Source organism: Streptomyces sp. Ru71 (assembly GCF_002920535.1).
In the GTDB taxonomy this organism is placed as follows: domain Bacteria; phylum Actinomycetota; class Actinomycetes; order Streptomycetales; family Streptomycetaceae; genus Streptomyces.
Map to the genome: position 1 here is coordinate 1 of NZ_PQSS01000014.1, position 56540 is coordinate 56540.

A 56540-nucleotide genomic window follows, 5' to 3' on the forward strand; every position below is an offset into this window, starting at 1 on the left:
CGCGGCCAACGTCATCTTCCGCCGCCAGATCGCCGACGCCGAGGACCCCGAGGCCATGCGCCAGCGCATGGTCAAGGAGTACAAGGCCGAGCTGATGCACCCCTACTACGCGGCCGAGCGCGGCCTGGTCGACGACGTCATCGACCCCGCCGAGACCCGCGAGATCCTCGTCCGCTCCCTCGCCATGCTCCAGAGCAAGCACGCCGACCTGCCCTCCCGCAAGCACGGCAACCCCCCGCAGTAACCCCGCGGACCCACCGCGGCAACCCCGCGGACCCCTCTCTCCTGGAGACTGACAGCCATGAGCACTCCCGACATCCGCGTCGAGAAGGGCCACGCCGAGCCCGAGGAGGTCGCCGCCATCACGGCCGTCCTCCTGGCCCGCGCGGCCGCCCGCCCCGCCGACACCGCCCCCGCCCACCGTGGCCGCCAGCGCGCCGGCTGGCGCCGCCTGGAGCGCGAGAACGGCTTCCGCGCCCCGCACAGCTGGCGCTGAGCCCAGGCCACGCAGACGGCTCCGTCCACCGCCCTCGACGCGGAGGACGGAGCCGTCGGCGCGTTCAGGGCACGTGGACGTCGACGCCGGGGAAGTCGAGGGCACCGGGTTCGGGCAGGACGCAGTCGTAGGCACATCTGCTCGGTGACGACGTCCATGCGGCCAAGGCCGGAGCAGTCGGGGAGGGACCCCAGGTCGGCTGCCTCCGTCACTTCCCACAGTGAGAGATGGGCGAGTCTCGGCCCGAACCGCAGTTCACTCAGGTCGGACGTGCCGTTCAGACAGGTGAACTCCTCCCGCCGCAGCCAGTCCGCGCCCGCAGCCCGTGCAGCCACTCCCGTACGGCCCCGCGCTCGCCGTCGAGGAGTTCGTCCACGCCGTCGATCAGGTGCAGCCGCAGCCCCGGCACCCGCAGCCGTATCAGCTCCGCCATGGACATCCGGCGTTCCTGTTCCCGCCGCCGGCCGCCGAGCCAGGCCTGGGCGGCCGTGGTCGCAACGCCGACGGCCCCCGCTCTCCGTATGGAGAAGCGAGGGCCGCTCGGAGTGGTTCCCGGCGCGGGCGTCTACCGCAGTCGCGCCATGAGCGCGTGCTCGACCAGCGTGATGAGCGTCGACTTGGCGTCCGCCCGGTGCCGCGCGTCGGTCGTGATGATCGGGGTGTCAGGACCGATCTGCAGCGCCTCGCGGACCTCGTCCGGAGAGTACGGCTGCTGCCCGTCGAAGCCGTTCAGCGCGATCACGAAGGGCAGGCCGCTGTTCTCGAAGTAGTCGACGGCGGGGAAGCAGTCGGCCAGGCGCCGGGTGTCCACGAGCACCACCGCGCCGATGGCGCCGCGCACCAGGTCGTCCCACATGAACCAGAAGCGGTCCTGTCCGGGCGTGCCGAAGAGGTAGAGGATCAGGTCCTGGTCGAGGGTGATGCGGCCGAAGTCCATGGCCACCGTGGTGGTGGTCTTGTCTCCGGTGTGGGTGAGGTCGTCGATGCCCGCGGATGCGGACGTCATGACGGCCTCCGTGCGCAGCGGGTTGATCTCCGAGACGGCGCCGACGAACGTGGTCTTGCCCACGCCGAAGCCGCCCGCCACCACGATCTTCGCGGAGGTGGTGGAGCGGGAAGGACCGCCGCTAGAGCTTGCGAAGTCCACTGAGCACCCTTTCGAGCAGTGTCACGTCTGGCTGGCCACCGGCGTTCTCGTCGCCGCCGGGCTGATGGATGGCGACCAGGCCCGCCTCCGCCAAGTCGGCGACGAGAATCCTGGCCACGCCGAGCGGGATCGTCAGCAGGGCCGAGATCTCGGCCACCGACTTGATCTCGCGGCACAGGTTGCAGATCCGCTGATGCTCGGGCAGCTGGCCCTGCATCTGGTGCGGAGCAGCGGTGGTGTGCACCAGCGCCTCGATGGCGAGCTGGTAGCGCGGACGCGTCCGGCCGCCGGTCATGGCGTACGGACGGACCAACGGGTTGTTGGACGCCCCGGCGGGCGCCGGCTCGGGGGTGCGACGCTGCGGCTGCACGGGCTGGATGCGCGGGGCCGGCGGCTGGTCGTACGGCGACGGGCCGGGGCCCTGCGGCATGTACGGCTGCCGGTGGCTCGGGGCGGAGGGGTAGGCGTACGGGTTCGCGGAACCGTCGCCGTGGCCCTGGCCAGGGCCGTACGACCAGTTGCCCGAAGACGAACCGCCTGGGGGTGTTGCCACTTTCTCTCCTCCTCCGAGCGTGTCTGGCGTCCCACACCGTGGAAGCCGCGTCCCGAAACCTTACGGCCCCGGGACGCCAATACGCACCGTCCCCCTGTCAGTTGAGCAGGCTGCCCTGGAGCTCAGCCCGCAGATCCGGGGTCAGGACGGTACCGGCCCGGTCCACCAGAAGGGCCATTTCGTACCCGATGAGACCGATGTCCGCCTCCGGGTGGGCCAGCACCGCCAGCGAGGAACCGTCGGAAATGGACATGATGAAGAGGAATCCCCGCTCCATCTCCACAACCGTCTGGTTCACGCTGCCGCCCTCGAAGATGCGGGAGGCACCGGCGGTCAGCGAGGTCAGACCGGAGGCGACGGCCGCGAGCTGGTCGGCTCGGTCGCGGGGGAAGCCTTCGGACATCGCCAGAAGGAGTCCGTCGGCGGAGACCACCACCGTGTGGGACACCCCCGGGGTGTTGTCCACGAAGTTGGTGATCAACCAGTTCAGGTTCTGTGCCGCCTGGCTCATCGGGCTCACACTAACGCTCCTGGTTGTAGGTGCTGTCAGGACCGAAGCCCTGGCCGTTCGTTTCACTGCCTGCGCCCTGGTTGCGTCCACGCTGGACGCCCCGGCGCAGGTTGCTCAGCCTGCCCCGGACGTCCTCCGGGGCACGGGAGACCTGTGGGCCCCCCTGGGGGGTGCTTTCGGCGGAACCGGGGGCCAGGTTGGCCTTGGGGATCCGCCGCGGCAGGCCGGAGGAGGTCACCCCGCCCGCCTTGGGCTTCCGGAGCTGGGCGGCCTGCTGCCAGCGCTCGTCGTTCGCCGACCGCCAGACGCCATTGTCGCCGTTGCTCTCCGGAGCGGGCGCCGGCGCTTCCTCGTCCACGCGCTGCGCGGCACCGTTCGAACCGCTCGCGGTCGATCCGCGGCGGGGCAGCCCGGCGTCGGTCAGCTCGTGGACGGCGGAAGTGGCCGGTCCCGGACGGTCGAAGCCTACGCGGTCCTGCTCACTCGCGTCAGCGGCCCGCTGCGATTCCGCTTCCGGTGCGTCCGCAGCGTACTGGGACCCGTAGCCGTTCTGGTAGCCGTTCTGCTGAGGCCAGTCGTCCTGGTAGGACGACCGGTCGAAGCCAGAGAGGCTGTCGGGCGCAGCGGTGTGCGCCGACGCGGACTGCTCCTGCGCGGACTCCGCATAGCCGGGCTCGGGGTAGCCGCCGAGGGAGCCGAAACCGTCATCCTGCGGCAGGTGGCCGTTCTGCCCGAAGTAGGGCTCCTCGTACGACGGCGTCTGCCGGCCGTCGTAGCCGCCCTGCTGGTCCTGGTACGCCGTCTGCTGGTCGTAGCCGGAGCCCTGCTCGGGGAAGCCGCCCTGCTGGGCGTCGTAGGCGGGCTGCTGGTGGGTGCCGGCGCCGAAGTCGTCGGCGTACCGGCCCTGCTCGGGTTCCTGCTGCTGCGGCTGGCCGTGCGACTGGGCCTCCAGGGCCGCGCGGCGCTCCTCGCGCATCAGGGAGCGGCCGACCGGGTCCAGGTCCCGTATGTCGTCGGGTACGTCGGCGTAGCGGCTGTCGTCGAAGCCGAGCTCCTCGGCCGTCCGCATCGGCTGGTTGAAGTCCTCACCCCGGAAGTTCTGCTCCGGGATGATCTGCGAGACGGTGAACTCGTCGCGCTCGACGTGGACTTCGCCGCCACCGCCGTGCGTGATGGCGTCCGGCAGCATGACCAGCGAGGTGGTGCCGGCCTGTTCGCCCGAGGGGCGCAGCTGGACCCGGATGCCGTGCCGGTCGGACAGCCGGCCGACCACGAACAGGCCCATGCGCTGCGAGATCGCGGCGTCCACGGTCGGCGGGTTGGCCAGCTTGTGGTTGATGTCGGCGAAGTCCTCGGCGGTCAGGCCGATGCCCTTGTCGTGGATCTCGATCATCACCCGGCCGTCCGGGAGACGGGTCGCGGTGACGCGGACCTTGGTCTGCGGGGAGGAGAACGTGGTGGCGTTCTCCAGCAGCTCGGCGAGCAGGTGCACGAGGTCGGTCACGGCCCGGCCGTGGATCTCGGCCTCCGGCACGCCCGACAGCTCGATGCGCTCGTACTGCTCCACCTCGGAGGAGGCGGCGCGCAGCACGTCGACCAGCGGCACCGGCTGGTCCCAGCGGCGGCCGGGCTCCTCACCGGCGAGGACGAGGAGGTTCTCGCCGTTGCGGCGCATACGGGTGGCCAGGTGGTCCAGCTTGAAGAGGTTCTCCAGCTGGTCCGGGTCGGCCTCGTTGTTCTCCAGGTCGGTGATCAGGGTCAGCTGGCCCTCGATCAGCGACTGGTTGCGGCGCGAGAGGTTGGTGAAGATCGCGTTGATGTTGCCGCGCAGCAGGGCCTGCTCGGAGGCGAGCCGGACCGCCTCGCGGTGGACCTGGTCGAAGGCGCGGGCGACCTCGCCGATTTCGTCGGTGGTGTTGATCGGGATCGGCGCGACCCGGGTGTCGACGCGGCCGGGGTCGGTGCGCGAGAGCTGGTCGACCAGCATCGGCAGGCGCTGCTCGGCGATACCGAAGGCGGCGTTGCGCAGCTGGCGCATCGAGCGGCTCATCTGGCGGGCCACGGCACCGGCCAGGATGAACGCGACCAGCAGGGCGATGACGACGACGGCACCGGTGACGATGGCGTCCTGCTTGGCGTTGTCGGCGATGTCCTGGGCGTCGGCCACGGCCTTGTCGACCAGCTCGGTCTCGACCGCGCGGTAGCCGTCGAACTTGGCGGTGTAGGCACCCAGCCAGGTCTGTGGCGTGACGCCCTTGGCGGCCAGCTCCTCGGAGCTGAAGGTGCCGGCGGCCAGCCCCTGCAGCATCTTGTCGGCGACGGGCATGGCGCTGTAGGCGCCGCCCTGCGTGGAGCTGTTGTCACCGGCGTTGACGGCGGCGCCCCGGTCGCCGACCTTCTGGCGCTGCTGCGCCATGACCTGGTCGAGCCGGTTGACGTCGGCCTGGGTGCCGCCGGAGACGAACTCGTTGACGGCGATGCCTTCGAGATAGCGGTACGTGGCGAGCGAGACGCGCTGCTGCGCCACCACGGTCTTCTTCTCGGCGGGCCGGATCAGCAGGTGCACGCCGATCGCGCGCTGCAGCGAGGCGGCGGCCTTGGCGAGGGAGACGGCGTAGACGGTACGGCCGTAGGAGGTGACGTTGCCGGAGCCGAGGCTGAGCTCGTTGGCGAACTCCATCAGGGAGTGCTGGACGAGGACGTAGCCCTCTTCGGTCTTCACCGGGTCCATGGGCTCGGTGAAGGCGGCCTGGCGCAGCGCCGGGAGCCTGGTCTCGTTGGACCGGAAGAGCTGCATACGGCGGTCGAGGGCGGCCGTGTGCGGCAGGTTCTTCGCGGCGTCGTCGAACTTCTGCTTGGCCGAGTCGGTGGCCGCGCGCAGCTTCTTGACGGTGTCCGTCTCGCCCTTGCCCTGGAGCAGGTCGGCGGCGGAGAGGTCACGTTCGTCGAGCAGGGCCTGGCCGTAGTCCTCGGCGGCACGCACGAGGAGGGCGACGTTCTCGGCGTCCTCGGCGTTCTGCCAGGTGTCGATCGAGCTCTTGACCTGGAAGCCGCCCATGACGAGGCCGACGAGCACGGGTATGAGCAGGATCGCGTTCAGCCGGGTCGGCACCCGCCAGTTGCGGGGGGAGAAGCGGCCGCCGCTCGGGGCCGGCGTCGCCGACGGTTCCGAACCGGGCACAGGGGCGGGCGCCGCTGTGCGCGGCGGCGGGGTGAAGTTGCCCCGCGCCGCCGGCTCGGGACTGTTCTTGCTTCGCCTCACTCGACCAACAACCTCTCGGCGGTCGGCACCTTCGTCGTGCCGCAGTGTCTCAGAGCCCGGTCGGCCAAGGACGCCCGGTGTGCCTACCAGTACGTCGTTGACTATTGGGCAGTTCAGGCATTTGAGCACGACGACCTGCGCTCTTCCAAACAGTGGAATGCGCGCTTCCGGCCGCGGCAGGCCCCAGATAAAACGGTCATAAAGAGCGAGCCCCGTCAAAAGACGGGGCCTTTGTGCGCACAGCGAGACCGCTCGACCGCGACGCGTGGCGGTTCTCCACGATTCCTCTGCCGAACTGTTATGAACACCGGAGCCGGCCGTGTCAAAGGCCACAACCGGCTCCGTCGGGCCCTACGGCAACTGCCGTACCGCCCTTCCGACTTGAGTGCTAGCGCAGTCGTGCCATCAGCGCGTGTTCCACCAGCGTGATGAGCGCGGACTTGGCGTCGGCGCGGTGCCGGGCGTCGGTCGTGATGATCGGGGTGTCGGGTCCGATCTGCAGGGCTTCCCGCACTTCGTCGGGGGCGTAGGGCTGCTGTCCGTCGAAGCCGTTGAGGGCGACGACGAAGGGCAGGCCGCTGTTCTCGAAGTAGTCGACGGCGGGGAAGCAGTCGGCCAGGCGCCGGGTGTCCACGAGCACCACCGCGCCGATGGCGCCGCGCACCAGGTCGTCCCACATGAACCAGAAGCGGTCCTGTCCGGGCGTGCCGAAGAGGTAGAGGATCAGGTCCTGGTCGAGGGTGATGCGGCCGAAGTCCATGGCCACCGTGGTGGTGGTCTTGTCTCCGGTGTGGGTGAGGTCGTCGATGCCCGCGGATGCGGACGTCATGACGGCCTCCGTGCGCAGCGGGTTGATCTCCGAGACGGCGCCGACGAACGTGGTCTTGCCCACGCCGAAGCCGCCCGCCACCACGATCTTCGCCGAGGTGGTCGAGCGACTCTGCGCCGCCTGTCCGCCGCTAGAGCTTGCGAAGTCCACTGAGCACCCTTTCGAGCAGCGTCACGTCCGGAGCACCGGTGGCCTCGTCGCCGCCCGGCTGGTGGATCGCGACAAGACCGGCCTCGGCGAGGTCCGCGACGAGGATGCGAGCCACGCCGAGCGGCATGTTGAGCAGCGCGGAGACCTCCGCGACCGACTTCACCTCGCGGCACAGATGGCAGATGCGCTGGTGCTCCGGGAGCAGCCCCATGAGCGCAGCCGGGTCGGCCGTGGTGCTGATCAGCGCCTCGATGGCGAGCTGGTAGCGCGGCCGGGTCCGGCCGCCGGTCATGGCGTACGGCCTGACCAGCGGCTGGTCGCCCTCTTCCTCGTACGACCCTGCGTACGGATCATGATGGGCGGTGGCGGGGTCATGAATCCTCCGGGCGGGACAGCAAGTCGGTCAGGCTGGCCGTCTGACGGGGCCGTGGGGGGATTGTGGCGGCCGGACGGTTTTTTGGTGACGCGTATGGATCACGGGCCGGTCAGTGGAGCAGACTTCCCTGGAGCTCGGCGCGCAGGTCGGGCGTGAGCACCGCGCCCGCGCGGTCGACCAGGAGCGCCATCTCGTAGCCGACGAGGCCGATGTCGCACTCGGGGTGCGCGAGCACGGCCAGCGACGAGCCGTCCGAGACGGACATCAGGAACAGGAATCCCCGCTCCATCTCGACGACCGTCTGCGCCACGGTGCCGCCCTCGAAGATCCGGGAGGCCCCGGCCGTCAGCGAGGTGAGCCCGGACGCGACGGCCGCCAGCTGGTCGGCACGGTCGCGTGGGAAGCCCTCGGACATCGCCAGCAGCAGACCGTCGGCGGACACGACGACGGTGTGGGACACCCCGGGGGTGTTGTCCACGAAGTTGGTGATCAACCAGTTGAGGTTCTGTGCGGCCTGGCTCATCTGGCTCAACTAACGCTCCTGCTGGTGAGTGGGGCTCGGGAAGCTGCCGGTCTGGCCGCTGCCGGCCTGACGGCCCTGAGCGATGCCCCGACGGAGATTGGTCAGCCGTCCGCGCACGTCCTGCGGCGCGCGCGAGACCTGCGGACCGGCCTGGTGCTGCTGTTGCTGAGCCGTGCCCGGCACGAGGTTCGCCCGGGGCACGCGGCGCGGCAGACCGGAGGTGGTGACCCCACCCGAGGCGGGCTGACGCACCCGCTCCGCCTGCCGGACGAGTTCGTCGTTCGGAGAGGTGCGCCAGCCGCTCGCACCCGGCCGCTGCTGCTGGCCCGTGGGAGCCTGCGGCTGCTGCGGAGCCTGCTGCGGAGCCGCGCCGCCGCCCTGCTGCTCACCCTCCTGCGCGCCGCGGAACCAGTTGGTCTCCAGCGTGTCGTACAGCGGGGTACGGCCGTCACCCGGGCCCGTGGCCGGCGGCAGCGCCTCCGGCTCACGCCGGGCGGGCCGCTGCGGGGCCTGCGGTTCGGGGTGCGCGGGGCGCTGCTGCGGGGCCTGCGGCTGTGGGTAGCCGTAGCCGCCCGGCTGCGCGGCGTCGAACCCGCCGCCGGCCGAGGGCTCCTGGCGGGCCGGCAGGGCGTGCCGGCCGGTGCCGGAGCCGTCGTACTGCGGGAACTGGCCGGTGGAGTTGTTGTCGTACGACTGCGGGGTGGCGAACCGGCCCGTCGCGGACCCGGAATCGGGGCCGCCGGGGGTGCCGAAGACGTCGGAGCGGACGAACTGGTCGCCGTCCTGGCCGGCGTTCGGGCGCGGTGCACCGAGGTCCGGGCGGGCGAACTCGGAGGTCGCGCCCGGGCCCTGAGCGTCGTTGCCGTGGCCCACCACGGGGATCTCGGCGGTCGCGCCGGGGCCCTGACGGTCGTCGATCCGCGGCATCCGGGAGGTCTGCTGAACCTCCGGCTCCTCGTGGCCACGCGGGGTGTCCAGCGAGGCACGCGGCTCCGCGCTCCGGTCGCTCCAGCTGGGCGTGCGCGGCTGCTGCGGGGCGCTGCCGGGCAGCTCGGCCCGGGGACCGCCGCGCGGCGGCAGCTGCGGCCGGCGACCGCGGCGTCCGGTCTTCTCGGCGCCCGGCTCGTCGGCGGGCCGCTGCGGCGCGGGGCCGCGCGTGCCACCGAAGGCGTCCTGGCCCGGCGCACCGGGACCGGAGGGCCGCACGCCCTGCGGCATGCCCGGACCCGAGGCCTGCAGACCCTGCGGCGCGGCCGGCTGGCCGAAGGCGGAACCCGGCGCACCCGCACCGGCGGGCGACGGCCGGCCCTGCTGCGGACCGCCCTGCGGCTGCTGACCGCGCGCGCCACCCGGCGCACCCGGTCCACCCGGACGACCGTCGGCGTCCCGGCCGGGCAGCGCGGCGCGCGGACCCTGACCGGCTCCGAGCCGGCCACCGGCACCCGCGCCTGCCCCGAGGGCACCGCCGGCACCCGGGCCGGAGCCCAGCGCACCGCCGGACGGCGCACCGCCGAACGCGCCGCCGGGCGCACCGGCGGGGGAGCCGCCGAACGCGCCACCGGCGGGGGAGCCGGCGTTCTGCCCGGCGGCCTGCCGGCGGGCCGCCGCGGCACCGGCGGCGGCCTGCGCGGCGGCCGGACCGCCGCTGCCACCCTGACCCGGCTTCGGCGGCTGCGGCTTCTTGCCGCCCTGCGCCACGTCGACCGGCAGCATGACCAGCGCGGTCGTACCGCCGGAGTCGGACGGGCGCAGCTGGATGCGGATGCCGTGGCGCTGCGACAGACGGCCGACCACGAACAGACCCATGCGGCGGGAGACGGACACGTCCACGGTGGGCGGCGAGGCGAGCCGCTCGTTGATCGCGGCGAGGTCCTCGGGGGAGAGGCCGATGCCGCTGTCGTGGATCTCGATCAGCACGCGGCCGTCGGGCAGCGCGTGACCGGTGACCTTGACCTTGGTCTGCGGCGAGGAGAACGAGGTCGCGTTCTCCAGCAGCTCGGCGAGCAGGTGCACGAGGTCGTTGACGACCCGGCCGGCGACCTCGGTGGTCGGCACGGAGGCCAGCTCGATGCGCTCGTACTGCTCCACCTCGGACGCGGCGGCACGCAGCACGTCGACCAGCGGGACCGGACGGGTCCAGCGCCGGCCCGGCTCCTCACCGGCGAGGACGAGCAGGTTCTCACCGTTACGGCGCATACGGGTGGCGAGGTGGTCCAGCTTGAACAGCGAGGACAGCTGGTCCGGGTCGGCCTCGCGGGACTCCAGCTCGGAGATCAGCGACAGCTGGCGCTGGATCAGACCCTGGGAGCGGCGCGAGAGGTTGGTGAACATCGCGTTGACGTTGCCCCGCAGCAGGGCCTGCTCGGCGGCGAGGCGGACCGCCTCGCGGTGCACGTCGTCGAAGGCCGCGGCCACCTGGCCGATCTCGTCCCGGGAGTGCACACCGACGGACTCCACCGAGGTGTCGACGTCTTGCGGGTCGGCCTCCGACAGCTGCTTGACCAGCTCGGGCAGGCGTTCCTGGGCGACCTTGGTCGCGGTCTCCTGCAGCCGGCGCAGCGAACGGATCATGGACCGGGCGACGACGAACGCGCCGACCAGCGACACACCGAGGACCAGCAGGATCAGCGCACCGGAGATGATCGCCTCGCGCTCGGATTCGCTGCGCAGCTCGCGGGCCTTCTGCTCCATCTCGCTGAGCAGCGTCAGCTCGATGTTCGCCATCTGCTGGAGCTTGGTGCCGCTGTCGTCCAGCCAGTCCTTGTAGGACCGCTTGTCCAGCTTCTTCAGACCGCCGACGTCCTGCACCGCGCGGGACGCGTAGGTGTCGGCCGCGTCGATGATCGGGTTGCCCTGGAGGATGGGCTTGAGCAGTTCCTCGGCGTTCTTGTCGCCGTAGATGCTGCGGAAGGTGCTCAGCTCCGAGCGCTGGCCGTCGAGCGCCGACTGGGCGTAGTTGCGGTCGTTGGCGGACAGGTCGCCGTAGGTGGTGTTGCTGGCGGGCAGGGCGGCCGCGATGACCGCGCGCTGCATGGAGGCGTACTCCTTGGCGGAGGAGAACGCGGCCAGCGCGCGGGTGCGCTGGATCATCTCCGGGTTGCTGGTGGCCTCGGCCATGTCCTGCGAGAGGCCCAGCAGGTGGGTGATCAGACGGTGGTAGCCCTCGACCGTCTGGGAGGAGTTGCCCTGGGCCGTGTAGGCCTCCTGGCGGATGTGGCCCAGTTGGTTCAGGTCACGGGCGATGGCGACGACGCTCTCGCGGACACCCTGCAGATCGCCGTCCTCGACCTGCTCCGAGGCGTCGATGAAGTTGTCCTTGGCGCGGTCGGTCTTGTCCCGCAGCCCCTTGACCGTGGGGTCCTCGGCCTTGGAACCGTGCGCCAGCGGACCGGCGGACTCGTCGCGCTCGTCCTGGAGCGCCGCGGCCAGCTCGGTGGCCTGCTTGGTCATCTCGGTCAGCAGCTTCATGTTCTCCAGCTGCTGGATGTTCTCCATGGACTCGTTGATGCGCAGTGCGCCCAGCGTGGTCGCGGCGACCACGGGCAGCGCGAGCAGCGACACCAGACGGGTGGAGATGCGCCAGTTGCGCAGGGCTATTCGCGTACCGGGGCCGGACGGGCCGCGCGGAGGCTTGACCTGCGGAGTGGCCGGGGTGGAGGCCGACACGGTCACCCCCGGGCGCCCGGGGCGCTCACTGCCGTCACCGGACGGGGCCGCCGGGGCCTGGTTCTGGGCGTGCTGGGGCGAGGAGCTGACGGCCATGGGGCCAGTCCCGCCGTGCGGCTCCGGCTCCGCCGAAGCGCTGCCATCCCTCTTGAAACGTCCCTGCACTAGCGTCGCAACCTCTGGACCAGGCGCCCCTCCGCAGAAACGGAAGGACGGTGTCGGCGTCTTGGGAGGCGCCCTGAATACGTCTCCCGGGTGGTCGTGAGTGACCGGCGCTGGCTCCCCCTTCTCGCCGCTCACCTTGTCGGGAGCGACGCTGCTTCGCGCCCCCTGTGCGCCGGCTCGATCCTGCGGCGGTCCGTGGCATTCCAGCACAGTGCAGGATCTCCAACAAGGTTCGCGGGTCACTGTGTGAGCACCGTGACACCATGTGAGTGCCGCGTTACCAGGCGTGGAAAGTGATCCCGGACGAATCGGGCGTATCCGAGCGAGTCGTCGGAGCGGGGCCGGTGTCCCAGTCGCCATGATCAGGAGCGGAATGCGGGCTTCAGGGGTCCAATGTCCGTTTCGCCAGGGTGGAGGGCGGGCCGGAATTGACCGTTTTGAGCGCTGTTTCGTGAGCAAACTCACACGCGGATCATGTGGTCTTCACGTCTTCGACGGGAATGCGGGGGTTTAACCTCTGCGCTTGACAAGAGGTGACGTTCTGACAACCCGCGCGCGCGTGAGGTAGCTTTGGCCGCCTCCCAGCGCCCCGAGACGAACAGGTCCTTGTTAACCGTGAAGACGACGATGATGTTCCACATGCTTGCCAACCCGCGGCGCACCACGCTGGCGCACCTGAAGAGCGCGGACGATCTGCAGGGCCCCGAGCAGCCGGAGCACTCCATCGATCTCCCGGCGCAGACCGCCAACCCGCGGCGCACCGTCCTCATGGAGGCCCCGGCGGTCACCGCCGGCCAGTGAGCGCGTAGCCGTTTCACGTCGACGAAGGGCGCCCGCACCGAGCGGGCGCCCTTCGTCGTGCCCGGCACCGGCGCCCGTGCCGGCCGGGCGGTCATGCGGGGGGCGTAATGCGCGCGGCCGCGGCCTGCCTGCCGCGTTAGCCTGGAGCGTCAGACTCCAGCCAGCTCAGTGACAAGTTAAGGGGCGCAAGGATCCCGTGCGCATCGCCAGGTTCTCCATCGACGGGAACGTAGCCTTCGGCGCGGTCGAAGGCGACAAGCCGGACGAGCTCGTCCTCGACATCATCAAGGGCATCCCGTTCGCGGACTTCGAGCTGTCCGGCACCAAGGTGCCGCTGAACAAGGTCCGGCTGCTGCCCCCGGTACTGCCCAACAAGGTCGTGGCGTTCGGCCGCAACTACGCCGAGCACGCCCGCGAGCTGGGCAACGAGGTGCCGGACGCCCCGTTCGCCTTCTTCAAGCCGTCCACCTCGGTGATCGGCCCCGGCGACGCGATCCAGTACCCGCCCTTCACCGAGGACCTCCAGCACGAGGCCGAGCTGGCCGTCGTCATCGGCCGCATGTGCCGCGAGGTCCCGCGCGAGCGCGTGGCGGACGTGATCTTCGGCTACACCTGCGCCATCGACGTCACCGCCCGCGACGTGCAGAAGCGGGAGAAGCAGTGGGCCCGGGCCAAGGGCTTCGACACCGCTTGCCCGCTCGGCCCCTGGGTGGAGACGGACCTGAGCCTGGACACCGCGAACGACCTCACCCTCCAGCTCACGGTCAACGGCGAACAGCGCCAACTGGGCCGTACGAGCGAGATGATCCACCCCATCGCGGACCTGATCGTCAACATCTCCGAGGCCATGACGCTGCTGCCCGGCGACGTCATCCTCACCGGCACCCCGGCAGGGGTCGGCCCCCTGAACGTCGGCGACGAGGTCGCCGTCACCATCGAAGGCATCGGCACTCTCACCAACAAGGTTGTCAAGCGTGGCTAGCGCACCCGGCTCCCCCGTACGCGTCCGTTTCTGCCCCTCGCCCACCGGTAACCCCCATGTGGGCCTGGTCCGCACCGCCCTGTTCAACTGGGCGTTCGCCCGGCACCACCAGGGCACCCTGGTGTTCCGCATCGAGGACACCGACGCGGCCCGCGACTCCGAGGAGTCCTACAACCAGCTGCTCGACGCGATGCGCTGGCTGGGCTTCGACTGGGACGAGGGCCCCGAGGTCGGCGGCCCGCACGCGCCCTACCGCCAGTCGCAGCGCATGGACATCTACAAGGACGTCGCGCAGAAGCTGCTGGACGGCGGGTACGCCTACCACTGCTACTGCTCCCAGGAGGAGCTGGACACCCGCCGTGAGGCCGCCCGCGCCGCCGGCAAGCCCTCCGGCTACGACGGCCACTGCCGCGAGCTGAGCGCCGAGCAGGTCGAGCAGTACAAGGCGCAGGGCCGTGAGCCCATCGTCCGCTTCCGCATGCCGGACGAGACGATCACCTTCACCGACCTCGTCCGCGGCGAACTGACCTTCACGCCCGAGAACGTGCCGGACTACGGCATCGTCCGGGCCAACGGCGCCCCGCTGTACACGCTGGTCAACCCGGTCGACGACGCGCTGATGGAGATCACCCACGTCCTGCGCGGCGAGGACCTGCTCTCCTCCACCCCGCGCCAGATCGCCCTCTACAAGGCGCTGATCGAGCTGGGCATCGCCAAGGACACCCCCGTCTTCGGCCACCTGCCGTACGTGATGGGCGAGGGCAACAAGAAGCTGTCCAAGCGCGACCCGCAGTCGAGCCTGAACCTCTACCGGGAGCGGGGCTTCCTGCCCGAGGGCCTGCTCAACTACCTGTCGCTGCTGGGCTGGTCGCTCTCCGCGGACCAGGACATCTTCTCGATCGAGGAGATGGTCGCCGCCTTCGACGTCTCCGACGTCAACCCCAACCCGGCGCGCTTCGACCTGAAGAAGTGCGAGGCGATCAACGCCGACCACATCCGCATGCTCGATGTGAAGGACTTCACCGAGCGCTGCCGCCCGTGGCTGAAGGCCCCGTTCGCCCCCTGGGCGCCGGAGGACTTCGACGAGGCCAAGTGGCAGGCCATCGCCCCGCACGCGCAGACCCGCCTGAAGGTGCTCTCCGAGATCACCGACAACGTCGACTTCCTGTTCCTCGCCGAGCCGGTCTTCGACGAGGCCTCGTGGACCAAGGCGATGAAGGAGGGCTCCGACGCCCTGCTGCGCACGGCCCGCGAGAAGCTGGAGTCGGCCGACTGGACGTCTCCCGAGTCCCTCAAGGAGGCCGTCCTCGCCGCCGGTGAGGCGCACGGCCTCAAGCTCGGCAAGGCCCAGGCGCCGGTCCGTGTCGCGGTCACCGGCCGCACCGTCGGCCTGCCGCTCTTCGAGTCCCTGGAGGTCCTGGGCAAGGAGACGGCCCTGGCCCGCATCGACGCGGCGCTGGCGAAGCTGACCGCGTAAGGCGCACCCGCGCACAGGGGCGGTGTCCGGCAAGGCCCGGATGCCGCCCCTGTCGTTTCGCTACCGTCGGCCCATGAGCATCCGAGCCGTGGTCTGGGACGTCGACGACACCCTCTTCGACTACACGAGCGCCGACCGCGCCGGCATGCGCGCCCATCTGGTGGCCGAGGGACTGCTCGACGCCTTCGGTACGGCGGAGCGGGCGCTCGCGCTGTGGAAGGAGGCCACCGAACTGCACTGGGCGCGCTTCGCGGCCGGGCAGGTGTCCTTCGAGGCGCAGCGCCGCGACCGGGTGCGCACCTTCCTGGGCGAGGCGCTGAGCGATGCCGAGGCCAACGACTGGTTCCAGCGGTACGTCGGCCACTACGAGGCCGCCTGGGCCCTCTTCCCGGACGTCCTGCCCGCCCTGGACGCGCTCGCCGCCGGCTACCGGCAGGCGGTGCTGTCGAACTCCAGCCTCACGGTCCAGGACCGCAAGCTGCGCGTCCTGGGCGTCCACCACCGCTTCGAGACCATCCTGTGCGCGGCCGAGCTGGGCGTCTCCAAGCCCGAGGCCGCCGCCTTCCACGCCGCCTGCACGGCGCTGGCTCTCGCCCCGCACGAGGTGGCCTACGTCGGCGACCACCCGGACATCGACGGGCGCGGCGCGGCCGAGGCGGGTCTGCTGTCGGTGTGGATCGACCGTGACGGGGCGCGTACCGGCGGTGACGCGCCCCAGGGCCCGCGCCGGATCGCGAGCCTGGCCGAACTCCCGGCGGTGCTCGGCGCGCATACCCGTTTTGGAGCCCGGTCCACCTTCAGGTAATGTTCTTCCTGCGCCGCCGGGGAGCGGGCCGAAAGGCCGGGACCCGGAGGAGCGAACTAGAACGAGAACCCCCTCAGGGGCTTGAGTTCCAGTGGCCTATGGTGTAATTGGCAGCACGACTGATTCTGGTTCAGTTAGTCTTGGTTCGAGTCCAGGTAGGCCAGCTCGCAGAGCTCATCTGCAAAGCCCCCGTTGTGTAGCGGCCTAGCACGCTGCCCTCTCAAGGCAGTAGCGCCGGTTCGAATCCGGTCGGGGGTACTGATCTCGATCACGTCGAGATCGCTAGGGCCCCCGTTGTGTAGCGGCCTAGCACGCCGCCCTCTCAAGGCGGTAGCGCCGGTTCGAATCCGGTCGGGGGTACTGACTGGTCTAAACCATCATTGGTCTATGGTGTAATTGGCAGCACGACTGATTCTGGTTCAGTTAGTCTTGGTTCGAGTCCAGGTAGACCAGCTCGGACCTGCGGAAACGCAGCGTCCACGCCCCCGTTGTGTAGCGGCCTAGCACGCCGCCCTCTCAAGGCGGTAGCGCCGGTTCGAATCCGGTCGGGGGTACAACAGTGAAGGCCCTCCGCTTCGGCGGGGGGCCTTCGCCGTGCCCGGCGCCGGTCAGCCGAAGCCGTACCGCCGCGCCGACTCCTCCTCCTGGGCCAGCCGGTGCAGCGCCTGCAGGAGCGGCTCGTTGAGGATCGCCCCCAGGATCGCGAACTCGACCCGCTCCGCCTGCGAGGGGTACGCCTCCATGTTGTCCAGGTCGAGCACGGCGGTGCGGTGCATCAACTCGGCGTACGGGGCCAGCTGTTCGACCCCCCAGTCGTAGCCGAGCCGGCGGAACGCGGCCACCGCCACCACCAGCGAGCGGTACGCGGGGGAGATGGTCGCCAGCTGCTGGGCGTTGCCCCAGCCGAGCCGGTCAAGGAGCGCGGCGACCTCCTGGCGCGCGGCCCGGACGTACTCGTCGTCCGCGTCCGGCTCCGGGATCTGGGGGAGCGCCCACAGGGCCGCACCCAGGCGGATCGTGAGGCCCAGGGAGTCGTCGTCGACGTGCCCCAGCACCTCTTTGACCGTCGCCACGGGCAGCCGGCCCACCTGGATCATCGCCCGGACCAGACGCAGCCGGCGCAGGTGCTCCTCGTCGTACTCGGCCGTGGTGGCGTTGATCTGGCGGCCGGGCGGCAGCAGGCCCTCGCGCAGGTAGTACTTGATCGTCGCGGTGGAGACCCCGCTGTGCTCGCTCAACTCCGCCAGCCGCATCCCTTGCGCCTTTCTTTGGATAACGGCACTATCCAAGCATGGCGCGCTTGGATAGCGTCGCTCACCGACAAGGGGGACGTCATGTTCGGGAAGCGGATCGAGCTCGGTCGCACCAGCGCGGGCGCGGAAGGGGACGTCGTTGTCCTGCTGATCGGCATGCGCATCAACCGCTTTTGGGCGGTGCACCGCTGGCTGCCGGTGTTCCTGGCGATGCCGCGCATGCTGCGCGAGCTGGGCAAGGACCCCGCGAGCGGGCTGCTCGCGCACGTGCTGCTGACGGCCTCGCCGCGCACGTACTACGTCGTGCAGTACTGGGAGTCCAAGGAGAAGCTCTACGCCTACGCGCACGCCCCCGACGCCCTGCACCGCCCCGCCTGGGCCGCCTTCAACCGGCTGGAGAAGGCCGGGAAGGTCCGCGGGGAGGTGGGGCTGTGGCACGAGGCCTACATCGTGCCGGAAGGGTCGTACGAGGCCATCTATGCCGACATGCCGGCCTTCGGCCTGGCCGCCGCCCACGGCCAGGTGCCGCTCGCCGCACGGGGCCGCTACGCGAAGGACCGCTTCGCCCACCGCACGCGGAAGCCGCCGGCGGAGGCGGTACACGAGACCAACTGACCGGGGGACGAGGAGGGCCCGCCCAGCACCGAGGCGGGCCCTCCTCATGCCCGCCGGGGGACTGCAACCCCCCAGGGGCGCGGGGAACTGCGCGCCCGGCCCCCCACCCGGCCGCACCCGGCAACGATCAAGCACCCGCCAAGGCCGTCGGCAGACACACCGCAGGGCCCGCCGCGGCGTTGAGGCGAGCCCTGCTCCGAGGCGTGCGGCGGGTCAGCCCGAGCGGCGCAGGGCCTCCGAGAGGCGGGCCGCGGCGTCGATGACCGCCTGGGCGTGCATACGGCCCGGGTGGCGCGTGAGGCGCTCGATGGGGCCGGAGACGGACACGGCGGCCACCACGCGGTTGGAGGGGCCGCGCACCGGCGCGGAGACGGACGCCACGCCCGGCTCGCGCTCGCCGATCGACTGGGCCCAGCCCCGGCGCCGTACGCCCGACAGGGCCGTCGCCGTGAAGCGGGCCCCCTGCAGGCCGCGGTGCAGCCGCTCGGGCTCCTCCCAGGCCATCAGGACCTGCGCGGACGAGCCCGCCTTCATCGTGAGCGTGGAGCCCACCGGGACCGTGTCCCGCAGTCCGGACAGACGCTCGGCCGCGGCGACGCAGATCCGCATGTCACCCTGGCGGCGATAGAGCTGCGCGCTCTCGCCCGTGACGTCCCGCAGGTGCGTGAGCACCGGGCCGGCGGTGGCGAGGAGACGGTCCTCACCCGCGGCGGCGGCCAGTTCCGCCAGCCGGGGGCCGAGAATGAAACGTCCCTGCATGTCACGCGCCACCATGCGGTGGTGTTCCAGTGCCACGGCCAGGCGGTGAGCCGTGGGTCGAGCCAGTCCGGTGGCCGCGACCAGACCCGCGAGGGTGGCCGGACCGGACTCCAGAGCGCTCAGGACGAGGGCCGCCTTGTCCAGAACGCCGACGCCGCTACTGTTGTCCATGCAACGATACTCGCGTCTCACTCTGTGAAACGCAAGTTCAATTTTCTCCGGAACCCGCCACTCTGGATGTCACGAAGGCACAGCGGCCCGCGGATCAACGGGCCTGGTGGCCGTTGTCCGGAGCGCACGGGGCGCGGGCAACGCCTCCTCAAGATCTCTAGTTGGGTCGGTGGACGTTTGCCGGCCGGAGGGAAAGCGATGGGTAGGACACTCGCGGAGAAGGTCTGGGACGACCACGTCGTCCGGCACGCCGAGGGCGAGCCCGACCTCCTCTTCATCGATCTGCACCTGCTGCACGAGGTGACCAGCCCGCAGGCCTTCGACGGCCTCCGCAAGAGCGGCCGCCGGGTGCGTCGGCTCGACCTGACCATCGCCACCGAGGACCACAACACCCCGACCCTCGACATCGACAAGCCCATCGCGGACCCCGTCTCCCGCGTCCAGCTGGAGACGCTGCGCAAGAACGCCGCCGAGTTCGGCGTGCGGCTGCACCCGCTGGGCGACGTGGAGCAGGGCGTCGTGCACGTCGTCGGCCCGCAGCTGGGTCTGACCCAGCCCGGCACCACCGTCGTCTGCGGTGACTCCCACACCTCCACGCACGGCGCCTTCGGCGCGCTGGCGTTCGGCATCGGCACCTCGCAGGTCGAGCACGTGCTGGCCACCCAGACGCTGCCCATGACCCGCCCGAAGACCATGGCGATCACGGTCGACGGCGAACTGCCCGAGGGCGTCACCGCCAAGGACCTGATCCTGGCGATCATCGCGAAGATCGGCACCGGCGGCGGCCAGGGCTACGTCCTGGAGTACCGCGGCTCCGCCATCGAGAAGCTCTCGATGGAGGCCCGGATGACCATCTGCAACATGTCGATCGAGGCCGGCGCCCGCGCGGGCATGATCGCCCCCGACGAGACCACCTTCGCGTACCTCAAGGGCCGCCCGCACGCCCCCGAGGGCGCCGACTGGGACGCCGCCGTCGAGTACTGGAAGACGCTGAAGACGGACGACGACGCCGAGTTCGACGCCGAGGTCGTCATCGACGCCGCCGAGCTGTCCCCGTTCGTCACCTGGGGCACCAACCCGGGCCAGGGCGCCCCGCTTTCCGCGTCCGTCCCCGACCCGGCTTCGTACGAAGACCCTTCGGAGCGCCTCGCCGCCGAAAAGGCCCTGGAGTACATGGGGTTGGAGGCCGGCCAGCCGCTGCGTTCCATCAAGGTTGACACCGTCTTCGTAGGCTCCTGCACCAACGGCCGCATCGAGGACCTGCGCGCCGCGGCCGAGCTCCTCAAGGGCCGCAAAGTCGCCGACGGCGTACGGATGCTGGTCGTCCCGGGCTCCGCGCGGGTGGGTCTGCAGGCCGTCTCGGAGGGCCTGGACGTCGTCTTCAAGGAGGCCGGCGCCGAGTGGCGGCACGCGGGCTGCTCGATGTGCCTGGGCATGAACCCCGACCAGCTCGCCCCCGGTGAGCGCTCGGCGTCCACCTCCAACCGCAACTTCGAGGGCCGGCAGGGCAAGGGCGGTCGTACGCACCTGGTGTCGCCGCAGGTCGCGGCGGCCACCGCGGTCCTGGGCCACCTGGCCTCGCCCGCCGACCTGACCGACGCCGCCACCGTCACGCCCGCTGGAGTCTGATCAGTCATGGAAGCTTTCACCACGCACACCGGCCGGGCCGTCCCGCTGCGCCGCAGCAACGTGGACACCGACCAGATCATCCCCGCCCACTGGCTCAAGAAGGTCACCCGCGACGGGTTCGAGGACGGGCTGTTCGAGGCCTGGCGCAAGGACCCCGAGTTCGTGCTCAACCGGCCCGAGCGGCAGGGTGCCACGGTCCTGGTCGCCGGCCCCGACTTCGGCACCGGCTCCTCCCGTGAGCACGCGGTGTGGGCGCTGCAGAACTACGGCTTCAAGGCCGTGATCTCCTCCCGCTTCGCCGACATCTTCCGCGGCAACTCGCTGAAGAACGGCCTGCTCACCGTCGTCCTCGACCAGAAGATCGTGGACGCGCTGTGGGAGCTGGTGGAGAAGGACCCCACCGCTGAGGTCACCGTGGACCTTGAGGCGCGTGAGGTGCGCGCCGAGGGCATCACCGCCTCCTTCGAGCTGGACGAGAACTCCCGCTGGCGGCTGCTGAACGGCCTGGACGACATCTCCATCACCCTGCAGAACGAGGCGGACATCGCCGCGTACGAGGCGAAGCGGCCGTCCTTCAAGCCGCGCACGCTCCAGGTCTGAACCAACGGGTCGACTTTCGGCCACCGAGAACCCCTTCTGTACCCCCGATCGGCCCGATCGGGGGTACAGCCATGTCCGGGCCCGGACGGCTCCGCGGGGCTCTGGTGCCGGTTTCAACTTCCCACGTTACGGCGGTGGTTGCCGGGGTACGCGAGGTTCAGGAGCGTGGCGCCGCGCGCGGCGGGAAGGGCTGCCGAAGGCGGCAGTTGCCCCCTGCGCGGGCGACAACTCGCCCCAGATGGCACAATCTGTGCATGGAACACGACGGCCAACTCGGGCTCTATGCGGCGGTCGCGGACCAACTCAAACAAGCGCACGCCAGGGTGCGCGCACTGCAAGTCCCGGAGGGCGTACGGATGGCGCTGACCCGGAAGCTGCTGGTCATTACGGCCGCGGCCAAACACGATCTTGCCGGTGCGACAAGGCGTCTGGAGCGGTTCATGGCGGACCTCGACGCGGGGCGCATCCCCGAAGAGGACCGCTGAACACATCCGCGATCGCCGAGTTCGTTGCGGCACAAGGGTGATAAGCCCGTTTCGTGTTTGATTTGCGGTATATATCTGCCTAACGTGCGAAAAAGCTTGAACACTTTCGTTCTGGCGATGTCTCCGAAGGGGAAGACGTGAACAAGGCGCAGCTCGTAGAAGCGATTGCCGACAAGATGGGTGGCCGCCAGCAGGCCGCCGATGCTGTCGACGCGGTCCTGGACGCCATCGTCCGCGCGGTCGTCGCGGGTGACCGGGTCTCGGTCACCGGGTTCGGTTCGTTCGAGAAGGTCGACCGGCCGGCCCGCTACGCCCGCAACCCCCAGACGGGCGAGCGGGTTCGGGTCAAGAAGACCTCCGTTCCGCGCTTCCGCGCGGGCCAGGGCTTCAAGGACCTGGTCAGCGGGTCGAAGAAGCTCCCGAAGAACGATGTCGCGGTCAAGAAGGCGCCCAAGGGCAGCCTGACCGGCGGCGCTTCCGCGACGGTGAAGAAGGCCGCCGCGAAGAAGACCACCAAGGCGGCGGCGAAGAAGACCACGGCCAAGAAGGCCGCCCCGGCGAAGAAGACCACCGCCGCCGCGGCCAAGAAGGCCACGGCCAAGAAGGCGACCCCGGCGAAGAAGACCTCGACGGCCGCCGCGAAGAAGACGACCACGGGCAAGACCGCGGCCGCCAAGAAGACCACGGCGAAGAAGGCCCCGGCGAAGAAGGCGACCGCCAAGAAGGCTCCCGCCAAGAAGTCGACGGCTCGCAAGACCGCCGCGAAGAAGACCACCGCCCGCTAGGAGGCGGGGCGCACGGCCACTCACACGCCGGGCCGGACTCCCTCGGGAGCCCGGCCCGCGGTGTGTTGTGGCCCAGGTGTCCTGGTGGCACGGGGATATGGGACGCGGTGGCCTGCCCGTGGCCGCGTACGGGCGTGCGCGCGCTCAGAACGTCTGCAGGGTCACCAGCGTGATGCGGCGCGGCTCGCCCTCGGTCTCGATGCGCACCCGTTGGCCGGGGCGCAGCATCCGCAGACCGCCCGCGTCGAAGGCCGGGGCGTCGAACGGCAGCGGAGTGCCGTCGTCGAGGAGGACCTGGCCGGTGCGGGTCTCGGGGTCGTACGTGTATGCGGTCGCCTGCATGGCCGCCAGCCTACTGCCCGGGAATCAGCAACCGCGCGGCCACCGCGGCCGTCCGGGGGCCCACGCCCAGGGCCAGCGCGGCGCGCAGGTCGTCGCCGGTGTCCACGTCCTGGCGCACCGAGTCCACCGATTCCAGCGGCAGCTCCACCGCGCCGCCTGCCCGGTGCCGGGCGCGGGAGTCCGGTCCGAAGGCCGGGCGCAATTCACGGTTCCCGGCCGCCGCGAGAAGAGTGGTGCCGATTCCCGCGGCATCCGGGAGAAATGCGCGGGGAAATACCTCGGCCGTCTTCAGGACCCGGGACAATTCCACCGGGCGCAGCGCCGGAAGATCGGCATTCAGGGCCGCCAGGGGACTGTGGGGAAGAACCGCGCGCACGGCCGCCGCCGCGTGCGTCAGGGCGGCGTTCAGCCCGGCGGCCGGTTCGTCCGGGACGATCCGCGCGCCCAGGGCCGCCAGCTCCCGGCCGGCCAGCGCGTCGTTGGTGACGACCGCCACATCGGACACCGCGGGGCAGTCCAGCGCCGCCGCGACCGTGTCCAGCGCGAACGCCAGCGCGAGTCCCGGACGCACCCCGTCCGCCGCCGTGTCCGCGAGCCTGCTCTTGGCCAGCGCCAGCGGCTTCAGCGGGATGACCAAGGTCCACTGCACCGGCGTACCGCCCCTCTCTCGTCGCGGCTATTGTCCCCCGGGTCACCTCGGGCCCGGCGCGGGGGCAGCGGCGCGAAGCTCGGTGCAAGGGCAGTGGCGGGAGACGGGCGGGCGTACGGTGTTCTCGACAGACCGGCGGCTCGGGGCGACACTTGTGCGGCCCCCACGGGCCCCGGTGGCAGCCCTAGAGGAAGGTGTCCGCGTGCCCCGCCGCAGAATCGGCTTCTGGTACCGCTTCGCCGCGGTGATCTGCAAACCACCGCTGGTGTTTCTGCTCAAGCGGGACTGGCGCGGAATCGAGCACATTCCGGCCGACGGCGGTTTTATCACCGTGGTGAACCACAATTCGCACGTCGACCCCTTCGCCTACGCCCACTTCCAGTACAACACCGGCCGGGTCCCGCGGTTCCTGGCCAAGAGCGGGCTTTTCAAGAAGGGCTTCGTCGGCGCCGCCATGCGCGGCACCGGCCAGATCCCCGTCTACCGCGAGTCCACCGACGCGCTCAGCGCCTTCCGGGCCGCGATCGACGCCGTGGAGCGCGGCGAGTGCGTCGCCTTCTACCCCGAGGGCACCCTCACCCGCGACCCCAACGGCTGGCCCATGACCGGCAAGACGGGCGCCGCGCGCGTGGCCCTGCAGACCAAGTGCCCGGTGATCCCGGTCGCCCAGTGGGGCTGCAACGAGCTGCTGCCCCCGTACGCCAAGAAGCCCAACCTCTTCCCGCGCAAGACGCACCACGTGCTGGCCGGCCCGCCCGTGGACCTCTCCCGTTTCTACGACAAGGAGATGACCGCGGAGGTGCTGAAGGAGGCCACCGAGGTCATCATGGCCGCCATCACCCGCCAGCTGGAGGAGATCCGCGGCGAGAAGGCGCCCGCGACGCCGTACGACCCGCGCCGCGAGCGCATCGAGCAGCGCCGCCGCACCCAGGCGCAGGCCCAGGCCCAGGCACAGGCCAAGGCCCAGGCTCAGGCGCAGGCCAGGGCCCAGGCACAGGCAGAGGTGCGCGCACCGGGGAAACAGGCAGAAGGGCAGGGCAAGTGAGCAAGCCGGTCACGCCGGTCAAGGCGGCCGTCCTCAGCGCCGGTTCGTGGGGCACCGCCTTCGCCATGGTGCTCGCCGACGCCGGGTGCGAGGTCGTCCTGTGGGCACGCCGCCCCGAGGTCGCCGAGGCGATCAACTCCACCCGCACCAACCCGGACTACCTGCCCGGCGTGGAGCTGCCCGAGAACGTCCGGGCCACCACCGACCCGGCCGAGGCCGCCGCCGGCGCGGACTTCACCGTCCTGTCCGTCCCCTCCCAGACGCTGCGCGCCAACCTGGCCGAGTGGACGCCGCTGCTCGCCCCGCGCACCGTCCTGGTGTCGCTGATGAAGGGCGTCGAGCTGGGCACCACCATGCGGATGAGCGAGGTCATCGAGGACGTCGCCAAGGTGGGCCCGGAGCGCGTCGCCGTGGTCACCGGACCCAACCTGGCCCGCGAGATCGCCGCCCGGATGCCGGCCGCGGCCGTCGTCGCCTGCACCGACGAGGCGGTGGCCCAGCGCCTCCAGGCCGTCTGCCACACCCCGTACTTCCGGCCGTACACCAACACCGACGTCGTCGGCTGCGAACTCGGCGGTGCCGTCAAGAACGTCATCGGGCTCGGCGTCGGCATCGCGGACGGCATGGGCCTGGGCGACAACGCCAAGGGCTCGCTCATCACCCGCGGCCTCGCCGAGACCACCCGGCTGGGCCTGGCCATGGGCGCCGACCCGATGACGTTCTCCGGCCTCGCGGGCCTGGGCGACCTGGTGGCCACCTGCTCCTCGCCGCTGTCCCGCAACCACACCTTCGGCACCAACCTCGGCAAGGGCATGACCCTGCAGGAGACCATCGCGGTCACCAAGCAGACCGCCGAGGGCGTCAAGTCCTGCGAGTCGGTGCTGGATCTGGCCCGCCGGCACGGCGTCGACATGCCGATCACCGAGACGGTCGTCTCCATCGTGCACGAGGGCAAGTCCCCGGTGGTCGCGCTCAAGGAGCTGATGTCGCGCAGCGCGAAGCCCGAACGACGCTGAGCGACGCGGGGCCGCGGACGCTGTCTCCCTGCTCTACCACCGGGTACTCTCATCGCGATATGAGCACCGAGAACCTTCCCCAGAGCCCTGAGCAGCAGCCCCGCAAGCCGCGCGTGGCCGTCGTGTTCGGCGGGCGCAGCTCCGAACACGGGATCTCCGTGGTCACCGCCGGTGCCGTCCTGAAGGCCGTCGACCGGACGAAGTACGACGTCCTTCCGATCGGCATCACCCAGGACGGGCGGTGGGCGCTCACGGCCGACGCGCCGGAGCGCATGGCGATCACCGACCGCCGTACGCCCAACGTCGAGGAGCTGGCCGAGTCCGGCGAGGGCGGCGTGGTGCTCCCCGTCGACCCCGCCAGCCGCGAGGTCGTCTACAGCGAGCCCGGCTCGGTGCCCAAGGCCCTCGGTGAGGTCGACGTCGTCTTCCCGGTGCTGCACGGCCCGTACGGCGAGGACGGCACCCTCCAGGGCCTGCTGGAGCTGTCGGGCGTGCCGTACGTGGGCTCGGGCGTGCTCGCCTCGGCCGTCGGCCAGGACAAGGAGTACATGAAGCGGGTGTTCACCTCCTTCGGGCTCAAGGTGGGCCCGTACGTGGTGATCCGGCCCCGCGAGTGGGAGCGGGACGCCTCCGCCGCCCGCAAGAAGATCGTCGACTTCGCGGGCGAGCACGGCTGGCCGCTGTTCGTGAAGCCCGCGCGCGCCGGTTCCTCCATCGGCATCACCAAGGTGGACGACCTGTCCGGCCTGGACGAGGCCGTGGAGGAGGCCCAGCGGCACGACCCGAAGATCCTCGTCGAGGCCGCCGTGCGCGGCCGTGAGATCGAGTGCGGCGTGCTGGAGTTCGAGGACGGCCCGCGCGCCTCCGTCCCGGCCGAGATCCCGCCGCCGGACGCGCACGCCTACTACGACTTCGAGGCCAAGTACATCGACTCCACGCCCGGCATCGTCCCGGCGCCGCTCACCGAGGAGCAGACCGCCGAGGTGCGCCGGCTCGCGGTGGACGCCTTCGAGGCGGCCTCCTGCGAGGGCCTGGTGCGTGCGGACTTCTTCCTCACCGAGGACGGCGAGTTCGTCATCAACGAGATCAACACGATGCCCGGCTTCACCCCGATCTCGATGTACCCGCAGATGTGGCAGGCCACCGGCATCAGCTACGCGGAGCTGGTCGACCGCCTCATCCAGGCGGCCCTGCGCCGTTCGACGGGTCTGCGCTGACCCCGCTCTAGTCGGCGATCCCCTCGGGGATCGCCTTCTTGATGCCGGGCGCCAGGTCGACGAGGGGCGCCATGCCGTCGCCGGTCCGCTGCTCGGGGATCGTCACCTCGACGTACGCCTTCCTGAGCGCCGTGGTGAAGCGGAACGAGCCGTCCTGCTGCTTCTCCAGCAGCCAGCCGACCCCGTCCACCTCGACCCCGTCGGCTTCCTCGTCGTTCATCTTCGCGGGCCGCTCCACACCGCACCGCAGTATGATCGCCGGGTCCCCCCAGCCCGCCGTCAGCGGTGACGCGGGGTCGGGATCCCGGCGGTCCTGGTCGTCGACCTCGGCCGGCAGCGCCCGGTCCAGCTCTCGGCAGAGCGCCGCGGCCTTCGCCCCCGGCGAGGGAACCGCCACCGACGCGCTGTCGTCTGCGAAGGAGCAGCCCGCGGCGGCGAGGAGCAGGACGAGGGCGGGCAGGCCGAAGGGCCGGTGACGGAAGAAGCTCACCGGCCAAGCGTAGACGGGGGCTACAGATGCACGACCGGGCAGGTCAGGGTGCGGGTGATGCCGTCCACTTGCTGGACCTTGGCGACCACCATGCGGCCGAGGTCGTCTACGGTGTCGGCCTGTGCGCGGACGATGACGTCGTACGGACCTGTCACGTCCTCAGCCTGGATCACTCCAGGGATCTTGCCGATCGTCTCGGCGACGGTCGACGCCTTGCCGACCTCCGTCTGGATCAGGATGTACGCCTGTACCACGGAACCTCCAGGGCGGCCACGAGGATCATGTGGGGAAAAGGAACGCCACGGTACCGCGTCGCCGCTCCCCGCGGGGAGACCTGCGGGAACCGGGCCTTGCGTGCCGGGGTGCGCACAGGGCGGACAAGGCTTGCTGCTTCGACGGTATCGAGGACACTGGTCCCGCGCGACCGGGCACGGACAGAGACAGAAGGGGAGTCAGGGCAATGAAGGGCACTGTTGGTGAGCTCGGGGAGTTCGGGCTCATCAGGGAGCTCACCTCCCGTCTCACCACCACCCCGGCCGTCCGGGTCGGCCCGGGCGACGACGCCGCCGTGGTGGCCGCACCGGACCGGCGGGTCGTGGCCAGCACCGACATCCTGCTGGAGGGCCGGCACTTCCGCCGTGACTGGTCCACGGCCTACGACGTGGGCCGCAAGGCCGCCGCGCAGAACCTCGCCGACATCGCCGCCATGGGCGCCGTCCCGACCGCGCTGCTGCTCGGCCTGGTCGTGCCCGCCGAGCTGCCGGTGACCTGGCCGACCGAGCTGATGGACGGCCTGCGTGACGAGTGCCAGGTCGCGGGCGCCTCGGTGGTCGGCGGAGACGTCGTGCGCGGCGACACGATCATGGTGTCGATCACCGCGCTCGGCGACCTGCGCAACCAGGAACCCGTCACCCGGGCCGGCGCGCAGCCCGGCGACCTCGTCGCCGTCACCGGCTGGCTGGGCTGGTCCGCCGCCGGGTACGCGGTCCTCTCCCGCGGCTTCCGCTCCCCGCGCGCCTTCGTCGAGGCGCACCGCCGCCCCGAGCCGCCGTACCACGCCGGCCCCGCCGCCGCCGCGCTCGGCGCCACCGCGATGTGCGACGTCAGCGACGGGCTGATCGCCGACCTCGGGCACATCGCCGAGGCCAGCAAGGTGCGCATCGACATCCGCTCCGGCGCCATCGACATCCCCACCCAGATGCACGACATCGGGCAGGCCGTCGGTGTCGACCCGCTGCAGTGGGTGCTGACCGGGGGAGAGGACCACGCGATCGTGGCGACCTTCCCCTCCGACGCCAAGCTGCCCGCCCGCTGGAAGGTGATCGGCGAGGTGCTCAACCCCTCCGCGCTGCCCCAGGTGACCGTCGACGGCGCCCCCTGGACCAGCAAGGGCGGCTGGGACCACTTCGGGGACATCGAGTCATGAGCGCCGCGCCGCCCCGGGTGCTCACCGTGGCCGGCTCCGACTCCGGGGGCGGCGCCGGGATCCAGGCCGACCTGAAGACGATGCTGGCGCTCGGCACGCACGGCATGAGCGTGCTCACCGCCGTCACCGCGCAGAACTCCCGCGGTGTGCAGGGCGCTTGGGAGCTGCCCGTGGAGGCGGTGCGGGCGCAGTACCGCAGCGTCGTCGACGACATCGGCGTGCAGGCCGTCAAGACCGGCATGCTCGCCTCCGCCGAACTCGTCGAGACCGTAGCCGAGTTGCTCGCCGGCACCGACGCGCCCGCCGTCGTCGACCCGGTCGGCGTCTCCAAGCACGGCGACTCCCTGCTGGCCGCCTCCGCGTTGGACTCCGTGCGCACCAAGCTCCTTCCGGTGGCGACCGTGGCCACGCCGAACCTGGACGAGGTCGCTCAACTCACCGGCGTGCGGGTCGAGTCGGAGGACGACATGCGGCGGGCCGCCGAGGCCGTGCTGGCGTACGGGCCGCGCTGGGTGCTGATCAAGGGCGGGCATCTGGCGGGCGACGCGGTGGACCTCCTGACCGACGGCTTTGAGGAGCACTGGCTGCGCGCCCCGCGCCACGACAACCGGCACACCCACGGCACCGGCTGCACCCTCGCCTCCGCCGTCGCGTGCGGGCTGGCCAAGGGGCGGTCCGTGCCCGAGGCGGTCACGGCGGCCAAGGAGTACGTCACCGGGGCGATCGCCGCCGGCTTCGCGCTCGGCGGCGGGATCGGGCCCGTGGACCACGGCTGGGCCCTCACACGGCCCGGCACTCCCTGAGAGCCCACCGGCGTGCTCAGGCCGGGTAGTCCCTGAGTTCGATGGCGGTCGCCGCCTTCTCCGTCAGCCGCTTGAAGAAACCGGCCAGCATCCGGGAGCTGAGCATCCGGTACATCCGGTCCCGGCTGCGGATACGGCGCTCGGTGGCCGGTGCGAAGAACGGGCCCGCGTTGCCGGAGATCTTCTGGCAGCCCCTGGCGAAGTCCCGCACCCGCGTCTCGTACTCGGCGAACGCGACACGGTGGTCGCCGCCCGCCAGCGCCAGCTCCCCGGCGAGGACATGGGCGGCGACGATCGCCACGCCCGTGCCCATCCCGCCCATCGTCGCCCCGTACCCGGCGTCGCCGAGCAGCGCCACCCGGCCCTTGGTGAGGCGGTCGATGTGGATCTGCGCGATGGCGTCGAAGTACAGGTCGTCGGTCTCCTCAAGGGCCTTGAGCACCGCCGGCGTCTCCCAGCCCATCCCCGCGAACCGTTCGGCGAGGATGCGCTTGTGCGCCGCAACGTCCCGGCGGTCGTACGCCAGCCGCTCGGACCGGAACACCAGCAGGGCACCCGCCCGGTCCGGGTCGCCGTCGTAGTTGCCGAGGACGACGCACCGCCCCGGCTCGCTGTACAGGCGGCCGGTGCGGTCCAGGCCCAGGTGGTTGGGCACGCTGAAGCCGGCCACGTAGTGGTCGAAGAAACGCAGGTAGCGGGACTCGTCGCCGAAGACCAGACGGCGGGTGTTCGAGTGCAGGCCGTCGGCGCCGACGACGAGGTCGAAGCGGCGGGACGTGCCCCGCTCGAAGGCGACCTCGACCCCGTCCGGGGTGTCGGTCAGCGCCGTGACCGAGTCGCCGAAGACGTACTCCACGGTGTCCCTGGTCCGCTCGTACACGATCCGGGCCAGGTCGCCGCGGAAGATCTCCACGTCGCCGCTCATCATCTGCGCGGGCAGGTCCACGCGCGGGGTGCCGTCGGCGTCCACGACGCTCTGCCGGCCCATGTGGGTCTGGTGGGCGTGGACGTCGTCCCAGATGCCCATGGCGGTGAGCACCCGGCGGTGCACATGCCCGCGGAAGTCGACCGCGAAGCCGCCGCCGCGCAGCGCGGGCGCCTTCTCCACGACGGTGACCCGCGCGCCGTACCGGGCGAGTCCGAGGGCGAGGGCCGGGCCGGCGACGCTCGCACCGGAGATCAGGACGTCGAGGTGACTCAGGTTGTCGGTCATGCGAGCAGCCTTCCGGCCCGCGCTGACCGTCCCCCTACCGTTCGCTGACCGCCGCTGACCGCAGCCGCCGGCCCCGCTCGAAGGCCTCGTCGTACGCCTCGGGCGACAGGCACGCGCGGGTGCGTCGCACCGTCCGTACGACGTCGGGGTCGCCGTCCAGGCGCATGCCCCGCAGACCGGCCGCGGCGCCCAGCAGTTCGGCCGCCTCCTCTGGCCGTGCGGCCAGCCCGGCCAGGGCGTCGGCGACGTCCGCAGGCAGCAGGACGTCCGGTGACCGCGGCGCCTGGGCGCGGGCCTGCGCGAGCCAGTCGCGGGCGGCGCCCCTGTCGCCCTCGGCGGCGGCCGTGCGGCCCAGACCGATCATGATGCGTACGGTCTCGCCGACACTGAACCAGGTGGCCGCGCACGCCTGGAGGGCGCTTTCGTAGTGCACGCGCGCGCGTGCCGTGTCACCGGCGTGGCGGGCCACGTCGCCCAGGCCGCGCAGCGCGCCCGCCACCTTGTCGGCCGCCCCGGCGGCGCGGGCCAGGTCACGGGAGCGCGCGAAGTGCGCGGCGGCCTCCTCGTGCGCGCCCTGCGCCAGCAGCACACAGCCGCGCCGGTGCAGCAGGTCCGCGGTCTCCTCCGGCGCGTCCAGCTCCCCCACATGGGTCAGGCCCTCGTCGAGGAGGGCGAGGGCACCCGCGTAGTCGCCACGCGCGTACGCGAAGCCGCCGAGCGGGTCGAGGCAGTTGGCCATGCCCCAGCGGTCGCCGGTCGTGCGGAACCCCTCCCACGCGCGTGTGAAGGACGCCTCCGCCTCGGCGGCCCGCCCCGAGAACCAGTCCTGGTAGGCCAGACCGAGGTCCAGCAGCGCCAGCCCCCACGGCTCTTCGCCGACCTGCGCGCGCACGTGTGCGCCGACACTGAGCTGGGGGCCGCCGGTGAGGGACCACACGATCACCGTGAACGGCAGCCGCAGCGGACGGTCCAGCGCGGCCATGACGGCGGCGGCCCGGGTCACGAGGCCGGGGTCGGCGGGGTCGTCGCCCTGCCCCGAGACGGCGTTCATGAGGCACAGGGCGTACTCCTCGGCCAGCCGCTCGGGCGGCTCCCCGCCGACCGCCGCGAGCAGCGCCCGGGCCTGCTCCACCCGTTCGCCGTGCAGGCCGCGCAGCCGCCGGAACCAGGTCAGGGCGGCCATCAGGCGCAGCGCCCGGTGCGGGTCGGTGGCCGTCAGATGGCGCTGGGCGGCGTCCAGGTTGTCGTGCTCGGCGCCCAGCCGGGCCAGCCACGGCAGCTGCTCGCCACCGCGCAGACACGGCTCCGCGCGCTCGGCCAGCCGCAGGAAGTACGCGGCGTGGGCGGACAGGAACTCCTGCGTGCCGGCCGATGCCGGCTGCTCGGCCGCGAACGCGCGGATCGTCTCCAGCATCCGGTAGCGCCCGCCGGCGAGCTCCACGAACGACTTCTCCACCAGGGACGCCAGGACGTCCTCCGGATGCGGCACCGCGCACACCGCCGCCACCGCGTCCAGCGTGGCCCCGCCGCGGAACACGGTCAGCCGGATCGCCAGCTCCCGCTCCTTTGCCTCCAGCAGCTCCCAGCTCCACTCCACCACCGCCCGCAGCGTGCGGTGCCGGGGCGCCTTGGCCCGGTCGCCGCGGGCCAGCAGCCGGAACCGGTCGTGCAGCCGCTCGGCCAGCTCCCGCGGCGAGAGCGTGCGCAGCCGGGCCGCGGCCAGCTCGATCGCCAGCGGCAGCCCGTCCAGGGCCCGGCAGATCTCCGGCACGCGCGCGTCGTCCGCGTCGAGGTCGGGGCGCACGGCCCGTGCCCGGTCCAGCAGCAGCCGTACGGCCGGCTCCTCGGGCAGCGGCGCCACCGGGACCAGCACCTCCCCGGTGATCGCGAGCGACTCCCGGCTGGTGGCCAGGACCCGCACGCCCGGGCAGGCGCCCAGCAGCAGGGCGGTGGTGCGGGCGGCGGCCTCCACCAGGTGCTCGCAGTTGTCGAGCACCAGCAGCACCTCCCGGTCCTCCAGCGCGGCCAGCAGCCGGTCCGTCGCGTCCGTGGCGGGGCTGCGGAAGCCGTCGCGCACACCGAGCGCCGCCAGCACGGCGTACGGGATCCGCTCGCCGTCGGCGAGGGGCGCCAGCTCCACCAGGCAGACGTCCGGGGCGGTGCCGGCCGCCTCCAGGGCGAGCCGGGTCTTGCCGACGCCGCCGGGCCCGGTGAGCGTCACCAGCCGCGACTCGGCGAGCGCCTCCCCGATCCGGGCCAGCTCGGCCTCCCGGCCCACGAACCGGGTCAGCTGCGCGGGCAGCCGCCGCCGTGCCCGGGCCGGGGCGTCGGGCCGCGCCCGCAGCAGGTCGAGGTGGAGGGCGGCCAGCTCGGGCGACGGGTCGGCGCCGAGTTCGGCGGCGAGCGTGCCGCGCGCCTCCTCGAACACCGCGAGCGCCTCGGCGGGCCGTCCGCCCGCGTGCAGCGCCCGCATGAGCTGCCCGTACAGGCGCTCGCTCAGCGGATGCTCCCCGATCAGCGCCCGAAGCTCCGGCACCAGCTCCGCGCCGCCTCCGAGCCCGAGCTCGGCGTCGATCCGGTCCTGCACGGCGGCCAGCCGCAGCTCGTCGAGCCGGGTCCGCTCGGCGCGCGCGTCCGGCAGGTCGGGCAGCGCGGGGCCGCGCCACAGGGCGAGCGCGTCCCGCAGCAGGGCGGCCGCCCGCGGATGGTCACCGGCGTGCAGAGCGGTGCGCCCCTCGGCGGCCAGGCGGGCGAAGCGGTGGGCGTCGACCGCGTCCGGGTCGGCCGCGAGCCGGTAGCCGGCCGGGACGGCGTCGATCCGCGCGTGCGGCCCGAGGCGCCTGCGCAGCCGGGATATCTGGGACTGGAGCGCGTTCGCGGCCTCACCGGGCGGCTCGGCGCCGTACAGGCCCTCCAGGAGGCGGTCTACGGGGACGGCGCGGCCGGCGTCCAGCAGGAGCAGCGTGAGCAGGGCGCGGGGGCGGGGACCGCCGGGGTCGAGGGGGGTGCCGTCGCCGGTGCGGATCTCCGCCGGGCCCAGGATGCCGAAGCGCATTCCCCGGATTCTGGCAGGTCGGGACGGTGCGCGGGTACGGCAAAAAGCCGGCCCACCCGGAGGTGGACCGGCTCAGTGCGGCGAACCGACGGTGGCCGCGCGCTCAGCTGAGCGTCAGCGCGAGACCTTGCCGGCCTTGATGCACGAGGTGCAAGCGTTCACGCGCTTCGGCGTCCCGCCCACCACGGTACGCACACGCTGGATGTTCGGGTTCCAGCGACGGGACGTACGGCGGTGCGAGTGCGAGATGTTGTTGCCGAAGCCCGGCCCCTTGCCGCAGACGTCGCAGTTGGCAGCCACGGGTCACTCCAAAGACTTCAGATGCACTTACGGTCAATCCCGGCATGCCGGGATCCAGATCCTATGATCTGTGAGCGATCTGAGATCTGAGTGGCGGTGCCAGGGGAATCAGCCCGATCGGATCGGGCAACCGGAGCAGCATACAACGACTGCGTCCGTTCGACGAAACTACCATGGCAGCGCAGGGGTCCGCCCACGGCCCTCTTCCTGCGGGCACCGGGCCGGGGTCTACGCTGCGTCCCACGTCCAGCAGCTCAGGGAGGCGCAGGTGGCGCAGGTGCCGCAGACATTCCTCGATGCTCTCGCGGTGCGCACCTGGTGCTCTCTCGCGCTGGACGCGCTCGGGCGCGCGCGCGAGGAGATCGACGCGATCAACGTGTACCCGGTGGCCGACGGGGACACCGGCACCAACCTCTACCTGACCGTGGAGTCCGCGGCCGGCGCGGTCGAGGCCGTGTTCGCCGGGTACGAGATCGGCGCCGCCGCCGGGGGCGAGCGGCCGTCCCTGGCCGACGCGGTGCACGCGATGGCCCACGGCGCGCTCATCGGCGCGCGCGGGAACTCCGGGACCATCCTCGCCCAGCTGCTGCGCGGTATGGCGCAGGTGCTCGCCGCCGAGAGCGACCAGGCTCACACCGACGGTTCGGGGCTGCGGCGCGCGCTGCGGTGCGCGGCCGACTCCGCCCGGCAGGCCGTCGCCCACCCCGTCGAGGGCACCGTGCTGACCGTTGCCGCGGCCGCCGCCGACGCCGCCGAGGGCGCGCGGGGCGACTGCGGGACGGTGGCCCGGGCCGCCTACGACGGGGCGCGCACGGCGCTCGCCGCGACCCCCGGCCAGCTCGCCGCCCTGTACCGCGCGGGAGTGGTGGACGCCGGCGGCCGCGGTCTGGTGACGGTGCTGGGGGCGCTGGTGGAGACGTTCACCGGGGAGGCCCCGGCGGGACCGGCCGGCCAGGCGCGCGTGCAGGGACCGGTCGGCCACACGCACGTACAGGGTTCCGGGCCGGGCGGCGACGCGCAGTCCGGGGCGCAGGTGCCGGGGCAGGCTCGTACGCGGGCCGCCGCGCAGGCGGGGGTGCGGACCGGTGCGCAGGGCACCGCGCGGGCGGAGGCGGAGGCCGGTGCGCGGGACGCCGCCCAGGACCGCGTGCCCCCGGAGGCGGCCGTGACCTGCCCCGACCCCGGGGCGGTTCCGGACGAGGACGGGCCCGCCTTCGAGGTGATCTACCTGCTGGAGGCCGACGACGACGCCGTCGCCCGGCTGCGCCGGCGGCTGGACGCCCTCGGCGACTCCCTGGTCGTGGTCGGCGGCGACGGCCTGTGGAACGTCCATGTGCACGTGGACGACGCCGGTGCCGCCGTGGAGGCCGGCGTGGAAGCGGGACGGCCGTACCGGATCCGGATCACCCACTTCGGCGCCGGCGACGCGCACACCGCGCGCGGCGAGCGCCCGCCCCGCGAGCGGGTCCAGCGCGCCGTCGTCGCCGTCGTCCCCGGCGAGGGCCTGGCCGGGCTGTACACGGAGGCCGGCGCGACGACCGTGCTGGCCCGCCCGGGGGAGCCGCCCGCCAGCGGCGAGCTGGTGGAGGCCGTACGCCGCGCCCACGCGCGCGAGGTGGTGCTGCTGCCCAACGACCCCGAGCTGCGCCACACCGCCGCCGCTGCGGCCGAGCAGGCCCGCACCGAGGGCATCCGGGTGGCGCTCATCCCCACCCGCTCCGCGGTCCAGGGGATCGCCGCGCTCGCCGTGCACGAACCCGACCGCCGCTTCGACGAGGACGTGGTCTCCATGACCTCGGCGGCGGGCGCCACCCGCTACGCCGAGGTCACCGTCGCCGAACGCGAGTCCTGGACCACGGCCGGCATCTGCCAGGCCGGCGACGTCCTCGGCCTCATCGACGGCGACGTGGCCGTGATCGGCGCGGACGTCACCGCGACCGCCGAGACCGTGCTGGACCGCATGCTGGCCGCGGGCGGCGAACTCGTCACCCTCGTCCTCGGCGACGACGCCCCCGACGGCGTCGCCGACCGCCTGGAGACCCGGGTCAGGGAGACGTATCTGGCGGTCGACACGGTGGTGTACCGGGGCGGCCGCCAGGGGGCGCCGGTGCTCATCGGGGTGGAGTGAGCGTCAGGGCGTGGGTGGCTGCACCGCCTGGGCGAGCTGCTGCGCCTCCGTGCGGCGGGCCGTGGCCGTCTCGTCGTCCTCGGGCGCGTCCTCGTACGCCGACAGCACGGCACGCGCGCGTGCCCGCGCCGCGTCGGGGCGGCCCAGCTCGGCCTCCAGCCGGCCCGCGGCCAGTTCCGCGCCGGTGCGGGCGTGCACGGCGTCCCGGCCGAGGGCGGTGAAGACGGCGACCGCCGCGTCCAATTCGGCGAGCGCCTCGTCGGACGGCGCCTGCGAGCGGGTGAGCAGGTCGCCGAACTGCCGGTGGGTGTGGCCCAGTTCGGCGGTCAGCCGATGGCGCGTCTCCTCGTCGTCCCCGGCCGCCGCCAGCGCCGCCCCGCACTCCTCGACCGCTTCGGTCATCAGCTCCCGTGCCCGCTCCGGGCCGTCCTCGGCGCGCAGCGCCAGCCAGGCACGCGCGCGCAGGGCGCGGACCAGGCCGTGTGCGTCGCCCACCGTGCGCCACAGCTCGCCCGCCCGCGCGTAGGCGGCTTCCGCCTCCTCGGCGAGACCCGCCATCTCCAGGTTCGTCGCGGCGAGATGGGCGAGCGTGGCGTGGTCCTCCTGCTCGGGCCAGTGCCGGGCGATCTCGGCCGCCCGCAGCCGCCGTTCGGCCGCCGCACGGTGCTCGCCCAGCTCGCTCAGACAGTCGCCCAGCCACCACAGGGTCTGTACGACCGCGCCGTCACCGTGCGTCTCGGCGCTCACGTCGGGCAGCGCCGACTCCAGCACCTCCGCCGCCTCGGCCCACCGCCCCTGCCGGACCAGTAGCCCGCCGAGCTGCTGCCGCGCCCACGCGCCGAGCGTCGGCCCCTCACCGGCCTCGTCCGCCCAGTGCGCGGCCTCCAGGGCGTGCTCGGCCGCCTCGGCCGCCTCACCCCGGGCGCCGACGACCTCGGCGAGCTGGAGGTGCAGCTGGGCCCGACCCACCGGCGCCAGCTGCGCCCCGCCGTGCTCCAGGGCCGCGCGCAGAGCCCGTTCGGCCTCCGCCGGATCGCCCAGGTGGTGCGCGAGCTGCGCCAGCCGCGCCTCGTACTCGACGGCGAACCACGGCACCCCGGCGTCCGCGAACTCCCGCGCCGCGTCCGCGAACAGCTCCGCCGCCGCCCGCGCGTCCCCGCCGTGCGCGGCGAGTTCGCCGAGCATCGCCAGAGCCTCGGCATGCCGCGCCGCGAGCCGCACATCGTCCCCGGTGCGGCCCTCGACGAGCGCCAGCACCTCCCGTACCGCCGCCTCGGCGCGCTCGGCCACCCCGGCCTCCACCGGTCCCTCGGCCTCGTGCACGCGCCGCATCAGGATGCGCGCCCGGCTCATCAGCACCGACGCGGCCTGCCGCAGTCCCGTGCCGTCCTCGGCGTACAGCGCGAGTATCCGGTCGTACGGCTCCGCGACCGCCGCCAGCGCCTCGTCCACGTCACCGGCGAGCGCCCGCACATACGCCGCACGCGCGCGTGCCGCCAGCGCCTCGCCCGCGTCACCCGCCTGCGCGTACAGGTCGGCGGCCTCCTCGAACAGCTGGGCGCCCTCCTCGCCGAGGCCCATGGCCTCGCGGTCGACCAGCTCGGCCCGGTCGTACGGCGCCAGCTCGACGCCCTGCGCGGCCCGCGCGACCGCCGCCCACGCCTCCAGGGCGTCCGGCCGCAGCGTGTCCGACAGCCGCCGCGCCTCGGCGAGCAGCGCGGGCAGGTCGCCTTCGGCGACGGGTTCGGCCACGGGCGCCGGCACCGGCAGGGCCGTCCGCACGGACCGCACACCGAGCGGGAGCCGCTCCACCAGCGGCCGCCGCGCCATCCGCGCCCGTGCCCACTCGCTCACGTACGTCGTGCCGTTGCGCCGGTCGAAGCGCTCGGCCAGCTCCAGCGCCTGCGCACGCGCGTGTACCGCCAGCTCCTTCGCCGTCCACGTCCGGCCCGCCGGCCCCGGCACCCGCTGCCCGCCCAGGCCCAGCTCGACCAGGCGGTCCATGAGCAGCGCGACCACCGCCAGGAATTCCATGCGGCTGCGCGGATGCCCGTCGTCGGTGAAGTACGCCGGCCGCTCGGCCAGCAGCTCCAGCGCGCGGGCCTCGTTGCCGCTGAGCGCGCAGAACTCCACATGGTCCGCGAACGCGCCCCGCATGCTCTCCATGGCCCGCACCAGCCGAAAGCCCCGCAGATGGTGGGCGCGCGCCTCGTCCAGGCGGCCCAGCCGCAGCAGCGGCACCAGCGACGAGGCGAGCACCGTGTGCGGCTCGTGCGCGCAGGAGAACTCGCCCTCCAGCACCGGCCGCCACGCCTCGACCGCCTTCGCGTCCCGCCCCCGCTCCGCCTGCCACCAGCCCTGCTGGTGCAGTTCGCAGGCGTGGCAGTCGGCCATGTCGTCCCGGTCCGCGGCCAGCCAGGCGGCGTAGGCCCGCTCGGCCCGCGCGATGTCCCCCACATGGGCGGCGACGGACAGCTCGGCGCTGCGCACCGCCCGCTCGGAGTACCCGGCGAGCCGGTAGCGGTGCTCCATCTCGCCGAGCCACTTCTCGATCGACTCCAGCGGGATGTGCGGCTGGTCGAGCATGCCCGACGACATCCACTTGAACACCCAGTGCAGCGAGTGCGCCTCGTACGCGTCGAAGTCCTCGGGCCGTTCGTCCCACATGCGCAGCAGCCGCGCGAACGGGACGAACATCTTCGCCTTCTCGGAGCTGTAGTTGTACACCTTCAGCTGGTGCCCGAGCGCCTCGATCACGGCGAGCGGGATGTTCAGCTTCTCCGCCTCGGCGAGCAGCTGCTCCGCGCGCGCGTTGCGCGCCGGGCCCTCCGGCTGCTCGGAGTTCTCCGCCATCGCCCGGCGCAGCGAGTCGAAGTCCGTGATGTCGCTCATCGTGAGCCGCCCTCCCCGTGCGTCGCCCACTCCAGCAGTGAGATGAAGGCCCGGTTCAGCAACGCCGAGTCGGCGGGCCGCAGGGGCCGCTGCGCCATCAGCAGCGCCTGCCCGTACAGCGACTCGGTGGCCGTGCCGATCAGTTCGGGATCGCCGAGCGCGCTGATCCGGCGGACCAGCGGATTGAGGTGGTTGAGCACCAGACGCGCGCGGGGCGCGCTGCCGCGCAGCGAGCCGAGGATGCCCGCCCACAGGTCGTCCGCCCGCTCCTCCGCCTCGGCGCGCGCCTGCTCGTGCCGGGCCGCCCGGTCGTCCAGGTGCAGCGCGGGCACCGACAGCGGGTGGAAGGCGCGCAGCACCACATCGCAGCCCAGCGGGTCCAGCTTGGCCCGCGCCGCGGCCAGGAAGCCGGACAGGGCCAGCTCCACGCCGGCGTCGACGGAGTCCAGGTGCGCGGTGACGGTGTCCGCGTCCAGCTCCGCTACCGCCGTGCCCGGCCGCACCGACGGCAGCGCCTCCACCAGCTCGCTGTCGTAGGTGTAGCCGCCGTTGACGACACCGACGCCCTGCGCGGAGGCGATCGGCGCGACCTGCCGGTACTCCTCGACCGTGCGCGTGAAGTGCACCACCGGGTGCCGCTGCGCGAACTCCTCCAGCGACAGCCGCCCGTCCGTCGTCTCGAACGGCAGCCACGGCAGCATCGTGCGCAGCATCTCCTTGTCGTGCCGGGCGAGGGACTTCACGCCCAGGTGGTGCACCGACAGGAAGGCCGCGAGCCGCTCCGGGTCGCCCGCGGCGAGCGAGGTCAGCCAGGACCGGATCCGCTCGCCCAGCGCCTCCCGCACCGCCGCCAGCGTCTCGTCCTCGTACAGCGACTCGCGTGAGGCGGTGGGCCGCAGGCTGTCGGTGTCCAGCACGCAGCGCACGAAGAACGCCCAGTCGGGCAGCAGCTGTTCGGCCCGCTCGGTCAGCAGCATGCCCTTCAGGTGCACCCGGTGCCCCGCCCGCTGCGCCGGGCTCACCGCCGACGGCAGCACGTACGCCACACCGCGGATGCCGGCCAGCGGCACGTCCAGGTCGATGGAGTCCAGCGGTGTGAACCCGAACAGCTCGTGGCAGTGCCGGGCGAGCGCCACGCGCCTGTTCGCGGGGCTCGGGTAGGAGCGCTCCCAGGGCGCGGGCAGGTCGGTGACCGCCTCCTCGCCGACCCGGACGTCGTAGGGCAGCAGCGAGCCGAAGTCCCGCGCCAGCGTCAGCACCCGCTCGGGCGCGAGCCACTCGGCGGCTCCGGGGCGCGCGGTGAGGTACACGGTCGTGCCCGGCTCGGGCCGGTCCGTCGCCGGCAGCGGCCGCACGGTGTACGAGCCGTCGTCGCGGGCCGTCCACTCCACCGGCGGCGCCTCGGGGGTCCGGGCGCTGCGGCTGACGACCCGGATCCGCTCGGCGACGACGAAGCAGGCCAGCAGCCCGATGCCGAACTGGCCGAGGAAGTCCGAGCGCGCCTCCCGCAGCCCGTCCGCCCGCTTGGAACTGCGGCCGATGGTCGCCAGCAGGGTGTGCACGTCCGCCTCGGTGAGCCCGACCCCGGAGTCCTCCACGCGCAGCGCGCCGCCCTCGGCGTACAGCCGCACCCGGGCCGGGGCGCCGGGCTCCTCGGCGCGGCGCGCGGTGATGGCGTCGACCGCGTTCTGCAGCAGCTCGCGCAGGTAGACCTTGGGGCTGGAGTACAGGTGGTGGGAGAGCAGGTCGACCAGACCGCGCAGGTCGACCTGGAACGTATGAGGTGTCTGAGGTGACTGGGAAGCCTGGGATGACTGTGAGGTCTGCGAGTCCATCGTCACAGCGCCGCTGGTGGGGGAGGGTCCGAGGGCGCGGGGTCGGGCGGTCCCGGTGGGGCGGGAATCCGCGGGGGATGGCCGGAGCGCGTCATCCTACGGCTCGAACGAACGTCCTGACCAGGGATTTCCCAAGACATACCCGAGGCTTGAACGGTCCCGTCGCCCACAGGTCTACGGCATTGTCAGTGCCGTGGTGTGCAATGGATCTCGTGCCCGCACTGCAAGAACCCTTGAAGAAGGTGCTCGGCCCCGCCACCGCGAAGGTGATGGCCGAGCACCTCGGCCTGCACACCGTCGGCGACCTCCTCCACCACTACCCGCGCAGATACGAGGAGCGCGGCCAGCTCACCCACCTCGCCGACCTGCCGATGGACGAGCACGTCACGGTGGTCGCCCAGGTCGCCGACGCCCGCCTGCACAGCTTCGCCTCCTCCCGGGCCCCGCGCGGCAAGGGCCAGCGGCTTGAGGTGACCATCACCGACGGCAGCGGCCGGCTCCAGCTGGTCTTCTTCGGCAACGGCGTGCACAAGCCCCACAAGGAGCTGCTGCCGGGCACCCGCGCGATGTTCGCCGGCAAGGTCTCCGTCTTCAACCGCCGCCTTCAACTCGCCCACCCCGCCTACGAGTTGCTGCGCGGCGACAGCGAGGAGACGGTCGAGACCTGGGCCGGCGCGCTCATCCCCATCTACCCGGCCACCGCCAAACTGGAGTCCTGGAAGATCGGCAAGGCCGTCCAGACGGTCCTGCCCAGCGCCCAGGAGGCCGTCGACCCACTGCCCGGCACCCTCCGCGAGGGCCGCGGCCTGGTCTCCCTCCCGGAGGCCCTGCTCAAGATCCACCGCCCGCACACCAAGGCCGACATCGCCGACGCCCGCGCCCGCCTGAAGTGGGACGAGGCCTTCGTCCTCCAGGTCGCCCTCGCCCGCCGCCGCCACGCCGACGCCCAGCTCCCGGCGGTGGCCCGCCGCCCGAGGCCCGACGGCATCCTCACCGCCTTCGACGACCGCCTGCCCTTCACCCTCACCGAGGGCCAGCGGAAGGTCTCCGAGGAGATCTTCGCCGACCTGGCCACGGAGCACCCGATGCACCGCCTCCTCCAGGGCGAGGTCGGTTCGGGCAAGACGCTGGTCGCGCTGCGCGCCATGCTCGCCGTCGTCGACGCCGGGGGGCAGGCCGCCATGCTCGCGCCCACCGAGGTGCTCGCCCAGCAGCACCACCGGTCGGTCACCGAGATGATGGGCGAGCTGGCCGAGGGGGGCATGCTGGGCGGCGCCGAGCACGCCACCAAGGTCGTCCTGCTCACCGGGTCCATGGGCGCGGCCGGTCGCCGTCAGGCGCTGCTCGACCTGGCCACCGGCGAGGCCGGCCTCGTCATCGGCACCCACGCGCTGATCGAGGACAAGGTCCAGTTCCACGACCTCGGCCTGGTCGTCGTGGACGAACAGCACCGCTTCGGCGTGGAGCAGCGCGACGCCCTGCGCGGCAAGGGGAAGCAGACGCCGCATCTGCTCGTCATGACCGCCACGCCCATTCCGCGGACCGTGGCCATGACCGTCTTCGGCGACCTGGAGACCTCCGTCCTGGACCAGCTACCGGCCGGCCGCTCGCCCATCGCCAGCCATGTCGTCCCCGCCGCCGACAAACCGCACTTCCTGGCCCGCGCCTGGGAGCGGGTGCGCGAGGAGGTCGCGAACGGCCATCAGGCGTATGTCGTCTGCCCCCGGATCGGAGACGACATCGACGAGGCCGCGGACCCCAAGAAGGCGAAGAAGTCCGCCGAGGACGACGCCGAGAAGCGCCCGCCGCTCGCCGTCCTCGACGTCGCCGAGCAGCTCGCCCGCGGTCCGCTCAAGGGCCTGAAGGTAGAGGTGCTGCACGGCCGTATGCACCCCGACGACAAGGACGCCGTCATGCGGCGCTTCGCCGCCGGTGAGACGGACGTCCTGGTCGCCACGACCGTCATCGAGGTCGGCGTCAACGTCCCCAACGCCACCGCCATGGTGATCATGGACGCCGACCGCTTCGGCGTCTCCCAGCTGCACCAGCTGCGCGGCCGGGTCGGCCGTGGCTCGGCCCCCGGACTGTGCCTGCTGGTCACCGAGATGCCCGAGGCGAGCGCCGCCCGGCAGCGCCTGAACGCGGTCGCCTCCACGCTCGACGGCTTCGAACTCTCCCGGATCGACCTCGAACAGCGCCGCGAGGGCGACGTCCTCGGCCAGGCCCAGTCCGGCGCCCGCTCCTCGCTGCGGGTGCTGGCGGTCATCGAGGACGAGGAGATCATCGCGGAGGCCAGGGAGGAAGCGGCGAAGGTGGTCGCGGCCGATCCGGAGCTGGAACGCCTTCCCGGCCTGCGCACGGCCCTGGACGCCTTGCTGGACGAGGAGAGGGAGCAGTACCTGGAAAAGGGCTGACAGACTGGGAGCAGTCACCTTCTGCGTACACCAGCGACAAGGACCCGAGATGACCCGCGTGATCGCCGGCGCAGCCGGTGGCCGTCGCCTGGCCGTCCCCCCAGGCACCGGAACCCGCCCCACCTCCGACCGCGCACGCGAGGGCCTCTTCTCCACCTGGCAGTCCCTCCTGGGCGGCCCCCTGGACGGCGAGCGGGTCCTCGACCTGTACGCGGGCTCCGGCGCCGTGGGCCTGGAGGCCCTCTCCCGCGGGGCGAGCCACACCCTCCTGGTCGAAGCCGACGTGCGGGCGGCCCGCATCGTGCGCGAGAACGCGAGGAACCTCGGTCTGCTCGGCGCCGAGGTCAGACACGGCAAAGCGGAACAGATCATCCGCACCGCGCCCCCACAGGCCCCGTACGACCTGGTCTTTCTCGATCCGCCCTACGCCGTCACGGACGACGATCTTCGCGAGATCCTGCTCACACTCCGCTCCGAAAGCTGGCTCGCTGAGCAAGCGCTCGTCACCGTGGAGCGCAGCACCAGAGGCGGGGAGTTCCGGTGGCCCGACGGCTTCGAGGCCATCCGGGCCCGTCGCTACGGCGAGGGAACGTTTTGGTACGGTCGCGCCGCCTCTACGTGCGAAGACGCACGATGACCGGACCGGAGAGCGAGGGATCACAAGTGCGCCGCGCCGTCTGTCCCGGGTCGTTCGACCCGATCACCAACGGACATCTCGACATCATCGCCCGCGCCTCCCGTCTGTACGACGAGGTCTACGTCGCGGTGATGATCAACAAGGCCAAGAAGGGCCTGTTCGAGATCGAGGAGCGGATCGACCTGATCCACCAGGTCACCGCCGAGTACGCGAACGTCCGCGTCGAGGCCTTCCACGGCCTCCTCGTCGACTTCTGCAAGCAGCGCGACATCCCCGCCATCGTCAAGGGCCTGCGCGCCGTCAGCGACTTCGACTACGAGCTGCAGATGGCCCAGATGAACAACGGGCTCACCGGCGTCGAGACCCTCTTCGTGCCCACCAACCCCACCTACAGCTTCCTGTCGTCCTCCTTGGTCAAGGAGGTCGCACAGTGGGGCGGCGACGTCTCCCACCTCGTCCCGGCCCCCGTGCTGGAGGCGCTCAACGCGCGGCTGCGCCAGGACTGAACGGGCTACAGTCGTCCCGTCCGTCTCCATCACATCCGTAGAGAGTGGCGAGCACACGGTGGACGTGCAGAAGAAGCTCGACGAGATCGTCACGGCGGTCTCCAGTGCCCGGTCGATGCCGATGTCGGCCTCGTGCGTGGTCAACCGCGCCGACCTGCTGTCCATGCTGGAGGAGCTGCGCGCGGCCCTGCCCGACTCCCTCGCGCAGGCCCAGGAGCTGATCGGCGACCGGGAGCAGATGGTCGAGCAGGCCCGCCAGGAGGCCGAGCGGATCATCGCCGGCGCCCACGCCGAGCGCGGCTCGCTGATCTCCGACACCGAGATCGCCCGCCGCTCCCAGGCCGAGGCCGACCGGATCCTCGCCGAGGCCCGCCAGGAGGCCGAGGAGATCCGCGCCGAGGCCGACGACTACGTCGACTCCAAGCTCGCCAACTTCGAGGTCGTCCTCACCAAGACGCTCGGCTCGGTCGGCCGCGGCCGCGAGAAGCTGCTCGGCACCGGACCCGGCCTCGACGAGGACGGCTACGAGGACGCGGACGCCCCGCAGCGCAGCCACGACCCCGAGACCCTGCGCCGGGACGCCGACGCCTACGTCGACGCCAAGCTCGGCGCCTTCGAGGCGGTCCTGGCCAAGACGCTGGAGGCGGTCGGCCGGGGCCGGCAGAAGCTGCACGGCCGGATCGCCACCGACGACCTCGGCGCGCTCGCCGGCGACACCAGCACCGTCCAGCACTCCAGCGACGCCGACTACCTCGCCGACCTGGCCGCGCTGGCCGAGCAGGACGCCCCGTCCCAGCAGACTCAGCAGACTCAGCAGTCCCAGCCGGCGCACCAGCCCCAGCAGCCCCAGCACGAGCCCCAGTACGCGGCGTACGCCCAGCAGCAGCCGGACCCGTACGCCGGCTACCCGCAGCAGCAGTACGCCCAGCAGGACGCCTACGGCTACCAGCACGCCGACCCGTACGCCTACCAGGGCTACGACACGGGCCAGCAGCCCGTGTACGACCCGCAGCAGGCCCCCCAGCCCCAGCAGTCCCAGCAGGGATACGCCCTGGACGAGACCAGCCTCTTCGACACCAGCATGATCAGCGCGGAGCAGCTGCGGGCCTACGAGCAGGGCCGCGGCCTGTAGCGTCCGGCCCGGATTGGGCCGAGAGCGAAAGGTCCAGTATCCTGGCTCTTCGGTCGCGAGTACGTCCGCGATCAGCGCTGCCCGGAGCTTCCGCGGCGGCGTCCCCCTGAGCTGGAAGACCGAAAGCAGGAATGGCTCACAACGCCCGCCTCGACCACCGCAACCCCCTCGTGTTCGACACGCACGAGCTGGGCCGGCGGCCAGGCGCGCTGCAGCGTCTGACCCGCACGGTCCCCGCTCCCAAGGACTTCGGTCTGGTGGGAGTCATCGGAGTGCCGGAAGGCGCCCCGGTGGAGCTCGAACTCCGCCTGGAGTCGGTCATGGAAGGGGTGCTTGTCACAGGCACCGCCCGTGCCACGGCGAAGGGGGAGTGCGTAAGGTGTCTGGAGCCGCTTCAGCTCGACGTCGAAGCGGACTTCCAGGAGATGTTCTCGTACCCTGACGCCGACGACCGGGGCCGTGTCCAGCACACGGAACCGGGCGACGACGCCGAGGACGACGAGGACAGGCTCTTCCTTGAGGACGGACTCTTCGACCTCGAAGGTGTGCTGCGTGATGCGGTGGTGCTCGCACTGCCGATGCAGCCGGTGTGCCAGGAAGACTGCCCCGGTCTGTGCCCCGAGTGCGGGGTGCGGCTCGCGGACGACCCGGACCACCATCACGACGCCGTCGACATCCGTTGGGCGGCTTTGCAGGGACTCGCCGGCTCACTTCGGGACGGCGACAAGGACGATACGAGCGGCGCCGAAGCGGGCGTCGACGAGAAGCAGGAGAAGTAGCCGTGGCTGTTCCGAAGCGGAAGATGTCGCGCAGCAACACGCGCCACCGCCGGTCGCAGTGGAAGGCTGCGGTCCCCACCCTGGTCGCGTGCGAGCGCTGCCACGAGCCCAAGCAGCAGCACATCGCGTGCCCGTCGTGCGGCACCTACAACAAGCGCCAGGTCATCGAGGTCTGAGCGGCTGGTGAGAGGCACTGTGTCCACGCCCAAGAAGCAGTCGGCGGACAACCAGGCCTCGTCCCACACGCTTCTGGAAGGGCGGCTCGGCTACCAGGTCGAGTCCGCCCTTCTGGTGCGAGCGCTGACGCACCGCTCCTACGCGTACGAGAACGGCGGACTGCCGACGAACGAGCGCCTGGAGTTCCTCGGGGACTCCGTGCTCGGTCTCGTCGTCACCGACACGCTCTACCGAACCCACCCCGACCTGCCCGAAGGCCAGCTGGCCAAGCTGCGGGCCGCGGTGGTCAACTCGCGTGCGCTGGCGGAGGTCGGGCGCGGCCTCGACCTGGGCTCCTTCATCCGGCTCGGCCGCGGTGAAGAGGGCACGGGCGGCCGGGACAAGGCATCCATCCTCGCCGACACCCTGGAAGCGGTGATCGGCGCGGTCTATCTCGACCAGGGCCTCGACGCGGCCTCCGAACTGGTGCACCGCCTGTTCGACCCGCTGATCGAGAAGTCCTCCAACCTCGGAGCCGGCCTGGACTGGAAGACCAGTCTCCAGGAGCTCACCGCGACCGAGGGGCTCGGCGTGCCCGAGTACCTGGTCACGGAGACCGGCCCCGACCACGAGAAGACCTTCACTGCTGCCGCCCGCGTCGGAGGCGTCTCGTACGGCACCGGCACCGGCCGCAGCAAGAAGGAGGCGGAGCAGCAGGCCGCCGAGTCCGCGTGGCGTGCCATCCGCGCCGCCGCGGACGAGCGAGCCAAGGCGGCCGAGGCGGCGAAGGCCGAACAGGCCGTCGAGAACGCCGACGAGGCGTCCGCCTCCGCCTGATCCGACGAACGACGACCGAGCGCCCGTCCCCCACCGGGGCGGGCGCTCGATCCGTACGGTGTGACGCCCTACTGTGTGACGGGGGGAGCCCCATGCCCGAGTTGCCCGAGGTCGAGGTCGTACGGCGCGGTCTCGCGCGGTGGGTCGCCCACCGCACCGTCGCCGACGCCGAGGTACTGCACCCGCGTGCCGTGCGCCGGCACACCGCCGGTGCCGACGACTTCGCGCACCGTCTCAAGGGCCACCGCATCGGCACGCCCAGCCGGCGGGGCAAGTACCTGTGGCTGCCGCTGGAGGACACCGGGCAGGCGATCCTGGCCCACCTCGGGATGAGCGGCCAGCTGCTGGTGCAGCAGCACTCCGCGCCCGACGAGAAGCATCTGCGCATCCGTATCCGCTTCACCGACGTCCAGGGCACCGAGCTGCGCTTCGTCGACCAGCGCACCTTCGGCGGGCTCTCCCTGCACGACACGACCGGGGACGGGCTGCCGGACGTCATCGCACACATCGCCCGCGACCCGCTGGACCCGCTCTTCGACGACGAGGGCTTCCACCAGGCGCTGCGCCGCAAGCGCACCACGATCAAGCGGGCGCTGCTCGACCAGTCGCTGATCAGCGGGGTCGGCAACATCTACGCCGACGAGGCGCTGTGGCGCTCTCGCATCCACTACGACCGCCCGACGGCCGGCTTCACCCGGCCCCGCACGGCGGAACTCCTCACGCACATCCGCGATGTGATGAACGAGGCGCTCGCCGTCGGCGGCACCAGCTTCGACAGCCTGTACGTCAACGTCAACGGCGAGTCGGGCTACTTCGACCGGTCCCTGGACGCGTACGGCCGTGAGGGCCTGCCGTGCAAGCGGTGCGGTACGCCGATGCGCCGCCGCCCGTGGATGAACCGTTCCAGCTACTTCTGCCCGAAGTGCCAGCGGGCGCCGCGCGTCACGCCGTAGCGCGGGTTTCGTCGTAGCGCTCGCGGGCGGCCAGGACGTCGTCCATGCTGCCCTCGACGAAGCGGATGAGGCTCAGCAGCCGGCCGGCGACCTCGCGGCCCAGCGGGGTCAGCTCGTAGTCCACCCGGGGCGGGTTGGTGGGCTGGGCCTCGCGGTGGACCAGGCCGTCGCGTTCCAGGGCGTGCAGCGTCTGGGACAGCATCTTCTCGCTCACGCCGTCCACCCGGCGGCGCAGTTCGTTGAAGCGCAGCGAGCCCTCGTACAGCGCGCCGAGCGTCAGCGCGCCCCAGCGTCCCGTGACGTGCTCCAGCGTGCCCCGTGACGGGCAGGCCTTGGCGAACACGTTGTACGGCAGGTCCTGGTCGGGCGTGCGCTGATCGGTCCTGGTCATGTCTCCAGCGTACTCCAGTGCAGCGCTAACCCTCGGCTTGCGCTTGCTAAAAGTTAGTGCTTTCCTGGGGTCACTGCTTACGACCTGCCCTTACGAGGAGTACGTATGACCACCCCCGTCGTCGCCATCGCCTACCACTCCGGCTTCGGCCACACCGCGGTCCTTGCCGAGGCCGTGCGCGCGGGAGCCGCGGACGCCGGTGCCGAGGTCCACCTGATCAAGGTCGACGAGATCACCGACGCACAGTGGGAGCTGCTGGACCGCGCCGACGCGATCGTCTTCGGCTCGCCGACCTACATGGGCACCGCGTCCGGCGCCTTCCACGTCTTCGCCGAGGCCACCTCGAAGCGCTGGTTCGGCCAGGACTGGAAGGACAAGCTGGCGGCGGGCTTCACCAACTCCGGCTCCAAGAGCGGCGACAAGCTGCACACCCTGCAGTTCTTCCAGATCCTGGCCGCGCAGCACGGGATGAACTGGATCAGCCTCGGCCTGCACCCCGGCTGGAACAACAGCGCCGGCTCCGAGAACGACCTCAACCGCCTCGGCGTCTTCACCGGCGCCGCAGCCCAGACGAACGTCGACGAGGGCCCGGACGCGGTCCACAAGGCGGACATCGCAACGGCGGAACACCTGGGCCACCGGGTGGCGCAGACGGCGAGGGTGTTCCGCCGGGGGCTGGCGGCGGCCTGAGCCGGGCTCAGCGGTGGGGGTCGCCGGCCGGCGGCGGACCCGGCAGGTCGGCGGGGTCACCCACCCAGTCCTCCGGGAAGAGCGGCGCGGGGATCAGGGCGACGTAGGCGATGTGGGCCATGAGCTGGGACTGGAACGGTTCGGCCACGTCGGCGAGCATGAGCGGCCAGGTGCACAGCAGCAGCGCGACGAACAGCAGCAACCGGACCCGCACCGGATGCATGCGGTTGTGCACCGTGACCCCGAACACCGAGACCAGCAGGGCCGGTACACCGACGAGCGGGAACAAACGCACCCCCAGTCCCAGGGTGTCCCAGAAGCCCTCCTCCAGGTCGGCGGTCTGCGCAACCGCCACCCAAGCCCCGGCATAGAGCAGCAGGTACGCGAGGACGCACCCACCCATCCGGCGCAGCACTCGTCCCACCCGGTAGGGCGTCTCCTGCTGTGGCGACACGGCAAACCCCCCTGTGTTTTGAACGCGTTCAACTTAGCATCGCGTTCGCCGCACAGGGGGTGTCGTACACGTCGGCGCAGCCGGCTGCCTCAGTACCCGAAGTCCTGCGTCCACCAAGGTCCGCCGGAGCCGAAGTGGACTCCCACGCCCAGGGTCTTGAAGTCGGGGTTGAGGATGTTCGCGCGGTGGCCCGGGCTGTTCATCCAGGCATCCACCACCGCTGCCGGGTCGGCCTGGCCACGGGCTATGTTCTCGCCGCCCAGGCCGGTTATGCCCGCCTTCGCCGCCCGGTCCCAGGGGGTGCGGCCGTCGGGGTCGGTGTGGTCGAAGAAGTCCCGCGCGGCCATGTCGTCGCAGAAGTCCTCGGCCAGCTCGGTGAGCGCGCTGTTCGCGGCCAGCGGGGCGATGCCCGCCTTGGCCCGCTCGGCGTTGACGAGCTGCAGGACCTGCGCCTCGGCCTGCGCCACCGCCGACACGGTCACCGGCGGGCTGGTGTGCTCCGGCGGCTTCGGCGGGGTCGCCTTCCGCGCCGGGGCGGTCGTCCGCGGCGTGCTCGGCGTGGCCGACGGCTTCTTCGTCGGGGTCTTCGTCGGGGTCTTCGTGGGCGTCGGCGAGGGCGCCGCCGTGGACGGGGAGGCCGACGGCGACGGCGTCGAGGAAGGCGTTGCCGACGGGGACGACGGCGCGGACGTGGGGCGCCCGGCGCCCCGGCCGGTGACCGTGCCCCCGGCATGGGACTCGGCGCTGCCGGACGTGCCGCCCTGCTCGCTGGGGGAGTTCGACGACGTGTCCGTGGCCTGCACCCTGCTGTCCTCGGCGCTGCCGCCGAGCCGGTAGTTGTGCAGTCCCGGCACCATGCCGGACGCGACGGCCACCGTCCCGATGGCGACCGCGCCCGCGACCCCCAGCAGACCGGTGCGCACCGGCGTCACGGCCCGCCTGCGGCGCCGGTGCCCGCCCCGGCGCGGGGAACCCGTGTTCGGTGTGAAGCCCGACCCGGGAGCGCCCCCGGAGGGGCCGTCGTCGGTGGCGAAGAGGTAGGCCTGGCTCTTCGCCACGGCCTCCGCGTACGCCTCCGGGTTCAGATAGGGCGCGATGCCCAGCGGGGCGGTGTCGCGTCCGGTCGAGTCCCCCGGGGTCCCGCGGTGCTCCGGAAAGGAGCCCTCCGGCTGCGTGGCCCCCGTGGCGCGGCCTTCGGCGGCGCGGCCGGCGGCGGAGCGTCGGTGGCGTCCCATGTCCTGGCCTTCCTCGTTCTCGCGGCCGGCCCGCCTTGCGGATCACGGGGGTCCCCTCGCCCCCGGCAGCCGGCCAGACTCACCCGATCGAGTGAGTTTCATATGAGATGCATTGGGTCGGGACGGTACCGCATGGCGCAAGGGGAGGAAGTGTCCCGAGAGACATTGGCCGGTTAGGTTGCACCCATGAGCGAGGATGTACGACTGGTCGCCTGGGTGCGTGGACGCGTGCAGGGTGTGGGTTTTCGCTGGTTCACGCGCGCCAAGGCGCTGGAGATCGGCGGCCTGAGTGGTTTTGCTCTCAATTTGGCCGACGGCCGCGTCCAGGTGGTCGCGGAAGGGCCCCGTCCGGGTTGCGAGGTCCTGCTCGACTGGCTCCGCGAGGGCGACACGCCCGGGCACGTGGACGGCGTCACGGAGATCTGGGACACACCCCGCGGCGGCTACGACGGCTTCGCCATCCGCTGACCCGGCGCCCGGAGCCGGTCCCGGACGCGCTCGGCGGCCCTCGCCGGGCACCCTCGTCCGGGAGAAACCGGCAGGTGGTTGCGGAGAACCGCTTGCAGATGGCAGGCTCCGCACGCAAGGATGATCGCCACGCCCCGAGGGGCCCGCAGGAGTCGCCGCGCAGGCATGTTCGTGCCGCGCGCCCCCGGGTCACCCTCCCGTTGGGGCGTGATCGTGTTGACCGTCAAACTTTTTGGTGAGACGCTGAAAGCCCGCGCACCTTAGCTGTTTGGCATGGCTGAACGGCAGCACAACTCCAGGCCCGCCAGGCAGCCGCGGGTGCGAATCCCTCACGACCCACACCGCTTCGGTCGGTCACTCATTGTGGAGGACCATCCATCATGGCAAAGGCGCTTCTCGGTTACGTCGGCGGCTCCGACCCTCGACTCCTCGCCGAGATGCGACGGCTCCAGCAGCGCGTTCAGGACCTCGAATCCGAGCTCGTGCGGATCCAGGCCGAGAACGACGCCCTGCAGGCTGCCGCTTCTCACGACAGGATCATGGAGAGCGTTGACGCACACCAGGCGGAGCCTGCGCTCACCTGATCACTGCACGCTCCACAACAGCACAAGCAGTGGTTGGGCTGTCCGTCACAACCGCTTCAGTGTCAGAAGTGCAAGGGACGCCTCGGCGTCCCTTCTTTCTTGCCCCCGTGCATCCTTTCACTCTCTTTAACGTCTGGTGTGCCCTGCGCGTTCACCGGTGAAACCGCGGGTAGCACCGTGGTTCATAGAGTGAGACAACCCCGGAAGGTAGAGTCCGACGGCGTGCACCTCAAGGCCCTCACGCTCCGCGGGTTCAAGTCGTTCGCCTCGGCGACCACACTCCGGTTCGAACCGGGGATCACCTGTGTCGTCGGCCCGAACGGCTCGGGCAAGTCCAACGTCGTGGACGCGCTCAGCTGGGTCATGGGCGAGCAGGGCGCCAAGTCGCTGCGCGGCGGCAAGATGGAGGACGTCATCTTCGCCGGCACCACCGGCCGCCCGCCGCTGGGCCGCGCCGAGGTGTCGCTGACCATCGACAACTCCGACGGCGCGCTGCCCATCGAGTACGCCGAGGTCACCATCACGCGGATCATGTTCCGCAACGGCGGCAGCGAGTACCAGATCAACGGCGACACCTGCCGCCTGCTGGACATCCAGGAACTCCTCTCCGACTCCGGCATCGGCCGCGAGATGCACGTCATCGTCGGCCAGGGCCAGCTCGACTCCGTCCTGCACGCCGACCCCATGGGCCGCCGCGCCTTCATCGAGGAGGCCGCGGGCGTTCTCAAGCACCGCAAGCGCAAGGAGAAGGCGCTGCGCAAGCTGGACGCGATGCAGGCCAACCTGGCCCGTGTGCAGGACCTCACGGACGAACTCAGACGGCAGCTCAAGCCCCTGGGCCGCCAGGCCGCCGTCGCCCGCCGGGCCGCCGTCATCCAGGCCGACCTGCGCGACGCCCGGCTGCGCCTGCTCGCCGACGACCTGGTCCGGCTGCGCCAGGCCCTCACGGCCGAGATCGCCGACGAGGCCGCGCTCAAGGCCCGCAAGGAGGCCGCCGAGCAGGACCTGAAGAAGGCCCAGCAGCGCGAGGCCCTGCTGGAGGACGAGGTACGGCAGCTCACGCCGCGCCTTCAGCGCGCCCAGCAGACCTGGCACGAACTCTCCCAGCTCGCCGAACGCGTCCGCGGCACGATCTCCCTGGCCGACGCCCGCGTCAAGAGCGCCACCTCCGCCCCGCCGGAGGAGCGGCGCGGACGCGACCCCGAGGACATGGAACGCGAGGCCGCCCGCATCCGCGAGCAGGAGGCCGAGCTGACGGCAGCCCTGGAGGCCGCGGAGCGGGCCCTGGAGGACACCGTCGAGCACCGCGCGGAACTGGAGCGCGCCCTCGCCCAGGAGGAACGGCGCCTGAAGGACGTCGCCCGCGCCATCGCCGACCGCCGCGAGGGCCTGGCCCGGCTGCGCGGCCAGGTCGGCGCCGCCCGCTCCCGCGCCGCCTCCGCCCAGGCGGAGATCGACCGCCTGGCCGCCGCCCGCGACGAGGCCCAGGAACGCGCCGTCGCCGCCCAGGAGGAGTACGAGGCTCTCAAGGCCGAGGTCGACGGCCTGGACGCCGGTGACGAGGAGCTGGCCGAGCGGCACGAGACGGCCAAGCGGCAGCTCGCCGAGGCCGACGCCGCCCTCGGCGCCGCCCGTGAGGCACTCACCGCGGCGGAGCGCACCCGCGCCGCGACCCAGGCCCGCCACGAGGCCCTGGCGCTGGGCCTGCGCCGCAAGGACGGCACCGGAACACTGCTGGGCGCACGGGACCGTCTGGCCGGGGTCCTGGGGCCGGCGGCGGAACTGCTGACGGTGGAGCCGGGCTACGAGGTGGCCCTCGCGGCCGCCTTCGGCGCGGCGGCGGACGCGATCGCCGTGGAGACCCCGTCCGCGGCAGCAGAAGCGATCCGCCTCCTACGCAAGCAGGACGGAGGCAGAGCAGCCCTGCTCCTCGCAGGCGCCCCGGAGGAAGCCCCCCAAAGGGGCGCGGGGAACGCCGCGAGCAACCACGACGCACCCGCAGACGCCAACGGCGGGATCGCGCCCCAAAGGGGCGCGGGGAACGGCGCGACCAGCCACAACGCACCCGCCACCCCCACCCCGCAACGCGCCCCGCCGCGGACCTCGTCACAGGACCGGCCGAGCTGATGCCCGCCGTCCGCCGCCTCCTGCAAGGAACCGTGGTCGTCGGCACCCTGGAGGACGCCGAGGACGTCGTCTACGCGCACCCCGAGCTGACCGCCGTGACCGCGGAGGGCGACCTGCTGGGCGCTCACTTCGCCCACGGCGGCTCCGCCGGTGCGCCCAGCCTCCTGGAGGTGCAGGCCTCCGTGGACGAGGCCGCGGCCGAGCTGGCCGAGCTCCAGGTGCGATGCGCGCGGCTGGCCGAGGAGCAGCGGGCGGCAGCGGAACGGCGCACCGAGGCCGTCACCGTCGTAGAGGAACTGGCGGAGCGCCGGCGGGCCGCCGAGCGGGAGAAGTCGGCCGTGGCCCAGCAGCTCGGGCGGCTCGCCGGGCAGGCCCGCGCGGCGGCCGGCGAGGCCGAGCGGTCCACCGCGGCGGCGGCACGCGCGCAGGAGGCGCTGGAGCAGGCCGTCCAGGACGCGGAGGAGCTGGCGGAACGGCTGGCGGTCGCCGAGGAGACGCCCGTCGAGGAGGAACCGGACACCTCCGTGCGCGACCGGCTCGCGGCCGACGGTGCCAACGCCCGGCAGACCGAGATGGAGGCCCGCCTCCAGGTCCGCACCCACGAGGAGAGGGTGAAAGGCCTGGCGGGACGGGCCGACTCCCTGGACCGCGCCGCCCGCGCGGAACGCGAGGCACGCGCGCGTGCCGAGCAGCGCCGGGCCCGGCTGCGCCACGAGGCGTCCGTCGCCCAGGCGGTGGCCTCCGGCGCCCGCCAGCTGCTGGCGCACGTCGAGGTCTCCCTGGACCGGGCCGTGCGGGAACGCGAGGCCGCCGAAGCCGCCAAGGCCGCCCGCGAGCAGGAGCTGACCGCCGCCCGCGCCGCCGGCCGCGAACTCAAGGCCGAGCTGGACAAGTTGACGGATTCAGTCCACCGGGGCGAGGTACTCGGAGCCGAGAAGCGGCTGCGCATCGAGCAGCTGGAGACCAAGGCGCTGGAGGAACTGGGTGTCGAGCCGGAGGGGCTGGTCGCCGAGTACGGGCCGGACCAGCCCGTGCCGCCCTCGCCCCCCGCCGAGGGCGAGGAGCTGCCGGACGACCCGGAGCACCCGCGCAACCAGCCGCGTCCTTTCGTGCGCGCCGAGCAGGAGAAGCGCCTGAAGGCGGCCGAGCGCGCCTACCAGCAGCTCGGCAAGGTCAATCCGCTGGCGCTGGAGGAGTTCGCCGCGCTGGAGGCTAGGCACCAGTTCCTGAGCGAGCAGCTGGAGGACCTGAAGAAGACCCGTGCCGACCTGCTGCAGGTCGTCAAGGAGGTCGACGAGCGGGTCGAGCAGGTCTTCACGGAGGCCTACCGGGACACGGCCCGCGAGTTCGAGGGCGTCTTCAGCCGGCTCTTCCCGGGCGGTGAGGGCCGCCTCGTCCTGACGGACCCCGACAACATGCTCACCACGGGCGTGGACGTCGAGGCACGGCCGCCGGGCAAGAAGGTCAAGCGGCTGTCCCTGCTCTCGGGCGGCGAGCGGTCGCTGACGGCCGTGGCGCTGCTGGTGTCGATCTTCAAGGCCCGGCCGAGCCCGTTCTATGTGATGGACGAGGTCGAGGCGGCGCTGGACGACACCAATCTGCAGCGGCTGATCCGGATCATGCAGGAGCTGCAGGAGGCCTCGCAGCTGATCGTGATCACGCACCAGAAGCGCACGATGGAGGTCGCGGACGCCCTCTACGGCGTGTCCATGCAGGGCGACGGCGTCTCGAAGGTCATCTCCCAGCGCCTTCGCTGAGTCCACAAGATCATCTGACTCAATGTTCATTTCTTGAACACGAAGCAACGAGGCGTATCTAGAAACTCACAAGCGCTGACCTATTGACTTCGAAACTTGAAGGCATAGTCTCTGCAACGTTGCTTTTACCTTCAGGTCTCACCTGCAAGGGCAGACCCCCACCCGGCAGCGTTGCCGGTGGCCCGAGGAGTACACGTGACCAGCACAGCGCAGGCACCCCAGTCAGGAGCCCGTACGGCCCATCCCGATCATCTCGGGCATGTCATCTTCATCGCGGCCGCCGCCGCGATGGGCGGTTTCCTCTTCGGCTACGACAGTTCCGTCATCAACGGCGCCGTCGAGGCCATCCGCGACCGCTACGACATCGGCTCCGCCGCGCTGGCCCAGGTCATCGCGATCGCCCTGATCGGATGCGCCATCGGCGCCGCCACCGCCGGCCGCATAGCCGACCGCATCGGCCGTATCCGCTGTATGCAGATCGCCGCGGTGCTCTTCACGATCAGCGCCGTCGGCTCCGCGCTGCCCTTCGCGCTGTGGGACCTCGCCTTCTGGCGCATCGTCGGCGGCTTCGCCATCGGCATGGCCTCCGTGATCGGCCCGGCCTACATCGCCGAGGTCGCCCCGCCCGCCTACCGCGGCCGTCTCGGCTCCTTCCAGCAGGCCGCGATCGTCATCGGCATCGCCGTCTCGCAGCTGGTGAACTGGGGCCTGCTCAACGCCGCCGGCGGCGACCAGCGCGGCGAGCTGATGGGCCTGGAGGCCTGGCAGGTCATGCTGGGCGTCATGGTCGTCCCGGCCGTCCTGTACGGCCTGCTCTCCTTCGCCATCCCCGAGTCCCCGCGCTTCCTGATCTCGGCCGGCCGGCGTGACCGCGCCAAGGAGATCCTCGCCGAGGTCGAGGGCAAGGGCATCGACCTGGACGCCCGCGTCACCGAGATCGAGCACGCCATGAGGAGCGAGCACAAGTCC

Annotated in this window: 52 protein-coding genes, 5 tRNA genes and 1 pseudogene (1 of these 58 running past the window's edge); 35 read left to right on the forward strand and 23 right to left on the reverse strand. The window is 72.0% G+C overall.

The window, feature by feature from the left end:
* Together C3489_RS11385 and C3489_RS11390 are read left to right on the forward strand one after the other, a co-directional pair.
* Positions 1-244 (forward strand): carboxyl transferase domain-containing protein (locus tag C3489_RS11385; protein WP_308460806.1); only part of this gene is annotated, 244 nt, incomplete at its 5' end.
* 57 nt (positions 245-301) lie between these two features.
* Positions 302-496 (forward strand): acyl-CoA carboxylase subunit epsilon, encoded by a 195-nt coding sequence (locus tag C3489_RS11390; RefSeq protein ID WP_103781642.1) that lies wholly within the window; start codon positions 302-304, stop codon positions 494-496.
* 277 nt (positions 497-773) lie between these two features.
* Here C3489_RS11390 and C3489_RS38650 read toward each other — a convergent pair whose 3' ends face one another.
* The 9 genes from C3489_RS38650 to C3489_RS11430 form a co-directional block, all read right to left on the reverse strand.
* Positions 774-929, reverse strand: coding sequence for a hypothetical protein (locus C3489_RS38650; protein WP_181139638.1), 156 nt, complete (start codon positions 927-929; stop codon positions 774-776).
* 132 nt (positions 930-1061) lie between these two features.
* A complete protein-coding gene (locus C3489_RS11395) occupies positions 1062-1643 on the reverse strand; it encodes an ATP/GTP-binding protein (RefSeq protein WP_044384251.1) in 582 nt (193 codons plus the stop codon).
* Entirely contained in the window at positions 1624-2196 is a 573-nt protein-coding gene (locus tag C3489_RS11400; protein ID WP_103781643.1) for a DUF742 domain-containing protein, read from the reverse strand. Before C3489_RS11400 ends, C3489_RS11395 begins: the two co-directional genes overlap by 20 nt.
* Before the next feature lie 97 nt (positions 2197-2293).
* The gene (locus C3489_RS11405) at positions 2294-2707 is read right to left on the reverse strand and encodes a roadblock/LC7 domain-containing protein (protein WP_004983065.1); all 414 of its coding nucleotides are present in this window, start codon (positions 2705-2707) and stop codon (positions 2294-2296) included.
* A 10-nt stretch (positions 2708-2717) separates the two neighbouring features.
* Positions 2718-5969, reverse strand: coding sequence for a nitrate- and nitrite sensing domain-containing protein (locus tag C3489_RS11410; protein WP_103781644.1), 3252 nt, complete (start codon positions 5967-5969; stop codon positions 2718-2720).
* A 388-nt stretch (positions 5970-6357) separates the two neighbouring features.
* Positions 6358-6948: an ATP/GTP-binding protein gene (locus C3489_RS11415; RefSeq protein WP_103781645.1), complete on the reverse strand. Its 591-nt coding sequence runs from the start codon at positions 6946-6948 to the stop codon at positions 6358-6360.
* Positions 6929-7327 carry a DUF742 domain-containing protein gene (locus tag C3489_RS11420; protein WP_103781646.1) on the reverse strand — a complete coding sequence of 133 codons (399 nt, stop codon included), beginning with the start codon at positions 7325-7327 and terminating at the stop codon, positions 6929-6931. The genes C3489_RS11415 and C3489_RS11420 overlap by 20 nt, the downstream gene beginning before the upstream one ends.
* A 106-nt stretch (positions 7328-7433) precedes the next feature.
* Positions 7434-7847, reverse strand: coding sequence for a roadblock/LC7 domain-containing protein (locus tag C3489_RS11425; RefSeq protein ID WP_023546525.1), 414 nt, complete (start codon positions 7845-7847; stop codon positions 7434-7436).
* 9 nt (positions 7848-7856) lie between these two features.
* The gene (locus tag C3489_RS11430; RefSeq protein WP_103781647.1) at positions 7857-11678 is read right to left on the reverse strand and encodes a nitrate- and nitrite sensing domain-containing protein; all 3822 of its coding nucleotides are present in this window, start codon (positions 11676-11678) and stop codon (positions 7857-7859) included.
* 615 nt (positions 11679-12293) lie between these two features.
* Between C3489_RS11430 and C3489_RS11435 the strand changes: the two genes are divergently transcribed.
* From C3489_RS11435 to C3489_RS11475, 9 genes are all read left to right on the forward strand, one after another.
* On the forward strand, positions 12294-12479 hold the full coding sequence (locus C3489_RS11435) for a hypothetical protein (protein ID WP_181139639.1): 186 nt from the start codon (positions 12294-12296) through the stop codon (positions 12477-12479).
* A 196-nt stretch (positions 12480-12675) separates the two neighbouring features.
* Entirely contained in the window at positions 12676-13461 is a 786-nt protein-coding gene (locus C3489_RS11440) for a fumarylacetoacetate hydrolase family protein (RefSeq protein ID WP_103781649.1), read from the forward strand.
* Positions 13454-14938, forward strand: a complete 1485-nt coding sequence (gene gltX, locus C3489_RS11445) for a glutamate--tRNA ligase (protein WP_103781650.1) — start codon at positions 13454-13456, stop codon at positions 14936-14938. The genes C3489_RS11440 and gltX overlap by 8 nt, the downstream gene beginning before the upstream one ends.
* A gap of 73 nt (positions 14939-15011) precedes the next feature.
* On the forward strand, positions 15012-15743 hold the full coding sequence (locus C3489_RS11450) for an HAD family hydrolase (protein WP_103781651.1): 732 nt from the start codon (positions 15012-15014) through the stop codon (positions 15741-15743).
* 92 nt (positions 15744-15835) lie between these two features.
* A tRNA-Gln gene (locus tag C3489_RS11455) sits at positions 15836-15907 on the forward strand.
* A 21-nt stretch (positions 15908-15928) separates the two neighbouring features.
* Positions 15929-16001, forward strand: a tRNA-Glu gene (locus C3489_RS11460).
* A gap of 29 nt (positions 16002-16030) precedes the next feature.
* A tRNA-Glu gene (locus tag C3489_RS11465) sits at positions 16031-16103 on the forward strand.
* Positions 16104-16124: 21 nt separating this feature from the next.
* Positions 16125-16196, forward strand: a tRNA-Gln gene (locus tag C3489_RS11470).
* Positions 16197-16224: 28 nt separating this feature from the next.
* Positions 16225-16297, forward strand: a tRNA-Glu gene (locus C3489_RS11475).
* 54 nt (positions 16298-16351) lie between these two features.
* Here the strand turns inward: C3489_RS11475 and C3489_RS11480 are convergent.
* Positions 16352-16996 carry a MerR family transcriptional regulator gene (locus tag C3489_RS11480; protein WP_103781652.1) on the reverse strand — a complete coding sequence of 215 codons (645 nt, stop codon included), beginning with the start codon at positions 16994-16996 and terminating at the stop codon, positions 16352-16354.
* Positions 16997-17077: 81 nt separating this feature from the next.
* On the opposite strand from C3489_RS11480, the gene C3489_RS11485 reads away from it, so the two are divergent.
* Positions 17078-17611 (forward strand): DUF4188 domain-containing protein, encoded by a 534-nt coding sequence (locus tag C3489_RS11485; protein WP_103781653.1) that lies wholly within the window; start codon positions 17078-17080, stop codon positions 17609-17611.
* A 213-nt stretch (positions 17612-17824) separates the two neighbouring features.
* Here the strand turns inward: C3489_RS11485 and ndgR are convergent, their stop codons facing one another.
* On the reverse strand, positions 17825-18541 hold the full coding sequence (ndgR, locus tag C3489_RS11490; RefSeq protein ID WP_028425251.1) for an IclR family transcriptional regulator NdgR: 717 nt from the start codon (positions 18539-18541) through the stop codon (positions 17825-17827).
* Between the two features lie 198 nt (positions 18542-18739).
* Between ndgR and leuC the strand changes: the two genes are divergently transcribed.
* The 4 genes from leuC to C3489_RS11510 all read left to right on the forward strand — a co-directional run bounded on the left by leuC (position 18740) and on the right by C3489_RS11510 (position 22040).
* The gene (gene leuC / locus C3489_RS11495; RefSeq protein WP_103781654.1) at positions 18740-20170 is read left to right on the forward strand and encodes a 3-isopropylmalate dehydratase large subunit; all 1431 of its coding nucleotides are present in this window, start codon (positions 18740-18742) and stop codon (positions 20168-20170) included.
* Positions 20171-20176: 6 nt separating this feature from the next.
* Positions 20177-20770 (forward strand): 3-isopropylmalate dehydratase small subunit, encoded by a 594-nt coding sequence (gene leuD, locus C3489_RS11500; protein ID WP_103781655.1) that lies wholly within the window; start codon positions 20177-20179, stop codon positions 20768-20770.
* Positions 20771-21024: 254 nt separating this feature from the next.
* Positions 21025-21255, forward strand: a complete 231-nt coding sequence (locus C3489_RS11505) for a hypothetical protein (RefSeq protein WP_103781656.1) — start codon at positions 21025-21027, stop codon at positions 21253-21255.
* A gap of 137 nt (positions 21256-21392) precedes the next feature.
* Positions 21393-22040, forward strand: coding sequence for an HU family DNA-binding protein (locus C3489_RS11510; protein ID WP_103781657.1), 648 nt, complete (start codon positions 21393-21395; stop codon positions 22038-22040).
* 144 nt (positions 22041-22184) lie between these two features.
* Here the strand turns inward: C3489_RS11510 and C3489_RS11515 are convergent, their stop codons facing one another.
* Complete coding sequence (locus C3489_RS11515; protein ID WP_103781658.1) at positions 22185-22382, reverse strand: hypothetical protein; 198 nt, start codon at positions 22380-22382, stop codon at positions 22185-22187.
* A gap of 10 nt (positions 22383-22392) precedes the next feature.
* On the reverse strand, positions 22393-23031 hold the full coding sequence (gene cofC, locus C3489_RS11520) for a 2-phospho-L-lactate guanylyltransferase (RefSeq protein WP_103781659.1): 639 nt from the start codon (positions 23029-23031) through the stop codon (positions 22393-22395).
* A gap of 202 nt (positions 23032-23233) precedes the next feature.
* On the opposite strand from cofC, the gene C3489_RS11525 reads away from it, so the two are divergent.
* The 3 genes from C3489_RS11525 to C3489_RS11535 are packed head-to-tail and all read left to right on the forward strand — an operon-like array spanning position 23234 to position 26309.
* On the forward strand, positions 23234-24076 hold the full coding sequence (locus C3489_RS11525; protein ID WP_103781660.1) for a 1-acyl-sn-glycerol-3-phosphate acyltransferase: 843 nt from the start codon (positions 23234-23236) through the stop codon (positions 24074-24076).
* Positions 24073-25092, forward strand: a complete 1020-nt coding sequence (locus tag C3489_RS11530) for an NAD(P)H-dependent glycerol-3-phosphate dehydrogenase (RefSeq protein WP_103781661.1) — start codon at positions 24073-24075, stop codon at positions 25090-25092. Before C3489_RS11525 ends, C3489_RS11530 begins: the two co-directional genes overlap by 4 nt.
* Positions 25093-25151: 59 nt before the next feature.
* Positions 25152-26309 carry a D-alanine--D-alanine ligase family protein gene (locus tag C3489_RS11535; protein ID WP_103781662.1) on the forward strand — a complete coding sequence of 386 codons (1158 nt, stop codon included), beginning with the start codon at positions 25152-25154 and terminating at the stop codon, positions 26307-26309.
* A 7-nt stretch (positions 26310-26316) separates the two neighbouring features.
* On the opposite strand, the gene C3489_RS11540 is transcribed toward C3489_RS11535, so the two are convergent.
* Positions 26317-26799: a DUF3515 domain-containing protein gene (locus C3489_RS11540; RefSeq protein WP_103781663.1), complete on the reverse strand. Its 483-nt coding sequence runs from the start codon at positions 26797-26799 to the stop codon at positions 26317-26319.
* 20 nt (positions 26800-26819) lie between these two features.
* Positions 26820-27053 carry an Lrp/AsnC family transcriptional regulator gene (locus C3489_RS11545; protein ID WP_029384521.1) on the reverse strand — a complete coding sequence of 78 codons (234 nt, stop codon included), beginning with the start codon at positions 27051-27053 and terminating at the stop codon, positions 26820-26822.
* A 206-nt stretch (positions 27054-27259) separates the two neighbouring features.
* On the opposite strand from C3489_RS11545, the gene C3489_RS11550 reads away from it, so the two are divergent.
* Together C3489_RS11550 and thiD are read left to right on the forward strand one after the other, a co-directional pair.
* Positions 27260-28225, forward strand: coding sequence for a thiamine-phosphate kinase (locus C3489_RS11550; protein ID WP_103781664.1), 966 nt, complete (start codon positions 27260-27262; stop codon positions 28223-28225).
* Positions 28222-29028 carry a bifunctional hydroxymethylpyrimidine kinase/phosphomethylpyrimidine kinase gene (thiD, locus tag C3489_RS11555; RefSeq protein WP_103781665.1) on the forward strand — a complete coding sequence of 269 codons (807 nt, stop codon included), beginning with the start codon at positions 28222-28224 and terminating at the stop codon, positions 29026-29028. Before C3489_RS11550 ends, thiD begins: the two co-directional genes overlap by 4 nt.
* Before the next feature lie 16 nt (positions 29029-29044).
* Here the strand turns inward: thiD and C3489_RS11560 are convergent, their stop codons facing one another.
* From C3489_RS11560 to rpmB, 3 genes are all read right to left on the reverse strand, one after another.
* The gene (locus C3489_RS11560) at positions 29045-30241 is read right to left on the reverse strand and encodes an FAD-dependent monooxygenase (RefSeq protein ID WP_103781666.1); all 1197 of its coding nucleotides are present in this window, start codon (positions 30239-30241) and stop codon (positions 29045-29047) included.
* 34 nt (positions 30242-30275) lie between these two features.
* The gene (locus C3489_RS11565; RefSeq protein WP_103781667.1) at positions 30276-33296 is read right to left on the reverse strand and encodes a BTAD domain-containing putative transcriptional regulator; all 3021 of its coding nucleotides are present in this window, start codon (positions 33294-33296) and stop codon (positions 30276-30278) included.
* A gap of 114 nt (positions 33297-33410) precedes the next feature.
* Positions 33411-33596 carry a 50S ribosomal protein L28 gene (gene rpmB / locus C3489_RS11570; protein ID WP_003993230.1) on the reverse strand — a complete coding sequence of 62 codons (186 nt, stop codon included), beginning with the start codon at positions 33594-33596 and terminating at the stop codon, positions 33411-33413.
* 268 nt (positions 33597-33864) lie between these two features.
* On the opposite strand from rpmB, the gene C3489_RS11575 reads away from it, so the two are divergent.
* On the forward strand, positions 33865-35724 hold the full coding sequence (locus tag C3489_RS11575; RefSeq protein WP_103781668.1) for a DAK2 domain-containing protein: 1860 nt from the start codon (positions 33865-33867) through the stop codon (positions 35722-35724).
* Positions 35725-35727: 3 nt separating this feature from the next.
* On the opposite strand, the gene C3489_RS11580 is transcribed toward C3489_RS11575, so the two are convergent.
* A complete protein-coding gene (locus tag C3489_RS11580) occupies positions 35728-38616 on the reverse strand; it encodes a hypothetical protein (RefSeq protein ID WP_103781669.1) in 2889 nt (962 codons plus the stop codon).
* On the reverse strand, positions 38613-40451 hold the full coding sequence (locus C3489_RS11585) for an HSP90 family protein (protein WP_103781670.1): 1839 nt from the start codon (positions 40449-40451) through the stop codon (positions 38613-38615). The genes C3489_RS11580 and C3489_RS11585 overlap by 4 nt, the downstream gene beginning before the upstream one ends.
* A 203-nt stretch (positions 40452-40654) precedes the next feature.
* Here C3489_RS11585 and recG point away from each other — a divergent pair, with 203 nt between their 5' ends.
* The 8 genes from recG to mutM all read left to right on the forward strand — a co-directional run bounded on the left by recG (position 40655) and on the right by mutM (position 47865).
* Positions 40655-42865: an ATP-dependent DNA helicase RecG gene (recG, locus tag C3489_RS11590; RefSeq protein WP_103781671.1), complete on the forward strand. Its 2211-nt coding sequence runs from the start codon at positions 40655-40657 to the stop codon at positions 42863-42865.
* 49 nt (positions 42866-42914) lie between these two features.
* The gene (gene rsmD, locus C3489_RS11595; protein ID WP_103781672.1) at positions 42915-43502 is read left to right on the forward strand and encodes a 16S rRNA (guanine(966)-N(2))-methyltransferase RsmD; all 588 of its coding nucleotides are present in this window, start codon (positions 42915-42917) and stop codon (positions 43500-43502) included.
* A gap of 26 nt (positions 43503-43528) precedes the next feature.
* Entirely contained in the window at positions 43529-44008 is a 480-nt protein-coding gene (gene coaD / locus C3489_RS11600) for a pantetheine-phosphate adenylyltransferase (protein ID WP_103781673.1), read from the forward strand.
* Between the two features lie 58 nt (positions 44009-44066).
* Complete coding sequence (locus C3489_RS11605) at positions 44067-45140, forward strand: ATP synthase F0 subunit B (protein ID WP_103781674.1); 1074 nt, start codon at positions 44067-44069, stop codon at positions 45138-45140.
* A gap of 131 nt (positions 45141-45271) precedes the next feature.
* Positions 45272-45919: a DUF177 domain-containing protein gene (locus C3489_RS11610; RefSeq protein ID WP_103781675.1), complete on the forward strand. Its 648-nt coding sequence runs from the start codon at positions 45272-45274 to the stop codon at positions 45917-45919.
* A gap of 2 nt (positions 45920-45921) precedes the next feature.
* A complete protein-coding gene (gene rpmF / locus C3489_RS11615) occupies positions 45922-46095 on the forward strand; it encodes a 50S ribosomal protein L32 (protein WP_103781676.1) in 174 nt (57 codons plus the stop codon).
* 19 nt (positions 46096-46114) lie between these two features.
* A complete protein-coding gene (rnc, locus tag C3489_RS11620) occupies positions 46115-46912 on the forward strand; it encodes a ribonuclease III (RefSeq protein ID WP_103781677.1) in 798 nt (265 codons plus the stop codon).
* 92 nt (positions 46913-47004) lie between these two features.
* On the forward strand, positions 47005-47865 hold the full coding sequence (gene mutM / locus C3489_RS11625; protein ID WP_103781678.1) for a bifunctional DNA-formamidopyrimidine glycosylase/DNA-(apurinic or apyrimidinic site) lyase: 861 nt from the start codon (positions 47005-47007) through the stop codon (positions 47863-47865).
* On the opposite strand, the gene C3489_RS11630 is transcribed toward mutM, so the two are convergent.
* Positions 47855-48256, reverse strand: coding sequence for a helix-turn-helix domain-containing protein (locus C3489_RS11630; RefSeq protein ID WP_103781679.1), 402 nt, complete (start codon positions 48254-48256; stop codon positions 47855-47857). The two genes, mutM and C3489_RS11630, sit on opposite strands and share 11 nt — an antisense overlap.
* Positions 48257-48361: 105 nt before the next feature.
* Here C3489_RS11630 and C3489_RS11635 point away from each other — a divergent pair, with 105 nt between their 5' ends.
* A complete protein-coding gene (locus tag C3489_RS11635) occupies positions 48362-48946 on the forward strand; it encodes a flavodoxin family protein (protein ID WP_103781680.1) in 585 nt (194 codons plus the stop codon).
* A gap of 7 nt (positions 48947-48953) precedes the next feature.
* Here the strand turns inward: C3489_RS11635 and C3489_RS11640 are convergent, their stop codons facing one another.
* The gene (locus C3489_RS11640; protein WP_146075310.1) at positions 48954-49400 is read right to left on the reverse strand and encodes a hypothetical protein; all 447 of its coding nucleotides are present in this window, start codon (positions 49398-49400) and stop codon (positions 48954-48956) included.
* Positions 49401-49489: 89 nt separating this feature from the next.
* Positions 49490-50635, reverse strand: a complete 1146-nt coding sequence (locus C3489_RS11645) for a CAP domain-containing protein (RefSeq protein WP_103781682.1) — start codon at positions 50633-50635, stop codon at positions 49490-49492.
* Between the two features lie 186 nt (positions 50636-50821).
* On the opposite strand from C3489_RS11645, the gene C3489_RS11650 reads away from it, so the two are divergent.
* The 4 genes and pseudogenes from C3489_RS11650 to C3489_RS11665 form a co-directional block, all read left to right on the forward strand.
* Positions 50822-51103, forward strand: a complete 282-nt coding sequence (locus C3489_RS11650; RefSeq protein WP_103781683.1) for an acylphosphatase — start codon at positions 50822-50824, stop codon at positions 51101-51103.
* 380 nt (positions 51104-51483) lie between these two features.
* Positions 51484-51687, forward strand: coding sequence for a hypothetical protein (locus C3489_RS11655; RefSeq protein WP_103781684.1), 204 nt, complete (start codon positions 51484-51486; stop codon positions 51685-51687).
* 222 nt (positions 51688-51909) lie between these two features.
* Positions 51910-55571 (forward strand): annotated as a pseudogene (locus tag C3489_RS11660) (AAA family ATPase).
* A gap of 195 nt (positions 55572-55766) precedes the next feature.
* A protein-coding gene (locus C3489_RS11665; protein WP_103781685.1) for a sugar porter family MFS transporter crosses the window boundary here: on the forward strand, positions 55767-56540 show its 5' portion. 645 nt of this gene lie beyond the right edge of the window; 774 of the gene's 1419 nt are visible here — the first part of the coding sequence; the start codon lies at positions 55767-55769; its stop codon lies beyond the right edge, outside the window.

Bases quoted from the DNA above. Each gene is read 5' to 3' on its own strand.
- C3489_RS11390 (WP_103781642.1), top strand. From the start codon at position 302: ATGAGCACTCCCGACATCCGCGTCGAGAAGGGCCACGCCGAGCCCGAG.
- C3489_RS38650 (WP_181139638.1), bottom strand. From the start codon at position 929: ATGGCGGAGCTGATACGGCTGCGGGTGCCGGGGCTGCGGCTGCACCTG.
- C3489_RS11405 (WP_004983065.1), bottom strand. From the start codon at position 2,707: ATGAGCCAGGCGGCACAGAACCTGAACTGGTTGATCACCAACTTCGTG.
- C3489_RS11425 (WP_023546525.1), bottom strand. From the start codon at position 7,847: ATGAGCCAGGCCGCACAGAACCTCAACTGGTTGATCACCAACTTCGTG.
- C3489_RS11450 (WP_103781651.1), top strand. From the start codon at position 15,012: ATGAGCATCCGAGCCGTGGTCTGGGACGTCGACGACACCCTCTTCGAC.
- C3489_RS11480 (WP_103781652.1), bottom strand. From the start codon at position 16,996: ATGCGGCTGGCGGAGTTGAGCGAGCACAGCGGGGTCTCCACCGCGACG.
- C3489_RS11485 (WP_103781653.1), top strand. From the start codon at position 17,078: ATGTTCGGGAAGCGGATCGAGCTCGGTCGCACCAGCGCGGGCGCGGAA.
- ndgR (WP_028425251.1), bottom strand. From the start codon at position 18,541: ATGGACAACAGTAGCGGCGTCGGCGTTCTGGACAAGGCGGCCCTCGTC.
- leuC (WP_103781654.1), top strand. From the start codon at position 18,740: ATGGGTAGGACACTCGCGGAGAAGGTCTGGGACGACCACGTCGTCCGG.
- leuD (WP_103781655.1), top strand. From the start codon at position 20,177: ATGGAAGCTTTCACCACGCACACCGGCCGGGCCGTCCCGCTGCGCCGC.
- C3489_RS11505 (WP_103781656.1), top strand. From the start codon at position 21,025: ATGGAACACGACGGCCAACTCGGGCTCTATGCGGCGGTCGCGGACCAA.
- C3489_RS11515 (WP_103781658.1), bottom strand. From the start codon at position 22,382: ATGCAGGCGACCGCATACACGTACGACCCCGAGACCCGCACCGGCCAG.
- C3489_RS11535 (WP_103781662.1), top strand. From the start codon at position 25,152: ATGAGCACCGAGAACCTTCCCCAGAGCCCTGAGCAGCAGCCCCGCAAG.
- C3489_RS11550 (WP_103781664.1), top strand. From the start codon at position 27,260: ATGAAGGGCACTGTTGGTGAGCTCGGGGAGTTCGGGCTCATCAGGGAG.
- thiD (WP_103781665.1), top strand. From the start codon at position 28,222: ATGAGCGCCGCGCCGCCCCGGGTGCTCACCGTGGCCGGCTCCGACTCC.
- C3489_RS11560 (WP_103781666.1), bottom strand. From the start codon at position 30,241: ATGACCGACAACCTGAGTCACCTCGACGTCCTGATCTCCGGTGCGAGC.
- C3489_RS11565 (WP_103781667.1), bottom strand. From the start codon at position 33,296: ATGCGCTTCGGCATCCTGGGCCCGGCGGAGATCCGCACCGGCGACGGC.
- C3489_RS11580 (WP_103781669.1), bottom strand. From the start codon at position 38,616: ATGAGCGACATCACGGACTTCGACTCGCTGCGCCGGGCGATGGCGGAG.
- C3489_RS11585 (WP_103781670.1), bottom strand. From the start codon at position 40,451: ATGGACTCGCAGACCTCACAGTCATCCCAGGCTTCCCAGTCACCTCAG.
- recG (WP_103781671.1), top strand. From the start codon at position 40,655: ATGGATCTCGTGCCCGCACTGCAAGAACCCTTGAAGAAGGTGCTCGGC.
- rsmD (WP_103781672.1), top strand. From the start codon at position 42,915: ATGACCCGCGTGATCGCCGGCGCAGCCGGTGGCCGTCGCCTGGCCGTC.
- C3489_RS11610 (WP_103781675.1), top strand. From the start codon at position 45,272: ATGGCTCACAACGCCCGCCTCGACCACCGCAACCCCCTCGTGTTCGAC.
- mutM (WP_103781678.1), top strand. From the start codon at position 47,005: ATGCCCGAGTTGCCCGAGGTCGAGGTCGTACGGCGCGGTCTCGCGCGG.
- C3489_RS11630 (WP_103781679.1), bottom strand. From the start codon at position 48,256: ATGACCAGGACCGATCAGCGCACGCCCGACCAGGACCTGCCGTACAAC.
- C3489_RS11635 (WP_103781680.1), top strand. From the start codon at position 48,362: ATGACCACCCCCGTCGTCGCCATCGCCTACCACTCCGGCTTCGGCCAC.
- C3489_RS11645 (WP_103781682.1), bottom strand. From the start codon at position 50,635: ATGGGACGCCACCGACGCTCCGCCGCCGGCCGCGCCGCCGAAGGCCGC.
- C3489_RS11650 (WP_103781683.1), top strand. From the start codon at position 50,822: ATGAGCGAGGATGTACGACTGGTCGCCTGGGTGCGTGGACGCGTGCAG.
- C3489_RS11655 (WP_103781684.1), top strand. From the start codon at position 51,484: ATGGCAAAGGCGCTTCTCGGTTACGTCGGCGGCTCCGACCCTCGACTC.